63 protein-coding genes (1 of these 63 cut by a window edge) are annotated in these 52390 nt (G+C 63.8%); 36 read left to right on the top strand and 27 right to left on the bottom strand.

The window, feature by feature from the left end:
* Together IVB36_RS38350 and IVB36_RS38345 are read left to right on the top strand one after the other, a co-directional pair.
* A protein-coding gene (locus IVB36_RS38350) for an AraC family transcriptional regulator (RefSeq protein WP_247394920.1) crosses the window boundary here: on the top strand, positions 1-738 show its 3' portion. The gene continues 210 nt to the left of window position 1, outside the view; 738 of the gene's 948 nt are visible here — the last part of the coding sequence; the start codon falls outside the window, past its left edge; the stop codon is at positions 736-738.
* A 51-nt stretch (positions 739-789) separates the two neighbouring features.
* Positions 790-1380 carry an NADPH-dependent FMN reductase gene (locus IVB36_RS38345; RefSeq protein WP_085353019.1) on the top strand — a complete coding sequence of 197 codons (591 nt, stop codon included), beginning with the start codon at positions 790-792 and terminating at the stop codon, positions 1378-1380.
* Between the two features lie 4 nt (positions 1381-1384).
* Here IVB36_RS38345 and IVB36_RS38340 read toward each other — a convergent pair whose 3' ends face one another.
* Together IVB36_RS38340 and IVB36_RS38335 are read right to left on the bottom strand one after the other, a co-directional pair.
* Positions 1385-3466 carry a HAMP domain-containing methyl-accepting chemotaxis protein gene (locus IVB36_RS38340; protein WP_247394918.1) on the bottom strand — a complete coding sequence of 694 codons (2082 nt, stop codon included), beginning with the start codon at positions 3464-3466 and terminating at the stop codon, positions 1385-1387.
* An 87-nt stretch (positions 3467-3553) separates the two neighbouring features.
* Complete coding sequence (locus IVB36_RS38335) at positions 3554-3994, bottom strand: DUF1810 domain-containing protein (protein ID WP_247394916.1); 441 nt, start codon at positions 3992-3994, stop codon at positions 3554-3556.
* 211 nt (positions 3995-4205) lie between these two features.
* On the opposite strand from IVB36_RS38335, the gene IVB36_RS38330 reads away from it, so the two are divergent.
* From IVB36_RS38330 to IVB36_RS38320, 3 genes are all read left to right on the top strand, one after another.
* The gene (locus tag IVB36_RS38330) at positions 4206-5156 is read left to right on the top strand and encodes a DUF2778 domain-containing protein (RefSeq protein ID WP_247394914.1); all 951 of its coding nucleotides are present in this window, start codon (positions 4206-4208) and stop codon (positions 5154-5156) included.
* 79 nt (positions 5157-5235) lie between these two features.
* Positions 5236-5493: a hypothetical protein gene (locus IVB36_RS38325; RefSeq protein ID WP_007609546.1), complete on the top strand. Its 258-nt coding sequence runs from the start codon at positions 5236-5238 to the stop codon at positions 5491-5493.
* Between the two features lie 154 nt (positions 5494-5647).
* Positions 5648-6739, top strand: a complete 1092-nt coding sequence (locus IVB36_RS38320) for a substrate-binding domain-containing protein (RefSeq protein WP_247370926.1) — start codon at positions 5648-5650, stop codon at positions 6737-6739.
* A gap of 155 nt (positions 6740-6894) precedes the next feature.
* On the opposite strand, the gene IVB36_RS38315 is transcribed toward IVB36_RS38320, so the two are convergent.
* From IVB36_RS38315 to IVB36_RS38290, 6 genes are all read right to left on the bottom strand, one after another.
* A complete protein-coding gene (locus IVB36_RS38315) occupies positions 6895-7677 on the bottom strand; it encodes an ABC transporter ATP-binding protein (RefSeq protein ID WP_018454552.1) in 783 nt (260 codons plus the stop codon).
* Positions 7665-8720 carry a dihydrodipicolinate synthase family protein gene (locus IVB36_RS38310; protein ID WP_247394912.1) on the bottom strand — a complete coding sequence of 352 codons (1056 nt, stop codon included), beginning with the start codon at positions 8718-8720 and terminating at the stop codon, positions 7665-7667. Before IVB36_RS38310 ends, IVB36_RS38315 begins: the two co-directional genes overlap by 13 nt.
* Before the next feature lie 6 nt (positions 8721-8726).
* A complete protein-coding gene (locus IVB36_RS38305; RefSeq protein WP_247394910.1) occupies positions 8727-9548 on the bottom strand; it encodes a GNAT family N-acetyltransferase in 822 nt (273 codons plus the stop codon).
* Complete coding sequence (locus tag IVB36_RS38300) at positions 9535-10572, bottom strand: NAD(P)-dependent oxidoreductase (protein WP_247394908.1); 1038 nt, start codon at positions 10570-10572, stop codon at positions 9535-9537. The genes IVB36_RS38305 and IVB36_RS38300 overlap by 14 nt, the downstream gene beginning before the upstream one ends.
* A gap of 18 nt (positions 10573-10590) precedes the next feature.
* Positions 10591-11361 (bottom strand): ABC transporter permease, encoded by a 771-nt coding sequence (locus tag IVB36_RS38295; protein ID WP_026232760.1) that lies wholly within the window; start codon positions 11359-11361, stop codon positions 10591-10593.
* An 84-nt stretch (positions 11362-11445) separates the two neighbouring features.
* Positions 11446-12093 (bottom strand): TetR/AcrR family transcriptional regulator, encoded by a 648-nt coding sequence (locus IVB36_RS38290; protein ID WP_018454547.1) that lies wholly within the window; start codon positions 12091-12093, stop codon positions 11446-11448.
* A 100-nt stretch (positions 12094-12193) separates the two neighbouring features.
* Here IVB36_RS38290 and IVB36_RS38285 point away from each other — a divergent pair, with 100 nt between their 5' ends.
* From IVB36_RS38285 to IVB36_RS38265, 5 genes are all read left to right on the top strand, one after another.
* On the top strand, positions 12194-13210 hold the full coding sequence (locus IVB36_RS38285) for an ABC transporter substrate-binding protein (RefSeq protein WP_018454546.1): 1017 nt from the start codon (positions 12194-12196) through the stop codon (positions 13208-13210).
* 274 nt (positions 13211-13484) lie between these two features.
* Positions 13485-14183 carry a septum site-determining protein MinC gene (gene minC / locus IVB36_RS38280; RefSeq protein ID WP_026232759.1) on the top strand — a complete coding sequence of 233 codons (699 nt, stop codon included), beginning with the start codon at positions 13485-13487 and terminating at the stop codon, positions 14181-14183.
* Positions 14184-14202: 19 nt separating this feature from the next.
* A complete protein-coding gene (minD, locus tag IVB36_RS38275) occupies positions 14203-15018 on the top strand; it encodes a septum site-determining protein MinD (RefSeq protein WP_007591740.1) in 816 nt (271 codons plus the stop codon).
* Complete coding sequence (gene minE, locus IVB36_RS38270; protein WP_007591739.1) at positions 15015-15296, top strand: cell division topological specificity factor MinE; 282 nt, start codon at positions 15015-15017, stop codon at positions 15294-15296. Before minD ends, minE begins: the two co-directional genes overlap by 4 nt.
* Before the next feature lie 176 nt (positions 15297-15472).
* A complete protein-coding gene (locus IVB36_RS38265) occupies positions 15473-15658 on the top strand; it encodes a hypothetical protein (RefSeq protein WP_018454544.1) in 186 nt (61 codons plus the stop codon).
* A gap of 13 nt (positions 15659-15671) precedes the next feature.
* Here IVB36_RS38265 and IVB36_RS38260 read toward each other — a convergent pair whose 3' ends face one another.
* The 4 genes from IVB36_RS38260 to IVB36_RS38245 all read right to left on the bottom strand — a co-directional run bounded on the left by IVB36_RS38260 (position 15672) and on the right by IVB36_RS38245 (position 18138).
* The gene (locus tag IVB36_RS38260) at positions 15672-15923 is read right to left on the bottom strand and encodes a hypothetical protein (RefSeq protein ID WP_018454543.1); all 252 of its coding nucleotides are present in this window, start codon (positions 15921-15923) and stop codon (positions 15672-15674) included.
* Between the two features lie 108 nt (positions 15924-16031).
* On the bottom strand, positions 16032-16421 hold the full coding sequence (locus tag IVB36_RS38255) for a hypothetical protein (protein ID WP_018454542.1): 390 nt from the start codon (positions 16419-16421) through the stop codon (positions 16032-16034).
* Positions 16422-16513: 92 nt separating this feature from the next.
* Complete coding sequence (locus IVB36_RS38250; RefSeq protein ID WP_007591727.1) at positions 16514-16744, bottom strand: hypothetical protein; 231 nt, start codon at positions 16742-16744, stop codon at positions 16514-16516.
* 371 nt (positions 16745-17115) lie between these two features.
* On the bottom strand, positions 17116-18138 hold the full coding sequence (locus IVB36_RS38245) for a hypothetical protein (protein WP_018454541.1): 1023 nt from the start codon (positions 18136-18138) through the stop codon (positions 17116-17118).
* A 387-nt stretch (positions 18139-18525) separates the two neighbouring features.
* Here IVB36_RS38245 and IVB36_RS38240 point away from each other — a divergent pair, with 387 nt between their 5' ends.
* Positions 18526-19122, top strand: a complete 597-nt coding sequence (locus IVB36_RS38240; RefSeq protein ID WP_198293348.1) for a L,D-transpeptidase — start codon at positions 18526-18528, stop codon at positions 19120-19122.
* A gap of 7 nt (positions 19123-19129) precedes the next feature.
* Here the strand turns inward: IVB36_RS38240 and IVB36_RS38235 are convergent, their stop codons facing one another.
* On the bottom strand, positions 19130-19558 hold the full coding sequence (locus tag IVB36_RS38235; protein ID WP_018454539.1) for a hypothetical protein: 429 nt from the start codon (positions 19556-19558) through the stop codon (positions 19130-19132).
* A 179-nt stretch (positions 19559-19737) separates the two neighbouring features.
* Positions 19738-20202, bottom strand: a complete 465-nt coding sequence (locus tag IVB36_RS38230) for a MarR family transcriptional regulator (protein WP_018454538.1) — start codon at positions 20200-20202, stop codon at positions 19738-19740.
* Between the two features lie 103 nt (positions 20203-20305).
* Here IVB36_RS38230 and IVB36_RS38225 point away from each other — a divergent pair, with 103 nt between their 5' ends.
* From IVB36_RS38225 to IVB36_RS38215, 3 genes are all read left to right on the top strand, one after another.
* Positions 20306-22228, top strand: coding sequence for an FAD-binding monooxygenase (locus IVB36_RS38225; RefSeq protein WP_018454537.1), 1923 nt, complete (start codon positions 20306-20308; stop codon positions 22226-22228).
* 168 nt (positions 22229-22396) lie between these two features.
* Positions 22397-23383 (top strand): SH3 domain-containing protein, encoded by a 987-nt coding sequence (locus IVB36_RS38220; protein WP_026232757.1) that lies wholly within the window; start codon positions 22397-22399, stop codon positions 23381-23383.
* 174 nt (positions 23384-23557) lie between these two features.
* The gene (locus IVB36_RS38215) at positions 23558-23836 is read left to right on the top strand and encodes a hypothetical protein (RefSeq protein ID WP_026232756.1); all 279 of its coding nucleotides are present in this window, start codon (positions 23558-23560) and stop codon (positions 23834-23836) included.
* Between the two features lie 54 nt (positions 23837-23890).
* On the opposite strand, the gene IVB36_RS38210 is transcribed toward IVB36_RS38215, so the two are convergent.
* Positions 23891-24133, bottom strand: coding sequence for a DUF3551 domain-containing protein (locus IVB36_RS38210; RefSeq protein WP_018454534.1), 243 nt, complete (start codon positions 24131-24133; stop codon positions 23891-23893).
* A gap of 139 nt (positions 24134-24272) precedes the next feature.
* Here IVB36_RS38210 and IVB36_RS38205 point away from each other — a divergent pair, with 139 nt between their 5' ends.
* Together IVB36_RS38205 and IVB36_RS38200 are read left to right on the top strand one after the other, a co-directional pair.
* Positions 24273-24452 (top strand): hypothetical protein, encoded by a 180-nt coding sequence (locus IVB36_RS38205; RefSeq protein ID WP_026232755.1) that lies wholly within the window; start codon positions 24273-24275, stop codon positions 24450-24452.
* An 83-nt stretch (positions 24453-24535) separates the two neighbouring features.
* Positions 24536-24850 carry a hypothetical protein gene (locus IVB36_RS38200; protein ID WP_085353560.1) on the top strand — a complete coding sequence of 105 codons (315 nt, stop codon included), beginning with the start codon at positions 24536-24538 and terminating at the stop codon, positions 24848-24850.
* A 254-nt stretch (positions 24851-25104) separates the two neighbouring features.
* Here IVB36_RS38200 and IVB36_RS38195 read toward each other — a convergent pair whose 3' ends face one another.
* The gene (locus tag IVB36_RS38195) at positions 25105-25770 is read right to left on the bottom strand and encodes a class I SAM-dependent methyltransferase (RefSeq protein WP_247394906.1); all 666 of its coding nucleotides are present in this window, start codon (positions 25768-25770) and stop codon (positions 25105-25107) included.
* A gap of 97 nt (positions 25771-25867) precedes the next feature.
* Between IVB36_RS38195 and IVB36_RS38190 the strand changes: the two genes are divergently transcribed.
* The 3 genes from IVB36_RS38190 (at position 25868) to pdxY (ending at position 28108) form a co-directional block, all read left to right on the top strand.
* Positions 25868-26512, top strand: a complete 645-nt coding sequence (locus tag IVB36_RS38190) for a TetR family transcriptional regulator (RefSeq protein ID WP_026232754.1) — start codon at positions 25868-25870, stop codon at positions 26510-26512.
* 92 nt (positions 26513-26604) lie between these two features.
* Complete coding sequence (locus IVB36_RS38185) at positions 26605-27246, top strand: FMN-binding negative transcriptional regulator (RefSeq protein ID WP_085353559.1); 642 nt, start codon at positions 26605-26607, stop codon at positions 27244-27246.
* 49 nt (positions 27247-27295) lie between these two features.
* Positions 27296-28108: a pyridoxal kinase gene (gene pdxY / locus IVB36_RS38180; protein WP_018454527.1), complete on the top strand. Its 813-nt coding sequence runs from the start codon at positions 27296-27298 to the stop codon at positions 28106-28108.
* A 10-nt stretch (positions 28109-28118) separates the two neighbouring features.
* Here pdxY and IVB36_RS38175 read toward each other — a convergent pair whose 3' ends face one another.
* A complete protein-coding gene (locus tag IVB36_RS38175; protein WP_247394904.1) occupies positions 28119-29429 on the bottom strand; it encodes a hypothetical protein in 1311 nt (436 codons plus the stop codon).
* A gap of 328 nt (positions 29430-29757) precedes the next feature.
* Here IVB36_RS38175 and IVB36_RS38170 point away from each other — a divergent pair, with 328 nt between their 5' ends.
* From IVB36_RS38170 to IVB36_RS38155, 4 genes are all read left to right on the top strand, one after another.
* Positions 29758-29961, top strand: coding sequence for a hypothetical protein (locus IVB36_RS38170; RefSeq protein WP_247297420.1), 204 nt, complete (start codon positions 29758-29760; stop codon positions 29959-29961).
* Between the two features lie 174 nt (positions 29962-30135).
* Positions 30136-30390, top strand: a complete 255-nt coding sequence (locus IVB36_RS38165) for a hypothetical protein (RefSeq protein WP_018454524.1) — start codon at positions 30136-30138, stop codon at positions 30388-30390.
* Between the two features lie 247 nt (positions 30391-30637).
* Positions 30638-30784: a hypothetical protein gene (locus IVB36_RS38160; protein WP_247394903.1), complete on the top strand. Its 147-nt coding sequence runs from the start codon at positions 30638-30640 to the stop codon at positions 30782-30784.
* Positions 30785-30874: 90 nt separating this feature from the next.
* A complete protein-coding gene (locus IVB36_RS38155; RefSeq protein WP_249803344.1) occupies positions 30875-31795 on the top strand; it encodes a DMT family transporter in 921 nt (306 codons plus the stop codon).
* 126 nt (positions 31796-31921) lie between these two features.
* Here IVB36_RS38155 and IVB36_RS38150 read toward each other — a convergent pair whose 3' ends face one another.
* Positions 31922-32272 (bottom strand): zinc ribbon domain-containing protein YjdM, encoded by a 351-nt coding sequence (locus IVB36_RS38150; protein WP_018454521.1) that lies wholly within the window; start codon positions 32270-32272, stop codon positions 31922-31924.
* A gap of 191 nt (positions 32273-32463) precedes the next feature.
* Here IVB36_RS38150 and IVB36_RS38145 point away from each other — a divergent pair, with 191 nt between their 5' ends.
* The 3 genes from IVB36_RS38145 to IVB36_RS38135 all read left to right on the top strand — a co-directional run bounded on the left by IVB36_RS38145 (position 32464) and on the right by IVB36_RS38135 (position 34292).
* Positions 32464-33000 carry a helix-turn-helix domain-containing protein gene (locus IVB36_RS38145; protein ID WP_085353553.1) on the top strand — a complete coding sequence of 179 codons (537 nt, stop codon included), beginning with the start codon at positions 32464-32466 and terminating at the stop codon, positions 32998-33000.
* 219 nt (positions 33001-33219) lie between these two features.
* A complete protein-coding gene (locus IVB36_RS38140; RefSeq protein ID WP_247394899.1) occupies positions 33220-33870 on the top strand; it encodes a cell envelope biogenesis protein TolA in 651 nt (216 codons plus the stop codon).
* Between the two features lie 146 nt (positions 33871-34016).
* The gene (locus IVB36_RS38135) at positions 34017-34292 is read left to right on the top strand and encodes a hypothetical protein (RefSeq protein ID WP_027517656.1); all 276 of its coding nucleotides are present in this window, start codon (positions 34017-34019) and stop codon (positions 34290-34292) included.
* 119 nt (positions 34293-34411) lie between these two features.
* On the opposite strand, the gene IVB36_RS38130 is transcribed toward IVB36_RS38135, so the two are convergent.
* On the bottom strand, positions 34412-35209 hold the full coding sequence (locus IVB36_RS38130) for a transglycosylase SLT domain-containing protein (protein ID WP_247394896.1): 798 nt from the start codon (positions 35207-35209) through the stop codon (positions 34412-34414).
* A 205-nt stretch (positions 35210-35414) separates the two neighbouring features.
* Between IVB36_RS38130 and IVB36_RS38125 the strand changes: the two genes are divergently transcribed.
* Positions 35415-36422 (top strand): acyl-CoA desaturase, encoded by a 1008-nt coding sequence (locus tag IVB36_RS38125; RefSeq protein ID WP_247394894.1) that lies wholly within the window; start codon positions 35415-35417, stop codon positions 36420-36422.
* A 123-nt stretch (positions 36423-36545) separates the two neighbouring features.
* Entirely contained in the window at positions 36546-37016 is a 471-nt protein-coding gene (locus IVB36_RS38120) for an SMI1/KNR4 family protein (RefSeq protein WP_018454516.1), read from the top strand.
* Positions 37017-37141: 125 nt separating this feature from the next.
* Here IVB36_RS38120 and IVB36_RS38115 read toward each other — a convergent pair whose 3' ends face one another.
* Positions 37142-37876 (bottom strand): DUF1236 domain-containing protein, encoded by a 735-nt coding sequence (locus IVB36_RS38115; RefSeq protein WP_247368612.1) that lies wholly within the window; start codon positions 37874-37876, stop codon positions 37142-37144.
* Positions 37877-38250: 374 nt separating this feature from the next.
* On the opposite strand from IVB36_RS38115, the gene IVB36_RS38110 reads away from it, so the two are divergent.
* The 3 genes from IVB36_RS38110 to IVB36_RS38100 all read left to right on the top strand — a co-directional run bounded on the left by IVB36_RS38110 (position 38251) and on the right by IVB36_RS38100 (position 39051).
* Positions 38251-38448 (top strand): hypothetical protein, encoded by a 198-nt coding sequence (locus IVB36_RS38110; RefSeq protein ID WP_085353549.1) that lies wholly within the window; start codon positions 38251-38253, stop codon positions 38446-38448.
* Positions 38445-38750, top strand: a complete 306-nt coding sequence (locus IVB36_RS38105) for a GlsB/YeaQ/YmgE family stress response membrane protein (protein WP_085353548.1) — start codon at positions 38445-38447, stop codon at positions 38748-38750. Before IVB36_RS38110 ends, IVB36_RS38105 begins: the two co-directional genes overlap by 4 nt.
* A gap of 82 nt (positions 38751-38832) precedes the next feature.
* Complete coding sequence (locus tag IVB36_RS38100; protein WP_007609614.1) at positions 38833-39051, top strand: hypothetical protein; 219 nt, start codon at positions 38833-38835, stop codon at positions 39049-39051.
* A 435-nt stretch (positions 39052-39486) separates the two neighbouring features.
* Here IVB36_RS38100 and IVB36_RS38095 read toward each other — a convergent pair whose 3' ends face one another.
* Positions 39487-40530: a hypothetical protein gene (locus IVB36_RS38095; RefSeq protein ID WP_085384035.1), complete on the bottom strand. Its 1044-nt coding sequence runs from the start codon at positions 40528-40530 to the stop codon at positions 39487-39489.
* Positions 40531-40749: 219 nt separating this feature from the next.
* Between IVB36_RS38095 and IVB36_RS38090 the strand changes: the two genes are divergently transcribed.
* From IVB36_RS38090 to IVB36_RS38080, 3 genes are all read left to right on the top strand, one after another.
* Positions 40750-41046 carry an HdeA/HdeB family chaperone gene (locus tag IVB36_RS38090; RefSeq protein WP_247394892.1) on the top strand — a complete coding sequence of 99 codons (297 nt, stop codon included), beginning with the start codon at positions 40750-40752 and terminating at the stop codon, positions 41044-41046.
* Between the two features lie 335 nt (positions 41047-41381).
* Positions 41382-41672, top strand: coding sequence for a hypothetical protein (locus IVB36_RS38085; protein WP_085353546.1), 291 nt, complete (start codon positions 41382-41384; stop codon positions 41670-41672).
* Positions 41673-42079: 407 nt separating this feature from the next.
* Entirely contained in the window at positions 42080-42544 is a 465-nt protein-coding gene (locus tag IVB36_RS38080) for a hypothetical protein (RefSeq protein ID WP_018454509.1), read from the top strand.
* A gap of 142 nt (positions 42545-42686) precedes the next feature.
* On the opposite strand, the gene IVB36_RS38075 is transcribed toward IVB36_RS38080, so the two are convergent.
* The 4 genes from IVB36_RS38075 to IVB36_RS38060 all read right to left on the bottom strand — a co-directional run bounded on the left by IVB36_RS38075 (position 42687) and on the right by IVB36_RS38060 (position 48428).
* The gene (locus IVB36_RS38075; protein ID WP_247394890.1) at positions 42687-43202 is read right to left on the bottom strand and encodes a ParB N-terminal domain-containing protein; all 516 of its coding nucleotides are present in this window, start codon (positions 43200-43202) and stop codon (positions 42687-42689) included.
* Between the two features lie 228 nt (positions 43203-43430).
* Positions 43431-44213: an NYN domain-containing protein gene (locus IVB36_RS38070; RefSeq protein ID WP_247394888.1), complete on the bottom strand. Its 783-nt coding sequence runs from the start codon at positions 44211-44213 to the stop codon at positions 43431-43433.
* 194 nt (positions 44214-44407) lie between these two features.
* Positions 44408-48172, bottom strand: coding sequence for a vitamin B12-dependent ribonucleotide reductase (locus IVB36_RS38065; protein WP_247394886.1), 3765 nt, complete (start codon positions 48170-48172; stop codon positions 44408-44410).
* A gap of 61 nt (positions 48173-48233) precedes the next feature.
* On the bottom strand, positions 48234-48428 hold the full coding sequence (locus IVB36_RS38060) for a hypothetical protein (protein WP_026232747.1): 195 nt from the start codon (positions 48426-48428) through the stop codon (positions 48234-48236).
* A 504-nt stretch (positions 48429-48932) separates the two neighbouring features.
* Between IVB36_RS38060 and IVB36_RS38055 the strand changes: the two genes are divergently transcribed.
* Positions 48933-49829: a DMT family transporter gene (locus tag IVB36_RS38055; protein ID WP_085353541.1), complete on the top strand. Its 897-nt coding sequence runs from the start codon at positions 48933-48935 to the stop codon at positions 49827-49829.
* Positions 49830-49953: 124 nt separating this feature from the next.
* Here IVB36_RS38055 and IVB36_RS38050 read toward each other — a convergent pair whose 3' ends face one another.
* Complete coding sequence (locus IVB36_RS38050) at positions 49954-50391, bottom strand: hypothetical protein (RefSeq protein ID WP_231188560.1); 438 nt, start codon at positions 50389-50391, stop codon at positions 49954-49956.
* A 762-nt stretch (positions 50392-51153) separates the two neighbouring features.
* Positions 51154-51723 (bottom strand): Ada metal-binding domain-containing protein, encoded by a 570-nt coding sequence (locus IVB36_RS38045; RefSeq protein ID WP_085353539.1) that lies wholly within the window; start codon positions 51721-51723, stop codon positions 51154-51156.
* A gap of 130 nt (positions 51724-51853) precedes the next feature.
* Between IVB36_RS38045 and IVB36_RS38040 the strand changes: the two genes are divergently transcribed.
* A complete protein-coding gene (locus IVB36_RS38040) occupies positions 51854-52273 on the top strand; it encodes a nuclear transport factor 2 family protein (RefSeq protein ID WP_247394884.1) in 420 nt (139 codons plus the stop codon).
* Positions 52274-52390 lie beyond the last annotated feature (117 nt).

Raw genomic sequence — 52390 nt, 5'->3', positions numbered from 1 at the left:
GAGAATTGTACCGCGATCGGATTCACGATGGACGATTTGGACGTGACCGTTCGATTCAACGGCGCGCGGCGTATACGACCCGTTATCGTCATCGGCAGCGGCGGCGCGGCTTACACCATCATCGAGGAGGTGCAGCGGCAAATCGCCTCGGTGGTGTTCAGGCCGGAGGTGACGGATCGCGGCTGGCCACAAGCAACCCTCTGCTTCAACATCTTCGAAACGACCGCTGCGGGCTTGAGCCGGCTTCGCGGTGTGGTCCGGGAAGTCTTGGAAGCCGCGTCGGAGCCCGTCGCCTCGCCCGACTTGCCGCTGAAGGCGGCCGGCATGAAGGAGACCCTGCTCGGCGCTGTGGACGCAATTTTCGAAAGTATCGTTCCCGCGCGATGGACCCTGCGCCCCAATGACGAGCGCAACTTCAAAGTCTTTCAGGACATCCGCGCGCTGCTTTCCGACGACCTCTCGCTGCCCATCTACAGCGACGAGATCGCGCGCAAACTCGGCTTGTCCGTTCGCACCATGCACGACGTCGCCCGCCGCTATCGTGGAATGAGCCTGCACCGCTACTTGCGCCTGCGGCGGCTGTGGCTGGTGCGTCAGCGGCTGCTCGCGGGTGCCGATAGTGTCAAGGCCGTCGCGCTGGCGTTCGGCTTCTGGCATCTCGGCGACTTCTCCAGAAGCTATCGCGACCAGTTCGGCGAGACACCGTCGCAAACGCTTGAATCCGGACGGCGAACTTAGCGCGTCAAAACGTTGAGGGCCGGCCTGATGATCCGTGCTAGACTGCTGCCCATGAGCAATCGCATTCTCGTCCTCTACGGTTCCTACCGTTCCGACCGCATGGGCATACGCCTGGCGAATTTCGTCATCGATCGCCTGCGCGCCCGCGGCGACGACGTCGTGTTTATCGACGCCAAGGCGATCGGCCTGCCGATGCTCGATCGCATGTACAAGGAATACCCCAAGGGCTCCGCACCCGAGGCGCTGGAGAAGCTCGCCGGAGAGATCCGCGGCGCCGATGGTTTCGTCTTCGTCACTGGCGAATACAATTGGGGCATCCAGCCGGGCCTGAAGAATCTTACCGACCACTTCCTCGAGGAGTGGTTCTGGCGCCCAGCCGCGATCGTGAGCTACTCGGCCGGCCGCCTGTCCGGCGCGCGTGCCTCGACCGCCTGGCATGGCACGTTGTCGGAGATGGGCATGGTGGTGGTGTCGAGCACCATCGGCGTCGGCCCGATCGCACAGACGCTGTCGGAAGCGGGTGAACCGATCGGCGAGGGCGGCAAAGCGCTGGAACGCTCGTTCCCGCGCTTCGCCGACGATCTCGCATGGTGGATCGAGGCGGCCAAGGCGCAGCGGGCGCGCAAGGCGCCGCCGTACTAAGCCCTTACGCCGACCTGACCTCACCGAGGAAGCGGTCGAACTGTCCGGCGAGATCGCGTGACTGGGACGAGAGCTGCTCGGCTGCGCCCAGCACCTCCCGCGCGGCCGTACCGGTGTCGTCGGCGGCGCGCTGCACGCCTGAAATGTTGGTGTTGACCTCCTGGGTGCCGCGCGCGGCTTCCTGGACGCTGCGGGCGATCTCCTTGGTCGCCGAGCCCTGTTCCTCGATCGCGGCCGCGATCGCGGTGCCGATCTGGTCGATCTCGCCGATGACGTCGGCGACGTTGCGGATCGCGGTGACGGTCTCGTCGCTCGCGGCCTGGATCGCCGAAATCTGCTCGGAGATTTCGGTGGTGGCCTTGGCGGTCTGGCCCGCCAGCGATTTCACCTCGGCAGCAACTACCGCGAAGCCGCGGCCGGCGTCGCCGGCGCGGGCGGCCTCGATGGTCGCGTTCAACGCCAGCAAATTGGTCTGCTCGGCGATGCTCTGGATCAGCGTGACGACGTCGCCGATCTTCTGCGCGCCCTCGGCCAGCGCACGGGCGGTGTCGCCGGTGCGGCGGGCGTTGTCGACGGCGCGGGCCGCGATCTCGGTGGACTGGGCCACTTGACGGCCGATCTCCGAAATCGAAGAGGTCAGCTCCTCGGTGGCGCTCGCGACCGTCTGCACGTTGCTCGATGTCTGCTGTGAGGCGGCGGCGACGACGGCGGCCTGGCTGTTGGTCTGGGCAGCCGTCGAGGTCATCGACTGCGCCGTGCTTTCCATGGTGGCTGAAGCGCGGGACAAGCCGCCGACGAGCTCGGTGACCTTGGCTTCGAACGCGCGGGTGATCCCGTCGAGCGCCTGTGCGCGGCGCATCTTGCCGTCGTTCTCGGCTTGCTTCTCGGCCGCGAGGCTGTCGGCCCTGATCATGTTGTCCTTGAAGACCCGGACCGCCGCGGCCATGGCACCGATTTCATCGGAACGCTCGGCGCCGGGAATCTCTTTCGTGACCTCGCCTTCGGCAAGCCGCGACATCCGCGTCGTCAGGTTGACGATCGGGGCGCAGACGCGGCGGCGGACCGTTACGATGAGGCCGGCGCTGGCGATCAGCGCGGCGAGGAGTCCCGCGAGTGCGATGGTGAAGCTGGTGTGGGCCGCAGTGGAGGCACCGGCGAGAATCTGCTCGGCGTTGTCGTAGAAGGCGTCGCGGACCTCGATAATGGTGCTGAGGCCGCGCTGCGTGGCGGTGTAATAGGTGTCCATGTCGTGTTCGTACTTGCCGGTGACCGCACCCTCCTTCACCAGCTTGAGCTCGCGGCCGAACTCTTCGATGTAGATCGCGTTGAATTTTTCCAGCGCGGCGGCGACGTTCGCCGGCGTTGCGGGATTGCCGCGCAACTCCAGCAGCGACATCACGATCTGATCGTTGCGGCCCTGCGAGCGGCTGATCTCGGCCTTCTCGGCATCGGTCGCCGGTTTCTTGCCGCCGACGAGATTCTTGTGCAGGCTGGAGTTGAAGCCGCCCACGTCGCGCAATGTCATCGCGATGTTGGCGTAGCTTGCCTGCCGGTAGGCATCGCCGTTGAGGATCGCCATGCGGCGAACCTGCTCGTTGAGCAGCGCGGTCACGCCGGCGTTGAGCACGGCGTTGTCGGCGACGATCTTCTTGGCGGCATCCTTGCGCGCCTCCGGCGGGCCTGCCATCGCCTTGTCGATGGCTTCGCGCAGCGCCGTGAACTTCGAATTGATGGCGTCGATGTTGCCGCCGGTGGTGTTGCCGTCATCGAACGGGCCGGGCAGGTCCTTGCGCAGCGCGTTCATCCTGTCGCGGGCGGCATCGGTCTGCTTGCGCAGCTTGTCCTGCTCGGCAAGCAGCGCCGGGTCGACCGCGGGAGGGCCATAGAGGATGTTGGTGGAAAAGCCGCGCTCGGGATTGAGGTAGCGCGGGATGTCGCTGACGGCGCGGACGATCGCCAGCCGCCCCTGCGCTTCGGTGATCCGTTCCATCGTCTGGTATTTCGTCACGGCGACGTAGACGGCGAGGCCGCCGCCCACTGTCGAGAGCGAGACGATGGCGGTGGTCAGGAGCGTACCGATTTTCATGATTCTGTCCGGCAACTGGCGCGGGAAATTATTTGCACGGACAATAGGCAGGCGATGTTAATCCCGGGTTTACGCTGGTGGCTGCGGTCACTTGGGCTGTCGGTCAAGGGCCGCGAGGATATCGAGCGTTGCCTGATCGCGCTTGTCCGAAAAATACCGGGCGAGCGCCTCGTCGAAAACGGGCTCATCGGACACCGCGTCGAACAGCGTCATCGACGAGCGGAATTTGGCATCATCGGGCGCGCCGAGGATGGCGTTGATGGTCCGGCCCTCGACGGCGAGCACGAGCCGCGTGCATTCGATCAGGCGCGGACCGAGGATGGGGTGGACGAGGTAGGCCTGGGCCTCGGCGCGGGAGGTGATGGCGTAGCGCTGGGACATGGCGCTGAAGCCGAGACCGGCGACCTGCGGGAAGACGAACCACATCCAGTGGCTCTGCTTTCGGCCCCGGGTCAGCTCCCCCTGGACGTCGCCATAGACCGGGTCCTGGGCCCGGACAAAGCGCTCTTGATCGAACGGATCGGTCATAAGATACCTTGGGATACCTTGGAATGGCTTGCCGGACCCTTGCCGGCCGCGATTATGCCTAACTTTTGGCTCCCAATGTGGTAGCTGGTAGAGAATCTCCGGGTGGGGGTGGGTCCCCTCGGGGGTCGATTTTGGGGATCTGATGGTTTCCGACCGGACACGAGCCGAGGGGCTATTGTCGCGCCGCCGTATTGGGCGAGCCGAGACGATATTGCTGTCTCTGGCCGCCGTCGCGCTGGCACTGGGCGCTGCCGCCTGGGTCGCGGATATCGGCGGTTCGGCCTCGCTGGTCACCGCCGCACTGCCGCCGGCCAATGCGCCTTCGTTCGATGATCGATTCGCTTCGGCTTCCAGCAGTCCGCCCGCCCGCGAGCTCGGCCTGCGAACGCTGGAGCGCTCCGCGGTCAATGCAGTCCAGCTCAAATTGCGCAATGCCAAGGCGATGCTCGCCCAGAAGCTCCAGGGCGACGACTGGCGCTCGACCCTGACCGATGACGACCGGCATATGTCCGAGGAGACGAGACAATCGCAGCGTGCTGACGCCATCCCGATGCCGCGCTCGCGCCCGCCCCAGGCGGACATCTCCGCCCAGATTGCCTCGAGCCAGGCTTATGCCGAGACCAACCCCCGGGTCGACAACCGCAATTTCTTCGAAAAATTCACCGACAAGATCAGGCTGGCCTCGCTGACGCCCGACAGCGGCCTGTTCGGCAAGGCGCCGGATCTCGCCGCGCTTGGCTACGATTCGCGCACCGCGGTCTACGACATCTCGGCCAAGGCGCTTTACCTGCCGAGCGGCATCGCGCTGGAAGCGCATTCCGGCATGGGCGCGCTGATGGACGACCCGGAGCACGTCGACCAGCGCATGGTTGGCGCGACCCCGCCTGCGACCTACGACCTGAAGCCGCGCGAAAAACTGTTTCACGGCGTCCGCGCACTGCGCTTGACGCCCGCCGAGGGCACCAGCGCGCTCGGCCGCGTCGGCCTGCTCACCCACAATTACATGCTCGGGCCTCGTGGCGACTCCAACGGCTGCGTTTCGATCAAGGACTATGATCGATTCATGAAAGCCTACGACAACGGTGAGTTCAACCGTCTGGTCGTGGTGCCGAGGCTGACCCCATCGGCGACCGCCTCGCAGCGCGCGAGCACCGAGTCCTGATATCTGCTCCGGATATTGGCCTGCTACGGCGGGGCTGCCGTTTTCCTTTCGTTAAGCCGTCATCGTCCAGAAGCAGCCCATGAGTGATCCGCAAAGTTCCGAGACCCCGCTGCGCACGACGTTCAAGATCAAGCTGAACGGCGACACGCTGGCGATCGCGACCGTCGGCCAGGCCTATCAATTCCTCACCAATTTCAAATCGGTCGAGTGGATGGAATTCCGCTCGCTGCATGAAGACGCGGTCGCGGCGCTCGAAGGCGCCGCCGAGAACGCCATGCTCGTGGTGCAGGCGACCAACGCCGTGCGCGCGCTGTTTGTGAGCGCCAAGCTGCTCTGAGAGCGACACGGGAAATTTGGGAAGATTCCGGGATTGCGCCGCGCTCCATCCGGGCTACCGCTCACTAGTTGAACTCCGCTATAGCAACAGGCCATGGTCTGCGACGATCGCGCTCAAGCCGATACGTTGAAACATAGTTCAGGGAGAGACCATCATGAAACGCCGTACATTCCTCAAGGGCGGCGCGGTTGCCGGCGCGACGACGCTGGTTGCCGCACCTGCGATCGCGCAAAGCGCGCCCGAGATCAAATGGCGCCTGACCTCGAGCTTCCCGAAGTCGCTGGACACTATCTACGGCACCGCTCAGACTTTTGCGAAATATGTTGCCGAGGCCACCGACAACAAATTCCAGATCCAGACCTTCGCGGCCGGCGAGCTCGTTCCCGGCCTGCAGGCGCTCGATGCGGTCAGCACCGCTTCTGTCGACATGGCGCAGACCCCGCTCTATTTCTACATCGGCAAGGAGCCGGCGCTGGCCTATGCCACCGGCGCGCCGTTCGGCATGAACCATCGCCATCAGGAATCCTGGTGGCATTTCGGCGGCGGCGCCGACCTCACCAACGAGGCGCTGAAGCCGTTCAAGGCGCACGCCATCCTCTGCGGCAATTCCGGCACCCAGATGGGCGGCTGGTTCCGCAAGGAGATCAAGACCGTCGACGATCTCAAGGGCCTGAAATTCCGCATCGCCGGCATGGGTGGTCATGTGCTGGCGCGGCTCGGCGTGGTCCCGCAGCAGATCGCGGGCGGCGACATCTATCCGGCGCTGGAGAAGGGCACGATCGACGCAGTCGAATTCGTCGGCCCCTATGACGACGAGAAGCTCGGCTTCCAGAAGGTCGCCAAATATTACTACTTCCCCGGCTGGTGGGAAGGCGGCGCCATGCTGCACATGATCGTCAACGACGAGAAGTGGGCTTCGCTGCCGAAGCAGTACCAGGCGATCGTCAACCAGGCCGCGTCGGCCGCGGGCGCCTGGATGCTCGAGAAATACGATAGCGTGAATCCGGCGGCGCTGAAGCGGCTGATCGCCAATGGCGCGGAGCTGAAGGCGTTTCCGCAGCCGGTGCTGGAGGCTTGCTACACCGCGACCCAGGACCATCTGAACGAGCTCGCCACCAAAAGCGACCTGTTCAAGCGCACCAAGGAAAGCCACGACGCCTATATGAAGGAGCTGCTGTTCTACACGCAGATCGCGGAGAATTTTTACGACAATTATCTGCTCGGCAAGATGCGCAACAAGGCTTGATCGCGCAAACTCCCGTAGGGTGGGCAAAGGCGCACTTGCGCCGTGCCCACCACTGCTTGCTTGACTCGCCATGGTGGGCACGCTTCCGCCTTCGCTCTTCGAGCTACGGCGGACAAGTCGCTTTGCCCACCCTATGGCATCTATCGTGCGCTGAATTAAGCCGCCCCCAGCCCCAGCTTCTCATAGATCCGGCGCGCATAGGCGCCGAACGCGTCCGTCGTCTTCAGCGGCAAAGCCCGTGGGAAGGGCAGGTCGATGGGGAAATAATCGGCCATCTTCGCAGGTCCGGCCGTCAGCACGGCGCAGTGCGAGGACAGGAACACGGCCTCCTGGATCGAGTGCGTGATGAAGATGATGGTCTTGCCGCTCTCGCGCCAGATCCGCAGCATCTCCAGATTCATCTGCTCGCGCGTCAAGGCGTCGAGCGCGCCGAACGGCTCGTCCATCAGGATCAGTTTCGGGTCGTGAATGAAGGCGCGCGCGATGGCGGTGCGCTGCTGCATGCCGCCGGACAGCTCGCGCGGATATTTCTGCTCGTAGCCGGCAAGACCCACCAGATTGAGCAGATCGCGCGCCCGCTCGCGCGCGGCCTTCATCGGAAGACCGACGATCTCTGCCGGCAGCAGCACGTTGTCCAGGATGGTCCGCCATTTCAGCAGCAACGCCTGCTGGAACACCATGCCAATGTCGCGGGTCGGATCGAACGGGCTTTTGGCGTTGCCGATCTTCACCGTGCCGCCGTCGGCGTCGTGCAAGCCGGCCAAAATCTTCATCACGGTGGTCTTGCCGCAGCCGGACGGGCCGACCAGCGAGACCAGCTCACCCTCCTGCACGTCCATGGTGACGTCGGACACCGCGAGGAATTCGGCGCCGCCGCTGCGATAGACCTTGCGGACGCCGTGCAGGCTGATGAAGGGGCTTGAGCTCATGCCAGCCATTTATCCAAGTTTGCGGCCACGAACGCGTCGTCGCTGAGGTCGGAATGCTCGCGGTACACGCGCTCGATCTCGTCCTTCTGGCCGGGGCTCAGGCCCTCGTTCGGATCGAGGCACCACAGGCCCTGCATCAGGCCCTGCCGTCGCAGCACCTCATGGCAGCCGGCGATGCAGCCGTGAAAATCGTTGGCGACGTCGAAGAAAGCGCTGTTGCAATCGGTGACGCGGGCATCGAGCGCGAGCAAATCGGCCGGCACGCTGTCCTTGTGCCGTGCCGCTTTGCAGCGCTCGAACTGTTTGATCGCGCTCGCCGTCCACACCGACCAGTGGCCGAGCAGGCCGCCTTTGAAATAAGTGCGCGTGGTGACGCCGTTGTCGCGGAGGTCGAACGGCAGCATCAAATCGAGCAGGATGTGGTCATCATTGCCGGTATAGAGCGCAACGCGGTCGAGCGCGCCGGCTGCTGCGACGCCGCGTAAAACATCAAGGGTCCGGTAGCGGTTGAACGGCGCGATCTTGATCGCGATGACATTGTCGATCGAGGCAAAGCGCTGCCAGAACCGGCTCGACAGGACCACGCCGCCGACCGCCGGCTGAAGATAGAAGCCGACCAGCGGAATTTCGGCTGCGACCGCTGCGCAATGCGCGATGATCTCGTCCTCCGACGCGCCCTTCATCGCAGCGAGACTGAGGAGCCCTGCGTGATAGCCGATGTCGCGCGCGGTGCGGGCTTCAGCGGTGGCCTGCCTAGTCGGACCGGCGAGGCCCGCGACCAGCGCCAGCGGACGCTTGGTCCAGTTCGCCGCCGTCTCGGCGGCGAGCTCGAGCACGGGACGATAGAGGCCGACGTCACGGATCGCGAACTGCGTGGTGTGCACGCCGACCGCAAGGCCGCCGGAGCCGGCGTCGATGTAATAGCGCGTCAGCGCGCGCTGATGCTTTTTGTCGAGCTGGCGTTCGGCGGTGAGCGCGAGGGGATGCGCCGGCAGGACGGTGCCGTCGGCGATCAGCTTGCGGATCTCGCTGTTGATCTGGCTGTGGTGCATGATGTCCTATCCGAATTCAGGGCCGGCGACGGCGAATGGCATGTCTTCCCCTGCGGCAGTGGCGGGGCCGAACCGCATGCGCTGGAACGGCCGTTCGATGCTCCAGCCCGATGCGGTCAATGCTTCAGGGAACGCGGCGTGCGACGCGACGGCATCGAGCAGCAGCGGCCCGGTCTCCAATCGCGCGATGGCATCGACCAGGGTCAGCGCGGCTGCGGTGTCGTCGGCAAACAGCGGGCCGATATGGCGCGCGGTACGTCCGTCGCGCACCAACGCGATGGCGCCGTTCGCGGCGACGATGCGCGAGCCGGAACGCTGCGCGAAGTTGGAGAGCAGGGCGGTTCGATCGAGGCCCGTGGCGCGCCGGTCGCGCGCGCGGAGCGCGTCGAGCGTCGCGGATGAAGGTGCCTGCCCGGACGCGGATGCCGATTTCACCAGCTTGAGCCGGCGCAATTGCAGGGTCGGCGTGAACCCGAGCGGCCCATAGACGGCAGCACCGTCCGGGGTTGCGTCGAGCCAGCTCGTCAGGCCGCGTTCGCGCGCCATCGCCAGGCAGGCATCGACGAGCCGCGTGGCGAGACCGCGCCGGCGATGGCTTGCCGTCACCAGCACCATGCTGATCCAGGCGTTGTCGCCCGGGTAGGGCAGGAGCGCCGCGGTCGCGACCAGTTGCGCGCCATCACGGATGCCGAACGCGACGCCGTCGCTTAGGAAAAACCGCCAGTCGTCTTCATTCTGGTTCCAGTGCGCCTCTGTCGAGAGCGCGAGGCCCGCCGCAGCATCCTCGACGCCAAGCCGGATGATGCGCGGATCGTCAGTAGCGTCCATCGCGCACCTCGTATTTGGTGGGCTTGCCGAGGCTCGGCATGGCGCGCGACACCCAATCCGCCGTCCAGGCGATCAGCTGCTCGGTGTCGACGACCGGCAGGCCGAAAAGCTCGACTGCCTTGGACGTGTCGGTCAGCCACGCGGTCGGCTCTTCGTTTCCTGTCAGCACCGGCATACGGCCGAACCTGGCGCCGAATCTTGCTGCGAGGTCGCGCACCGCCAAAATCTCGTGGCCGCTGACATTGATCGGCGAGGTCGGCGCTGTGCAATGCGCGAGGCAGCGCAGCGCCTGGGACGATGCATCGCCCTGCCAGATGAAATTGACATGGCCGATGCTGAGGTCGATCGGCGTGCCCGTGAGCACTTTCAAGGCGATGTCGTGCAGCACGCCATAGCGCATGTCGATCGCGTAGTTGAGGCGGAACAGCCGCCCGGGCGTTCCGAACTTGCGCGAAAAATACTCGAACATGCGCTCGCGGCCCACGCAGGACTGCGCGTATTCGCCGGGTGGGTTCGGCGCCATGTCTTCGCCCGATCCTTTGCCGTCGACGGGGACGAAGGGATAGATGCAGCCGGTCGAGAACGCCACGATCCGCGACGACGGGAAGGCCTGTGCGACCAGCGCCGGCACGTGCGCATTCATCGCCCAGGTCAGCGAGAGATCGCCCTCAGCGCCGAATTTGCGGCCGGCCATGAAGACAATGTTGGGCGCCTTCGGCAGCGCCTGAATCGCGGTCTCGTCCATTAGGTCGCAATTGATAGTCTCGACGCCACGCGCGTGCAGCCAGTCCTTGACGCCGGCGTCGCTGAAGCGGGCGACGCCGATGACACGGCGATCGGGCGCTGCGGCCTTGGCAAGCCCCGCAAGCGTCGGCCCCATCTTGCCGGCGACGCCGAGGATCATGATGTCGCCGTCGACCCGGGCGAGGTCGTCGATCAATGCCTCGGTCGGCCGGCACAGGAGATCGTCGAGCGCAGCGATATCAGGGATGGTCTTCGGCAGGTTGTGGCGGGTGAGGAGCATGGTTTTGGTCCTTGATCTTCAAGTTTGTCTTGCGTCGCCGACGACGAAGATGCGTTCGAGGACGAGCACGAAGCCGTAAAGCGCGACGCCGAGCAGGGTGAGCAGCACGACGGCCATCACCATCGCGGGCGTGTCGAGCGACGACTGCACCTGGATCATGAGGTAGCCGAGCCCGCGCTCGGAGGCGATGAACTCGCCGACTATGGCGCCGGCGACCGCGAGGATGGCGCCGACCTTCATTCCGGAGAAGATGTAAGGCAGCGATCCCGGCAGCTGGATCTTGCGGAACAGCGTCCAGCGCGAGCCGCGCAGCGATTTGACGAGGTCGAGCAGATCCGGCTCGACCTCGCGCAAGCCCCGCGCGGTGGTGAGCAGGATCGGGAAGAAGCAGATGCTGAAGGCGATCAGGATGTTCGGCACGATGCCGTAGGAGAACCAGACGATGAGGAGCGGACCAAGCGCGACCTTCGGGATCATGTTCAGCGTCACGAACAGCGGCAGCAGCACGAGGCTGATCAGCGGCGCCCAGCTGAAGATGACGGCCAGCGTCACGCCGACGAAGGCGCCGAGCGCAAAGCCGCCGAGGATCTCGATCGCCGTCACCAGCGTGTTGGCGCCCCAGGCGTAGCTCGCGGTTCCCAGCGTCTGGATTGTCGCGAGCGGCGAGGGCAGGATGAACTTCGGGACGTGGAAGGCATCGACCAGCACCTGCCAGAGCACCAGCACGGCGAAGTGCACGATTAGGACGATCGCAAAGCTGCGCGTATTGCGGGCGCCGTCTCCTGTCACCGGTTACCCCCTGCTGTCAGCGGCCACCTTGCCGCTGGTCGCAAGCCTAGCCGTCCCGGAGGGAAGTTTCAACCAGTTGGTTGATTATGGCCGGAGCGAATGCAGCACGAGATCGGCGACGTGCCGGCGGCGGGCGCGGCGCGCGGCCCGGCTCGACAGGTCCTTGCCGAAGATCGCCGACAGCGTCGGCGTGTTGGAGAGATAGAAATAGCTGAGGCCCGCGATGGAGATATAGAGCTGGATCGGGTCGATCCCCTTGCGGAACATGCCGGCGCGGACGCCTTCGTGAAGGATGTGGGACACGCTCTTCACCAGCGGCGAATGCATCGCCTCCAGCCGCGTCGAGCCGCGGACGTGGCGGGCACCGCCGCGGTTCTCGTCGTTCAGAAGCACGATGAAATCGGGGTTCGTCGCGAGGTAATCGAACGAGGCCTCGATCAGTTTCCGGATCGCCTTTCCCGGCGGCAGGCCTTCGAGATTGAGCTGACGTTCCTGCTCGCGGATATCGGCGTAAACCCATTCGAGCACGGCGAGATAGAGCGCGTCCTTGTCGCCGAAATAGTGGTAGACGAGCTGCTTGTTGACACCGGCGCGCTCTGCGATCTCGTCGACGCGGGCGCCGGCAAAGCCGTGCCGGGCGAACTCCTCGCGCGCCGCGGTGAGCAGCTTCTTGCGTGTGGCGACCGGGTCGCGCCGCTGCGGCACGGTGTCGCCTGAACGTTTTGCGGGCATTTCCAACCAAACAGTTGACAAGTTGAGGGCGGCCTTGTTGCATTGGTATCCTCACGGGGGGAGAGCGACAAGCCGGTCGCGGGCAACGAGGAGAGATGCGATGAAGCGTTTGCAGGCGGCGGGCTCGGCCCTGGCGGTGGCCCTGATGCTCGGATCACCAGTCGTGCCCGCGAACGCGGGCGAGGCGGTCAATCTGATTCTGAACTGGGCGCCGACGGCCGATCACTCGCCCTATTATTACGCCAAGGCGCAAGGCTGGTACGAGAAAGCGGGCATCGATCTGACCATCGAGGTCGGCAAGGGCTCCGGCGTCTCCGCCGCCAAGGTCGGCTCCGGCGGCTCGCCCTTCGGCGTCGCCGATCTCGCCACCATGCTGGTGGCGAAGAGCAAGGGGGCTGACGCTGTTGCCGTGATGAGCGTCTACGCCAACACCGGCCAGACCTTCTACTGGTTGAAGAGCTACGGCGTGAACGGGGTGAAGGATTTTGCCGGCCACAAGATCGGCAATCCGCCCGGGGACGCCTCGCGTGTGATGTGGCCGGCCTTCGCCAAGGCTGCAGGGCTTGCGCCCGACTCCGTCGGCTTCGTCAATGTCGGGCCGACGGCGAAGATCGCCGCGCTCAAGAGCCATACGGTCGACATCATCAGCGACTTCTACAACGAGCACGATTTGAAGGTGATCGAGTTCGGAAGCGATCTCGGCTACGTCAATTGGAAGGACATCGGGCTCAACCCTTACGGCAATTCGCTGATCGTCAACGGCGGCTATCTGCAGAAGAACCCGAAGCTGGTCGAGGCGTTCGTGCGGGTCACGCAAAAGGCCTTCGCGACCTGCGTCGCCGACGCCGCGCCCTGCCTGAAGGCGCTGCTCGATCAGGTCTCCGGTCTCGACAAGGAGAACCAGGAGCGCCAGTGGGAGCGCATCAAGTCCCTGATGACGGACGAATTCACGACGACGAAGGCACTCGGCTGGATCGACGGCGAGCGGATGAAGAAGGACTACGATCTGGTCCAGACCTATCTCGGCATGGAGAAGCCGTTCGACGTCACGACGGCGTTCACGACCAAGATGCTGGACCCCGCCATCAAGATGGATGCGAGCAAGGTGAAGAAGTAGGGGGGCTGGTCGCCGCGCCGGCCCCACATTCCGCTGTCATGCCCCGGCTTGACCGGGGCATCCAGTACGCCGCAGCCTTTCGGCTGACCCGCAACCGTCTCGGAGTACTGGATCGCCCGCCTTCGCGGGCGATGACCGTTGTGCGGGGCGAGAGCGCCTGCTCAACGCCCTTGGTGCGCTTCCATGCCACGTAACCCCACGGAGAAATTAACCGGCCATTAACCATATCGGCGGCATCGTTAACCATTCAATAACAGGGGACGAGTCGGCCGCTATGGAGGCTGCAGTAAAACCTCAACGCCAAATGGTTCGCCTGCGCGGGCGCTCCTATGTGGCCTTCGTCTTCGTGCCGACGGTTCCCATCCAGGACTGGCTGCAGGAGATCGACACCACCATCGCGCGCTCGCCGGGCTTCTTCGCCGGCCGCCCCGTGGTGATCGACCTGTCCTCGGTCGATCTCAGCCAGTCCGGCATCGGCCATCTGCTCACCAGCCTTCAGGACCGCAACATCCGCGTGCTCGGGATCGAGGGCGTGGAGGAGGGCCGGTTGAACCCCATGATGCCGCCGCTGCTTTCGGGCGGGCGCAGCTGCGTGGTCGAGCCGAGTGCGCCCAAGAAGGTCGAGGCAAAGGTCGAGACCAAGCCGACCTCGCTGCTGCTCGAAAGCCCCGTGCGGTCGGGCCAGACCGTGATCTTCCCCGAGGGTGACGTCACCATTTTGGGCTCTGTCGGCTCCGGCGCCGAGGTCGTTGCCGGCGGCTCCATTCACATTTACGGCGCGCTACGCGGTCGCGCCATGGCGGGCGTGAACGGTCACACGAGCGCGCGCATCTATTGTCAGAAGATCGAGGCCGAACTGCTTGCAATCGATGGTTTTTACCAGACCGCCGACGATATCGACGCGGCCCTGCGCGGCAAGCCGGCCCAGGCCTGGCTGCAGGGCAACACCATGCGAATTACTGCGCTGAACTGACCAGAAGGAGATTTGAGAGATGGCCAAGGTACTGGTCGTGACGTCAGGCAAGGGGGGCGTCGGAAAGACCACGACGACCGCCGCACTGGGGGCTGCGCTCGCGCAGCGCGGCGAAAAGGTCGTCGTCGTCGATTTCGACGTCGGCTTGCGCAACCTCGACCTCGTGATGGGCGCCGAACGCCGCGTCGTGTTCGACCTCATCAACGTGGTGCAGGGCGTCGCAAAGCTGCCGCAGGCCCTGATCAAGGACAAGCGGCTGGAGAACCTCTGGCTGCTGCCGGCCTCGCAAACCCGCGACAAGGACGCGCTGACCGAAGAGGGCGTGGGCAAGGTCATCGACGATCTGCGCAGCCGTTTCGACTGGGTGATCTGCGACAGTCCGGCCGGCATCGAGCGCGGCGCCTCCATGGCGATGCGCTTTGCCGACGAAGCCGTGATCGTCACCAATCCCGAAGTCTCCTCGGTGCGCGATTCCGATCGCATCATCGGCATGCTCGATTCCAAGACGGTGCGGGCCGAGAAGGGCGAGCGGGTCGAGAAGCACATTCTCATCACCCGCTATGATCCCTCGCGCGCCGCGCGCGGCGAGATGCTGACCATCGAGGACATCCTCGAAATTCTTGCAACGCCCCTGCTCGGCATCATCCCGGAGAGCCAGGACGTGCTGCGCGCCTCCAACGTCGGCACGCCCGTGACGCTGTCGAACGCGGAAGGCGCACCGGCGCGGGCCTATATCGACGCGGCCCGACGGCTGTGCGGCGACACCGTGCCCATGCAGGTGCCGACCGAGCGCAAGGGCTTCATGGACCGCCTGCTGCGACGGAGGGCCGCATGAGCATGGGTCTGCTTCGGCTTCTCCGCGGCAACAAGGCCTCTGCACCCGTCGCGCGCGAGCGGTTGCAGATCCTGCTTGCCCATGAACGCGGACTGCGCGGCCAGCCCGATCTGCTCGGTGTGCTGCGTGAGGAAATTCTCGCGGTCGTCTCCAGGCACGTCACGCTGGACCCGACCAAGGTCATCGTCCGGCTCGATCGCGGCGACGAGGTCTCGACCCTCGAGGTCGATATCGAGGTGCCCAACGATTTCGAGCGCAAGCGCGCGGCGGCCGGCTAGGGACCTCGGCCGCGACGCTTCAAATTTGGGGTTGGTGAAAAGGCGGTCCGCTGGGCATAGCGGGCCGCCTTTTGCTTGCTGACGTGAACGCTACGGAACGAGGTCCGGGGCTCAATCGTTGTGAACAACCCGCGGCGGCGCGATGCACCGCGGTTTCGTCAAACGGGAGAACGCCCATGATGACCGAGGTCCAGGTCCACACCGTCGCGCGCCAGATGCTGGAACAGCATGGTTTTGCTGCGATCGCGAAGGCCGCCGAACAGGCCAGGGCTTGTGAGGGCCGCGGCGAGGCCGACGAGGCCAAAGAGTGGCGTCACATCGCGGACGCGATGAAGATCATCCGCGGTCCGCACCAGAGCTGACACTCCCCCGCGTTCAACGCTCCCCGCGGTCAGCGCCCTGCGGCGAGGTGCGATTCTGTGTCTGCGGCTGGGAGCGCTCGCCCGTCTCCTTGCAGGGGAGCGGCTCCCACGAGCCATCCGGCGCCTGCTGATAAGCGCTACACGACGAAGACGAGGTCGATTTGTCCTCGCCCTTCTGGGCATTGGAATTCTTCGCCAGCACGGGCGCAGTCAGCATCGGTGCGACGGCAAACGCGACCGCGAGAAGGACATGGTTGATCCGCATGGAGCTCCCCTGTTCGAGTTCGAAAGAGCCGCATGCTGGCGAGAAATGTGACGATTATTGGCCGAAGCAAAAATTCCGGCGCGGCGTGCTTAACGCCGCACGATCACGCTAGCCGCCCTTGCTGCGGATCAGGCCGGCGAGGTTGGTCTTCTGGGCCTCGCACCAGTTGGGCATGCCGAGGCGGCGTTGGTTGAGGTCGGTCGCCTGGGTGGCCACCGCGACCTCGGCCATCAGATCGTCGTCCTGCTTCTCGCCCATCTTGCCACCCGTGTGCATCCAGGCGATCGCCTTGCGGACCTTCTCGGTGGTGCCTTCGGGCAGCTGCATCTGCTCCGCCTTCTGCACCAGATCCTGGTAGGCGATATCGGTGCCCGGACATTCGACCTTGGCGGCGAAGGCCTGCAAGACCAACGTGACATAGGTCGAGCGTGGATGGTCGGCCGCTTGGGCGGACGCGGCCAGCAGCAACAGGGCCGTCATCAGAAAACCAGTGCGCATCCTTGGTACCTCCCCGAATTTTCGGGAAGGCTAGCGGCTGCCGCGCCGCTCCGCAATGGGGATAGCGTGCGCCCGCGAAGCCGGCCGGCGGGTTAGCGCCGCCAGGCCGGCACCGGATCGAGCGGCGTGCGATAGACCTCTTTGTGATCGCGGTCGGTGACGCGCACAGCGCAACCCTTGCTTTGCAGCTCGGGCTTCACCTGCGACAGCTCGGTGGCCAGTTGAACGGCGCGATCGGAGGCGACCTCGATGTCTTCGAGGATGATACCGCCCTGGTTCTTGAACTCTTCACCAACCACGAGATCGAAGGAATAGTAAGGCATCCGAATTCCCCGGTGTGACGAATTGAGCTTCGGGTGGACGTTTCAACACATGACCGATGGTACCACTGAGTCGATGTTTATCGAATGAACGGCGCGCGCAATCTCTCTGCTTATGCGCAGAAATGATGTGCAGCATTCAAGCGTGTTAAGATTTTATTAAATATGTTGGCGTGATCATGAGGCATGGAATTGCAGCAGAACCGGGCTCCGGGAACCGGCAGCTGCAAGAGAAGGCCGCCGGCATAGATCCCGACGGCCTTTTCTCTTGATGGAAAACGATCGAAGCTCGCTTCCCGTAGTCATCCGGATTCAACGCATCACATCGACTCTGACAGCATCGCTGGTGCGACGCGTCGTCGCGTGACGATGGTTCAGCGCAGCGGCATTGGCGGGCGTACGACAGGTCCGTCGTCGTCGGCAACGGCTTGCGTCGTCATGGCAGCGGGCGGTGGGGCTGCGGCAGCCTGCGAGGCCGGCGGCGGCGGAGCGAGCGGCGCCGGCGAATAAGCCGGCATGTAGGTGTGCGACACGACCGGCTTCGGTTTGCGAACCGGCGGCGCCGCGGGCCGCGGCGGTAGCGCGGACATTTGCGCGCGCGGATCGACGCGCGGCTTCGTATCGGCCACCGGCTTCGGCGCGGGCGGCTTCGCCATCTCGCGTGCCATCTGCTCCTGCCCGGCCTTCAACTCGGCGATGTTGGCCTTGAGCTGCTCGATCTGTTGCGCCATCGCGGTGAGATCGCGCGTCATCGACTGCACCGATTGTACAGGATCGGGTTGTGTTGCCGGGGGCACTGCTGCTGCAACCTGGGTTGCAGGCGGAGCCGCCGATTGGTCGGCCGCTTGATCCGTTGCGACTTGATCAGTTGCGGGCTGGTCCGCAGGCGACGCGGCCTGCGCGGCGGCGACCGGTGCCGTCTGCGACGTCGAAGGCAACAGCGACGCCAAAGCCGGGGTCCATTCGGCGAGCATCTGTCTTGCGGTGTCGCCATGTTTCTCCCAGGCGACAGTGGCGGCTGCGCTTCCGCCCGCAAACAGCATCGTGACGAACGCACCGCGCAGCCACTTGCCGGCGGAAGAGCGCTTCTGCCGGCTGAGGCCATCACTGGCCGCGACGCGCACGGCGGTGTCGACCGAGGGCGCTGCCGGCTGCGGCTCCGCGACGGGACTGAACTTCGGCTCCGGATTCATTCTGGGCTTCAGCAGGAACGCCGGATCTATTTTGGGTTCCGGACGGGTCGTGATCTCAGGCGCGAGCGCGGGCGCAACGCTGAGAGGGCGCGAGGCCAGCAAAATGTCAGGCGAAATCTGCACGGCGTCGTGCGGGTCGTTGTTCGTGACCGTGTCCTTCACGATCTCATCGACGATTTGCCGAGAGTTCAGCGTCGCGAGCATCGCAGCTCCTTTGAAGCCTGGGTGTTTTGAAGCCCCAGGTGTTGAGTATTGAGGTATCGGTCGTTCGCATTGGCGCGAGCAGATCCGTTGAGGTGGGCCCATCCAAATCCCCAAATCCGATGAGGCCCAAGCACCATGACCCACGAGTCCAGCCGGGTTTGACCAAAGCAAGGCGAGGGGATGGAGACTGTGCGACGCTCTTGCGCCGTTTGTGGTGATGGAACCCGCCTCAGAAAACACGCGTAATTGTTCCACAATGCCTTGTTTTCAGCACGATTTTGGCAGCATCTGGTGTTGCTGGGGGCGCTGCTATCGCTATCGGGGCCGGCGGTGCCAAGATCCTTATTCGTTCTACTCGTCCTTGCCATGCTTCCGTTGGGCGGCTGCATGCAGACGACGCTTTCGCCATCGACGGACGCGAGCATGACGACCCGCGACCGGCAGTTGCTGGCGCATACGCCTTACGCGCAAGCAAACGTGCCCGAGCAATATCTCCGTCATATCGTCGATTATCCGCGCAAGGAGCAGCCGGGCACGATCCTGGTCGATACCGATGCGCGCTATCTCTATTTCGTGCTGCCCGAAGGCAAGGCGATCCGCTACGGCGTCGCGGTCGGCGAGGAAGCCATGGCGTTCTCCGGAGTCGCGCGGGTCGGTCGTCTAGCGGAATGGCCGGATTGGGTTCCGACGGCGGACATCCAGGCGCGGCTCGGGCCCTATCCGGCGCGGGTGCCCGGAGGCCCCGCCAATCCGCTGGGCGCGCGGGGCATCTATCTCTATGCCGGCAACAAGGACACGCTCTACCGCATCCACGGCACCAACCAGCCGGAATATATCGGGCAGGCGATCTCGTCCGGATGCATCCGGATGCGCAACGAGGACGTGATCGATCTCTATGACCGGGTGAAGCTCAACTCAATGGTCGTGGTGCTGCCGCCCGGACAGAACGCGCAAGTCGAGGCGCGGCCCAGCTGGCGCGGGTGAGGTCGCCCTAGTTCTCGGGACGGGCGACGCGCCATTGCAGCGTCGTGGCATTGCCATTGGCCTCGCCCGGCGCCTTGTCGGCCGGCGAGGTGTAGAGCGGACGATAGCGATAGGCCCACATCTTGCTGCCGTCGTTACGGTTGATCACGGTGAAGTCGCCGACCGCTTTGGCATCGGCCGTTGCGGGCAGCGGCACCCAGCTCTCGACGCATTTCCCGTTGCAGTTCGACGTCTTGCCGGTGGTATCGCGCTCGTAATAGTAGAGCGTCATGCCGTTGAGGTCCACGAGTGTGGGGCCCTGCTTGGTCAGGATGACTTTCGCCGGTGAGGTCGCGGGCTTCGGCGGCGGAGGGGCATCGCCGCCGCCATGGCCATTCGCGAGCGCCGGAGCGGTCGAGAGCGCGATCGCCGCCGCCGCAATGAGGAACCTGAACATCCGAAACTCCAGACCGGCAAAGTTAATCGCGCGTTAAACGCCGAATGCCGTCGACCGTAACAGCCGAAGGTTAGTTCCTGGTTTCGCGATACTGCGACAATGAGGGGTAGAATTACGGGGCTTTCTGTCTTGGCACGTTTTCTTGACGCGAAGCGGTATCCACCTCGCTCGAAAACGCTCTATGCCTGCACTCCGCGCAGCGGGGCGCGGCTGAGTTCGTTGCCGGCGGCGATCGCCTTGTGCAGGAGGCGCATCAGATCATCACCTTCCTTCGCGCTGAGGCCACGCAGCATGATGCGTTGCGCGGATTCGACGGCCGGCGTGATCTTGCGCAGCGTGCGGCGGCCTTCGTCGGTGATCTCGAGCTCGCGGGCACGGCGGTCGCGGCGCGAGGCGCGGCGCTCCGCGAGCCCCTTCTGCACGAGCCGGTCGATCACGCCGGTGATGGTGGTGCGGTCGTAGGCGATCAATCCTGCGAGCGTCACCTGGTCGAGCCCCGGATTGGCCTTGATGGTCGCGAGCGCGGCGTATTGCACCGGCGTGAGGTCGAAGCCGGCATCCCCGACCTCGGCCAAAAACACCGCGACCGCGATCTGCTGGAATCGGCGCGCCAGATGTCCGGGCATGTCGTTGTTGTCTTTCACCGAATTTCTCCGTTGGGGCGGGACGGCCGGGATCGTTGACAAGTATACTGATAGTCAGCATACTGATCAATATCCAACCGGAACATCGGCGGGAGAGGTGCTCATGCAATTCCATCTCAATGGATTTCAGCCGGGCGACCCTGAAATCGCCGATCCCGCCGCGCGCATTCAGCCTTCTGGCGCAACGGGCGCCGTGCCTGAAGAGGTCGATGTCCTCATCGTCGGCTGTGGCCCTGCGGGCCTGACGCTCGCGGGCCAGCTTGCGCAGTTTGCCGACATCAAGACCTGCATCGTCGAGCAGAAACCGGACCGCTTGCTGGTCGGGCAGGCCGACGGCATCGCATGCCGCACCATGGAGATGTTCCACGCCTTCGGATTCAGCGAGCGCGTCCTCAAGGAAGCCTGCTGGGTGAACGAGACGACATTCTGGAAGCCGGACGAGCGGGTGCCGGAACATATCGTCCGTAGCGGCCGGGTGCAGGACGTCGAGGACGGCTTGTCGGAATTCCCGCACGTCATTCTCAACCAGGCGCGCATCCATGACGGTTTTCTCGACGTCATGCGCAAGGCGCCGGGCAGGCTCGAGCCCCATTACAGCCGGCGCCTGCTCGACCTTCAGGTCGATCCGGCCGCGGGTCCCGCCGACCATGCCGTGACGGCGCGGCTCGAACGGGTCGATGGCAGGAACGAGGGCAAGATCGAGACGATCAAGGCGCGCTACGTCGTCGGCTGCGACGGCGCCCGCAGCACAGTGCGCAAATCGATCGGTCGCGAGTTGCTCGGCGATTCCGCCAATCATGCCTGGGGCGTGATGGACGTGCTGGCGGTGACCGATTTTCCGGACATCCGCTTCAAGGCTCTGATCCAGTCGGCAAAGGACGGCAGCCTGCTGATCATTCCGCGCGAGGGCGGCTACATGGTGCGCCTCTATGTCGAGCTCGCCAAGCTCGACATCGGCGAGCGCGTCGCCAATCGCAACATCACCGCCGATGACGTGATCGCGAAGGCGCAGCGGATCCTGAAGCCGCATACGCTCGATGTGAAGGAGATCGCGTGGTGGTCGGTGTACGAGATCGGCCAGCGCCTGACCGACAAGTTCGACGACGTGCCGGAGACCGAGACCGCTACGCGGCTGCCGCGGATCTTCATCGCCGGCGATGCCTGCCACACCCACAGCCCGAAGGCGGGGCAGGGCATGAACGTCTCGATGCAGGACGCTTTCAATCTCGGCTGGAAGCTCGCTGCCGTTTTGCGGAAGCAGTCTGCGCCGAGCCTGCTGCATTCCTATTCGGCCGAGCGCCAGGCGGTTGCCAAAGAGCTGATCGATTTCGACCGGGAATGGGCGGGGATTCTTGCGTCCGCCGCCAAGGCCGGCGGCGCCGACGCCGCCAGGACGCAGGACTATTTCGTGAGGCACGGTCGCTACACCGCCGGCACGGCGACGCATTACCGCCCGTCGGTTCTGACGGGAGCGACGTCCCACCAGCATCTCGCGCAAGGCCTCGTCATCGGCACGCGATTTCATTCCGCACCGGTGATCCGGCTTGCGGATGCCAAGCCGGTGCATCTCGGTCACGCTGCGCAGGCGGATGGCCGCTTCCGCATCTACGCTTTCTCCGGCGCTGAGGATCCTGCAGCAACCGGATCGGCCGTTCGCGCCTTGTGCAATTTTCTCTCCGATGCGCGGGAGTCGCCGGTCCGGCGTTACACCCCCGCGGTCGCCGACATCGATAGCGTGATCGACCTGCGGGCGGTCTTCCAGCAGGATCATCGCGAGCTCGCTCTCGAGGCGATGCCTGCGCTGCTGCTGCCGCGCAAGGGCCGCTACGGCCTGATCGACTACGAGAAGATGTTCTGTCCGGACCTCAAGAATGGTCAGGACGTTTTCACCATGCGCGGCATTGACCGCAAGGCGGGCTGCATGGTCGTGGTGCGGCCGGATCAGTATGTCGCGACCGTGCTGCCGCTCGATGATTTTGCTGCGCTTGCTGCGTACTTCGACGGCTTCATGCTGCAAGTGAACTGACGGGCCGGCGGCGCACACGTAGGCTCTCTCTGCGCGCGGTGTCGATGAACGGCGAATGAATATTGAACCGCGCGCGGCATCCGTCTCGATCTTTTGGCGGATGAGACCTTCGTACGCGGAACGCCCGTTCCGCTAGCGCGTTCCGACTCGAAAGAGGAGGACTACGCCATGAAATTCCGAAGCGTGTTGTTAGCCGCATTGCTGCTCGCCCCGACGGCCGCGCTGGCCGCACCGGGCATGGTCACCGTCTCGACCGGCCTGCGCGCCGGGCCGGGTTCGGGCTTTCCCCTGGTCGATCGCATCCCCGAGGGCGCCCGCGTCGACATCCATGGTTGCCTGCGCGGCAACGCCTGGTGCGACGTGAGCTTCTCGGATGACCGTGGCTGGGTGTCGTCGCAATATCTCGAATATCTCTATCGCAATCACTACGTCTATCTCCCTGACTATGTCGACGAGGTCGACGTGCCGATCGTCCCCTTCGTGCTGACCTCGTACTGGTCGAGCTATTATCAGGGGCGGCCCTGGTATCGGCGGCATGCTCACTGGAATAGCTACTGGACTTCGCATCAGCGCGACGCGACGCGGATGACGATCGATCCACGCGCGGCTCGCATCGGCCGCGCGGCAACGCGCGATGCGGCGGTCGCACTCGGGCGCAACGGCGCGAATGCCAAGGAAAGTGTCAAGGGCGCGGCCGCGGTCTCCGGCCGTGATGCCGCAACTTCACGGCACGACGCCGCCATCGCCAGGCACGAGACTCCGGTGACGACGGACCGGAGCCGTGCGGGACGAGCTGACCCCATCGCGCATGAGCGGACCAATCTGCAGAGCCGCAATCCGCGGGACGCTCAGGCCCGCATCATGCACGAGCAGGCCGCACACCGCGCGGCTCTGCGTGCGCAGCCGATGGCGCGCCCACATGAGGCGCCGCGCGTATCAGCCGCTCCCGCAAGCCGGCCCGCGATGCCGCATGTGGCTCAGCCGAACGTCGGCCACGGTTCGCCGATGAACGCTCATGCCCAAATGCCTGCGCCGCGCGCGGCTGCGCCTGCGATGCCTCACGGCGGTGGCGGCGGCGCACCTCACATCAACGCCGCGCCGCACGGCGGCGGTGCCCCGGCCGGCGGTCCCGGTGGCGGGCACCAAAAGCACTAAAGTTGCCAACGAAAGCCCGGCCCTCGCGCCGGGCTTTCTGTTTGGGCCGGAACGGGTTCCCTGCCCATACAATTTAAGAAGCTTCTTCGCGGGCAGATTTCATCGATCGTAATATGTCTACTCAAAGCTGTAAGCATTCCACTCGGGGCAGCGGGGCACGGGAGGATGACGACGATGAGACAGAACCAGGCGGAGACGCGCCGCCACAATGTCGCCAAGCGGTCGATGACCAAGGAAGCCAAGCAGCTGTCCGGCCTGATTGCCGGATTGCGCCAATCTCTCGAGGTGATTCAAAAGGAGCGATCGAGCACCAAACTCTCCGGCGCCGAGATGGGCCTTCTCGACGAACGCCGCAACAATTTGTTGCTGACCATCGCAGCTCTCGACGACCGCCTCTCGGCGGTGCAGGGGCTGATCGATCTTGGCCGTCCCCATATCATTCGCGTCCACTGATCGGAGCGCTGACCTGATGCTATCGGCTTCGTCGCGGCGGCGACGGAACCGGGCTCAGCTGTCTGCTCCGCGTGGCATAGGATTGGCGTAGCACTGGGCGGACTGCCCGGAGGCGGTCGCGGCGCACTGCGCGATCGTCGCAAAACTGCAATCGATGCTGCGGCCGTCGATCGTGTAGATCTCGATGCAGACGGGATGGCGCGGATCGTAGGTCTGGGCGGCTGTCGGCGGCACGCCGAGCAGGCCCGCACCAAACAAGCCCGCGACAAGCAGAATCGCATTGATGAAGCGGCGCACGATCGATCTCCTTCGCTCAGCCGGAACAAAGCACAATGCTGCCGCGGATGGCACCAAATTGCCACGCTCCCGGCGAATTGCCGCCAAAGCCCGCTGCCACGACGAGAGCAGGTGCAGGGGCAACGCAAGGGGATGCGCATTGGCCTACAAGATGGTCGCAGAACGCGACAACGAGAAGTGCAGTTTTGCCCGCGAGAGCCGTTTGCTCATCGTGGCGAAGGCGAAGGTTTGGGCGAGCGAGGGGTGGAAGGTCGTCATCACCGACCAGGACGGCAAGGCCTACGCGCCGCCCGACTTCGATCAGCTATTGGCGGCCTGACCGCAAGACCGGGCAGGACGACATTGATCTCGTACTTTCGACCGGGGCGCGATCTGATCGCGCCCCTGATGACTCTTCCAACGATGACTCTTGCAGCCGCGGCCGTTCTGACGGCGACATTTGCCGCCGCGCAAAATCTCGATGCCGGCAAGTCGCCGCAAAAGCTCTTCGCCGATGGTTGCACGACGTGCCATCGCAGCCCCCGCGGCCTTGCCAAAGGGCGCTTCAATCTGACGCTGTCCTGGTTCCTGAAGGACCATTACGCAACCAGTTCGGATACAGCCAAGGCACTTGCCGCCTATCTGGAATCGGTCGATGCGGCGCCGCCGCGAGTTGCGGCCAAGCCTGGCGCGAAGCGATCCAGGCCGCATCCTCCCAAGCCGTCGCAAAGCCAATAGCGTGAGCCGGCTGCGAGACGGCGTCGCGAAGCTGAAGGCCTTGCCGGCATCAATGCACCGTGGCCGCCGAGAACAGGTTGATGACCACCACTCCGGACACGATCAGCGCGATGCCGACGAAGGCGGCAGCGACATTGCCGGGTCCAACTATCACGCGTCAGTGACGAACCTGCGACACGGCGGAGCGCAGCACGAAACCGCCGCGCGATGGTTCGCGCGGCGGCTCATTGGTGTCGCGCCGATTCGACGTGGCGTTAGTTGATCCGCACGGAGAGTTCGACGTCCTCGGCAAAGGCCGTGGACATGTAGCCGCTTCCGGGGCTGCGCATGCGCGCCAGATAGTCGGGGCTGTCGTCGGCGTTGTCGGCGACGATGATCGCGCCCGGCCGGAGATGGCCTTCGACCAGATCCAGGATATCGGGGTAGAGCGCCTTGGCGCCGTCGAGCAGCACGAGATCGATCGTGTCGGGCAGGTCGACTTGAAGCATCTTCAGCGCGTCGCCTTCGCGGATTTCGACGAGGTCCAGCAGCCCGCCGGCCGCGAGGTTCTCGCGCGCCCGGGCCACCTTGGACGGTTCGAATTCGCTGGTGATGAGGCGGCCGCCGCCATTGTCGCGTAAGCCCGCGGCAAGGTGCAGGGTCGAGATGCCGAACGAGGTGCCGAACTCGACGATCGCTTTGGCGCGGGAGCTGCGTGCGAGCATGTAAAGCAGTTGACCGGTCTCGCGGGAGACCGCGAGCGGTGCGTCCTTCAGCCGCCCGTAGAGGTCGCGGTAAGCGGTCTTGCTCCGCATCATCCGTGCGCGGTCGGCGTCGGTCACATCGGCGAAGGCGGCTCGCATCGCGCCGCGCGCCGCTTCGTCCTGGTCGAACAGACGATCGAGCAGTGGCGCAAGTGATGTGATGGTCGGGGTGGTCATGTGTAGTCTCCAGATGTCGCCGTGCTGCGAGTGCTTGCGTGAGAATTGAAATACGACTAATTCGTCGCATTCGCTATTCGCGTTGCCCGAGGGTGCCATGGCAGATCGCCGAAGCCATTCAGTTTCCTCACGAAAACAGCCACAGCAGGCCCGCTCGAACGAGCTGGTGGCGGCCATTCTGGACGCGGCTGTTCAGGTCTTGGCCAAGGAGGGGGCGCAGCGTTTCACGACGGCGCGAGTGGCCGAGCGGGCCGGGGTGAGCGTCGGGTCGCTCTATCAATATTTTCCGAACAAGGCGTCGATCCTGTTCCGCCTCCAGAGCGACGAGTGGCGGCGCACGAGCGAGCTCCTGCGCGGCATCCTGGCGGACCGGGCGAAACCGCCACTGGTACGGCTGCGCGCGCTCGTCCACGCCTTCATTCGTTCCGAGTGCGAGGAGGCTGCGATCCGCACGGCGCTCAGCGACGCCGCGCCGCTCTATCGCGATGCGCCCGAAGCACACGACGCGCGGGCCGCCGGTAAGGGCATCGTCGCGGCCTTCATGCGGGAGGCCCTGCCCAGGGCGCCGGATGCGACGCGGGCGCTTGCCGGCGAGTTGATCAAGACGACGCTGAGCGAGGTTGGCAAGCAGTTCTCGGAGACACCGCGCAACGAGGCGGAGATCGCGCGTCACGCCGACGCAATGGCCGACATGTTCTGCGCCTATATCGATGAGCTGGCACGACTCCGGGATCATTCCTGACATCCGCGTTTGCGGGCCAATACCCCTTCTGACTTGACTGGATCATGAGTTAGCCTCGGTTTGTCCTTCAGCCAGTCAACGAGCGCCTCGCCATGCATGTCCTCCGCCCCCAATTCCGCATCGAGGAGCAGCAAGCGCTGGAATTCGCAAGCCAGCGCGGCTTCGGCACGATCGTCGCGGCGGATGAGCGCGGTCCACGCGCCTCGCATGTGCCCTTCGTGCTGGAGCAGCGCGACGGGCACACGATCGTGCAAATCCATTTCACCGCCAGGAATCCGCTCGTCCCGCTCGCGGATGGTGCGGGGCGCTTTCTGCTGATCGTTGCCGGCGACGACGCCTACATCTCCAATGACTGGTATTCTTCGCGCGACAACGTCTCGACCTGGCTTTACGAGGCCGTGCACCTGTCCGGCGTAGCGCATCTGCGCGGGCTTGACGAGAACCGCAGGCACGGCGATGCACTACTCGCGGTCTCGGAAGCGCGCTTGCCAAAAAAACCTTGGGACCTCGCACAGATGGAGCCCGGCAAGCGCGAGAGCATGCTGGCTGCGATCCGCGTCGTCGATCTCGTGGTGGATACCGTCGAGGGGCAGGCCAAGCTCAATCAGCACAAGAGCGATGTGGACCACGTCGCGGTCGCCGGCCGGCTTGCGCGGTCGGAGGAGAGCGGGCATCGGCGGCTGGCGCGGAAGATGCAAGCGCTGCGGCCGGGACTTGGATATGAGTTTTCGTGATCCGGGCGACCCTTCTCTCGCTAGACAATTACTCCTACGGACCTCCCTCATGCTCGTCATCTCCATTCAAAGCCAGGTGGTCCACGGCCATGTCGGCAACAGCGCCGCCGCCTATGCGATGCAGGCGGAAGGGGTGAATGTCGCGGCCGTGCCGACAACGCTGCTGTCGAACCATCCGCGCTATCCGACCTTGCGCGGGCGGGTGCTGGAGACAGAGCTCGTTTCAGATCTGCTGAGAGGCGTCGAAGAGCGCGATCTCGTCGACGAGGCTGCGGTCCTCGTTACCGGCTATCTCGGTTCGCCCAGCAATGCCGCTGTCATTGCCGATTTCGTCGAGCGGGCGCTGACCCGCAATTCGAAGCTGGTCTATCTCTGCGACCCCGTGATCGGCGATGACGGCCGGGTTTATGTCGCCGACGGCATCCTGGACGTGGTCCGGCACCGGCTGCTGCCCGCCGCCAATCTGACCACGCCGAACCAGTTCGAGCTCGGGCTGCTCGCAGGCCTCGACATCGCGGATGCGCAGGGCCTGCGCGCGGCGTGCGCGGCGCTGGCCGGGACTGGGCGCATCGACGTGGTCGCCACCGGTTGCACGCTCACTGATACGGCGGAAGGGCAGGTGGAAACGATTCTGTGCGCCGGCGGTCAGTTGTCGCGCTTTGCGACGCCGCGCCTTCCGATCCGCCCCTCAGGCACCGGCGATCTTCTCACCGGCCTGATCGCGGCGCATCTGGCTAAGGGCACAGCGACCGAGGCGGCGGTGCGGCTCGCAGTCGAAACCATCTATGCGGTGCTGGTGCGCACGCAGGAAGCAGGCACCGCGGAGATGCGGCTTGTGCCGTTGCCGACGCCGCGACGATAAGCCGTCAAACTCAGGTCGCGCGCTTCGTGGCTGATTGCGCTGATTTCTGCGGCTTCGCGGGGACCTTCTGCTCGCGCGTCGCCTGTGCCTTCGCCTTCGGCGGCTTTGCGCTTGCCACGGCCCGCGCTTTTCTCGGCTTGACGTTGGCTTCCTTGCGGTCCGACGTGCCTCGGCGCGAGACGTATTCCGTACCATCGACCGGGCCGACATGCGGGGGATCGCGGCCGAGATAGGGGCGGCCGATGCCGAGCGCCTTGCCATTGGCGTCGACCCACTTCCACAGCACCTCGGTCGAGACCCAGCGCTGCGCGCGGTTGTCGCCCTTGGTGCTGACGATGTCGGCCGCCATGCCGTGCCCGTAGCCGCCGCGCGTGCTGCCGCCGTGATAGGAACGGTCGGAGGCGGCCTTCAGGCCACTCGCGATCGACTGGCGATAGTCGTCGCGGAACGCGCTGGTGATGCCCGGCGAAAGCCCGGCAGCCTCAGCCGCGAGCAGTGTGCGAAACAGCTTTTTCTTGAAACTCTTGTCCATGCCGCCGATGACGTAGTCCATCATCGACATGCCGGCGCGGTCGGCCGCCTTCGGATCCTTCCAGCCAAAGTCCTCGTCAACCAGCTTCGTGAAGCTGCGCATCACTGTGACCATCTTGCCCTTGCGCTTGACGGTGACGGCCCGGCGATCTGTGACCTTGATCGAGTCTTCCTTGGCCGTGCGCTGGTAGAGCGCCCAGAGATAGCGGTCGATGCAGGCTTCCATCACGTAGCATTCGTCGAGGACCGCGGTCGTGTCCGCAGACGGCGAGGCCTTGCTCGCCACGGGCGCGGGGCCGGTCGCGATTGTCGCGGGCGACAGCGCCTCCGTCGTCACGATCTCAGTGGGATCGGCGGATGCGAGCTTTACCAAGGGCTCCGGCGCCGGAGCCGGAGCAACCTCGCTGGCGACTGGTGTCGGGTCAGGCGACATCTGCGGCGCGAGCGGCGCTTCGGTCGGCAAGATCAGCACTGGGTCGGCCGAGGCGAGCTTGATGGCCGGAGCTGGCGCCTCGGGCGCTGCCGCTTCAGCATTGACCAATTCTGGTGTCGCAGCGATAGCGGCCGCGATATCGGAGGTCAGGGCAACGCCGTCCTCGATGGCCGCAGCGTGCGGGATGTCGGCGAGGTCAAGTCGGCTGAGATCCTTCGCGCGCGAGACGGCGGAAGCATTGGCGCCGCTGTTCTCGATGAGGGCCGGGGCATAGGCGGACAGAGAGAGCGCCAGCCAGCCGGCGAGAACCGCCGAGGGGCAGGAGACCGCCACCAGAAGAGACCGCCGATCATTCATGATCCCTGCCTCCAAACGGTTCTGTTGAACCTCGTCTTCTCCGAATAGTCTGACCAGACAGTCTTGGCCAAACAGTCTTGCACGAAAAGGCACGCCGCGCGTCGATTGTTCTGGGGAGGGTGTGGCGGCGCAATGGCGCAATTCGGCGAAAGCGGGCTTTTCGAGCAGGTGTTGCGCGGCGGCAACGCGGTTCCATTGCGGTTCCAGGGGCGCTTGCTCGCCAGCGTTGTGCAAAAATTCGATAAGGCGAATATTTTGGCGCGGGCCGCGTGGCGGTGTTTCGCAGGCACGTTGGGCAACCTTGTAACGGCTAGCGCGTTAGGCGCGCATGACGCATTCCTCGCTTCGTCCGATGGACGCCTTCGATCCCACCGAGCCCGCCATCCTGCACGACCAACTCTCCGATACGATCATCACCTGGACTGCTGAGCAGGCCGACGATTTCAGGCGTGCCAGCCGGCCGGGCCAAGACGGAACCGTGATCTGGAAAGCCTACGTTTTCGACGGCTGGGGCCACGTGCTCGGCGGCTGACCGCCGCTCATTAGGGTGTCATTTCGCGCCGGGGCGGTGATTTTGCCAAGACATCGCGCGCATTAAACATATTGCCATGCACCCGGTGCGTTGTTGCATTGCAACAGCACATGTCGCAATGCAGCAAAATGCGCTTAAATGTGCTCCGAATCTTCCACTGAAGGAGCATCACCCATGAACAAGAAGACTCTGTCAATCGCCGCCGCCATCCTGACGATCGCGGGCAGCACCGCGGCTTTCGCCGCCGAACTGCCGACTTATGAGGCCAACGGCTTTCCGGTTTCCCCGATGCAGGTGCGCGTGCTCGGTGCCGCGCATGTCGAGCAGCAGGCCTCGGCGCCCACCAACGTTGCTTCGGTCCACCAGGCCCGCGTTCTGTCGCCGCGCAAGGTGAAGACCGCTGATGTCACGACGGGTAGCGCCCGCTGATCTGGGGGCGCCACAAGCCAACGTCAAGCCAATGTGATGCAGGCTCGCTTTCTCCGAGTCTGCCCGGACCGCGTTCCCTTTCGGGAGCGCGGTCTTTTTTTGGCGCAGCGAGTCATGATCACGTGCCGGTTGTGTACGGCCGTTCAAAGCGAGTGTGATCTCTTTAATAGTTGCTTTCTGGATCGCGGCGCTTGATGCGGGCGCCGCATATTGAGCAGCCAAGAATCATTTTCATAATGGAGTAGTCATGCCCGTTGCACAGAAAGCCGCTGTTGCAAGCGTCTCGCCCCGCGCGTTCATTCTCAAGCATCTCGCGTTGTTCGCAGCCGCCGCGCTGTTCGTGTTCGTGCTCAGCCTGACGTATGGGCTCGATCTCAGCACGGGATTTTTCTGAGCGAAGGCGCGCTGGCGTCTCTCGCTTGCGTGCCAGCCTTGCAGGCACATGGGTTGAGCGACGGCCTCTGTCGGCGTACCGCTTTGTCCCATGGATCAGCGGACGAGCGGCGCTGACGCTCGCATTCGGAAGAACGATCAAGTGCCGGCGCTTGTCGGCGTGCTCTGCGGCCTCGCCGCGGCGCTGTTCTGGGCACTCGGCTTTGCCGGCACGCGGCATGGCCTCAAGCTCGGCTTCACGCCGGTCGATCTGCTCGTGCATCGCTATGTCTGGTCCGGCATCGCGTTCCTGCCGCTGGTGATACGCGGCGGAATCTCCGATCTCTGCGGCATCGGCTGGGGCAGGGGCCTTGCGCTGATGGTGCTCGGCGGCCCGGTGATGTCGCTGATCTCCTACACTGGATTCCTGTTCGTGCCGCTCGGCCATGGCAGCGTGATCCAGCCGTCCTGCGCGACGCTCGGCGGCCTGCTGCTAGCGGCCCTGTTCCTGAAGGAACATGTCTCCGCGTCGCGCATCGCCGGCGCCTTTGTCATCGTCGGCGGACTTGGCGTAATCGGCGCGGAATCGATCGGCCATATCGGGGCCGACGGCGTGCTGGGCGATCTGACCTTCGTGCTGACCGGATTGATGTTCGCAGGTTTCGGCGCGCTGGTGCGCTACTGGCGTGTCTCCGCCGTGTCGGCTGCGCTCGTCATCAATGTGCTGTCACTGTTGCTGCTGCCGATCTACCTCATGACCGGCGGACTCGCGCGGATCGCGGCGATCGGGTTCAGTGAGAACGCTATCCAGGCGCTGGCACAGGGCGTGCTCGCCGGCCCGGCTGCGCTTTATCTGTTCGCCGTCTCGGTCCAACGCCTCGGCGTCGCCCGCGCCGCCGTTGTGCCCGCCTGCGTGCCCGCGCTGACGGTGCTCACCGGCTGGCTCCTGCTCGGCGAGCCGCCGACACTATTGCAGACGGCGGGATTGGTGACGGTGCTGTGCGGATTCTATCTGGCGCAGAGACAGCGATAGATCGCAGCCTCCAGACGGCGCTTACCACTCGATGGTGGTAAACTTGACGCCGCGGCAGGTCAGCTCCCGCCCCAGCCGTTCGGCGCGCTCGCTGGCGGATTTGCCCTGGCGAGTCCGGGGCCTCGGCTACGCCTTCCTCACGAACTCCGATTTCAGGTTCATCGCGCCGATGCCGTCGATCTTGCAGGCGATGTTGTGGCCGTCGGTGGCGTCCTGCAGGCGGATGTTGCGGACCTTGGTGCCACCCTTGACCACGGAGGAGGAGCCCTTGACCTTGAGATCCTTCATCACGATGACGCTGTCGCCGTCGGCGAGCGCATTGCCGTTGGCATCGCGCACGCCGGCCTCTTGCGCGGCGTCCGCGACGGCCTCTGCCGTGCCGCTCCATTCATGGCCGCATTCCGGGCAGACCCAGAGGCCGCGATCCTGATAGGCGTGCTCGGAGTTGCAGGTCGGGCATTTCATCGCGTCGGTCATTATTCGCCTCGTCGCCCGTCACGGGCGCGCCGCACGCTGTCCGTCGGATAAAGATGGATTGGGAGCAAATCCTTTACCATGGCTTTCAGTCCTGGTCGAACCCTTGGAAATTTAGGAGTTCAGGAAAAACTCTGCGGTATCGAGGTCCGGAAGTTGCGGCTGCGACGTCGCCGCGCAAGGAGCGTCCCGTCATGAGCGAGCACCGCGCCGCCGTCAGACATCACATTTTGCGGACCGGCATTGTCGAGTTCGACAACGGCACCGGCAAGGTCATCAGCGCGCCCTGCACGATCCGCGATGTCTCCGGCACCGGCGCGCGCCTCGGCCTCAACGCCTCGCTCTGGGTCGCCGAGCAGTTCACGCTGGTCTTCAGCAGCGGACTGCGCAAGGACTGCCGGGTCGCCTGGCGCAAGGGGAGGCTGATCGGCAGCGCGTTCGCGGACGGCTATGCCAGCGCGGACGAGCAGGCCGTGATGATGACCGCGGACGAGCAGTCCCGGCACCGGCTCGGGATCGGTGCGCGCGTGAGAAGCGCGCGCGAGAGGCGCGGCTACACGCAAACGCAGCTCGCAGAGCTGATCGGCGCCACGCCGGTCTTCGTGTCGCTGGCCGAGCAGGGTGAGGCGGACATTCCGCTCTACCAGCTCATGCACATCGCCGATCTCCTGATGGTCGGCCTCGACGGGCTCGTCGCGGGGGCGGCGCCTGAGGATGTCGACGCAGCGTAGGTGGCGAGCCGTCAAAACAAAACCTCGAAAACAACCCCATGCACAGTAGAAATCTCAAGGGATTTCAGCGTGTTGGAAATCCGAAAACGTTGGTATTGGGCCTCCGCGCCCGTATCGACTTCGGCGATACCGAATCGAATTTGACTCGTCGGGCAAAACAGGGGCAGTATGGCATGATGGCGCCGCTGGAAGCTGGTGGCTTGCCAGCTGCGGAGCGACATGCCGAAAAAAGAAAAACCAAAAAGAAAACTCAAGACCTACCAGACCTCGCTCGGTTTCTACGACCAGGCGATCGCCGCGCCCTCGATGAAGGCAGCACTGGACGCCTGGGGCGCCAGGTCCAATCTGTTCCATCAGGGCGCCGCGAAGGAGACCGACGACCCCGACATCGTCGCGGCAACGATGGAGAAGCCGGGCGTGGTGCTCCGGCGTCCGGTCGGCTCGGACGGCCCGTTCACCGAGCATTCCGAGTTGCCGACCGATCTCGCTGACGACGAGGCCAAGCCAAAAAAGCCCAAAGCGAAGTCCAAGCCGAGAAAGCTTCCGGCGAAGGCTGCAAAGCAACCATCCCGCAAGGTCGACGATCAACAGGCGCGCAAGGCCGCCGCGGCGTTCGAGAAGGAAGAGCGGCGGCGGGAAGCCGAGCGCCGCAAGGAGGAGGCCGCTCGCGCCAAGGAGCGCGCGCGCCGCGACAAGGCAGTCGCGAACGCGCAGGCGGCGCTGGACGACGCGAGGCGGCAGCACGAATCGCGGGCGGAGGCGATCGAAGCTGAGCGCGCGGCGCTCGAGGAGCGTGCCGAGACGGAGCAGAGCCGGTGGGACAAGCAGAGGATGAAGCTGACGGAGGCGGTGCGGCGCGCGCGGGAGTAGGGGCCGCGGTCGACAGTCTGGATTGCTCCGCTCCGCTCGCAATGACGGCGGGGCGGCCGGCATCGGTCATTCCGGCAAAGCTTGATCGCAAATTCGCTTGCCTTGCTTGACGTCCTTTTGCACTCTTGGGGGAAGGAGACCAACGCATGAAGATCATGACTGTCGCGTGTGCGCTCGGAACCGCCCTGGTGTTGTGCAATCTCGGGATATCGGATGCCGAAGCCCGGGCGCGGAAGGCGCGAGTGGTGGATGAACAACGGCTGAGGGTGGATGTCCCCGTGCTCCGGCCGACGCCGTGGGATTACAATATCGTTCCACGCTATCGTTATCGCCCGGAAGACGACCGGGTCGATCCCTACGGCCCGCCCTTGGTATCGTCATATGTCCGCTACGAGGGATGGCGCTGGCCGTACTGGTGGTGAAGGCCACCGACGGACGCGGAATTGATTGGCTCCTGTAGCCCGGATGAGCGAAGCGATATCCGGGACGTTGCCGCAGCATTCCCGGATGTCGCTTCGCTCATCCGGGCTACGCTCCTTTGCTAGTCGCCGTCCTCCGCGGCGAGCCGCACAAACTGCCGCTTCATCGCGTTGACCCTGGCGACATAGCTCGCGACGAGGTGATCGCCGCAGCGTTCGTCGGCGGCCATTTGAAACTTGCGGCGTGCGAAGGCCGTTGCGGGGCCTGCGCCGCAGAGATGGATGAAGGCGGCGAGATCCTGCCTCTCGCGTGCACTCGCCTTCACATCGCCCGCGCGGGCGAGAACATCGGCGAGATTGCGGTCGAGATACACCGATGCCAGCTCGATGGCGCGGCTCGGAATCGCGCGGCTATAGAGGAAGGTCGAGCCGCAGCCGGCCTCCGTGACCGCGTTGCCACGAACGCAGAACCGCGCGGCGTCAGCAAAGGCTGCGTCCAGCATCTGGAAGAGGCCGACGGCGCTCGATGCGGGCCGATAGATCGCGAGCGGATTGAAGCTCCATCGCCAGCGCCAGTAGGTGCGCGCGAGCGGATTGCCCGATGTCTCGACCTGCGCCAGCGCGGCCAGCAATTCCGGCGTGATCGTCGCGGTGGAATGCTTGCGGAACAGCGGCCCGTATTGCCGCCACGTGTCCGATGGCTCCTTGTCGAGCGCATGGCCGACTAGGACGAACAGCTCGGTCGGCTTGCGCACCGTTTGATAGGCGATGTTCACGAGGACGAGGACCGCAAGCAGCATCGCCGCGCCGCCCGCGATCCGAACCATCCGCGGTGCGCGGGCGAAGGTCTTTCGCATCGATCGCGCGCTACGCCGGAGCTTGCGAAGGCGAGGGAGGGGGCGCTTGCTTTGTCCTGGCATCGGTCTACTGGGAGTGCATTGCGGAGGCTTTGTACCTGGTTAACGCTGTCACCAGGCCTTGAAATCCGGTTTCTTTTTCCTCTGGTCGCCTGTTTTCAAGTCGCCGCTCCGTACTCCCACGGCAGCTCGAATCCTTGATGGAAATAACCCGAGGTTGTACTGTGCGCCGCAGCAGGGTTAATTTTGTGTGAATGGATCGGCTGGAATGACCGTAATCGAAAGCGTGGTGCCGGCGGAAGCTGCGGAGCGGAAAATGCCGCCGGGCGTACTGGTCGAAGGTCCCGTGGTCGACGCCAAGTTTCGCGATTCCTACATCTCCTTCGTCATCATGATCGGTGGGTCGATCGCGGCGCTGGTCTGGGCCTTCTGGCAAGGCATCGGCTGGGTGGAGGTTTCGGTCTTCGCCGGCACGTTCGCGCTTTCCACGGTCGGCATCGGCTTCATGCACCGCTACTTCGTGCACCGCAGCTTCCGCTGCGGTCCGGTGATGCGGACGCTGTTCGCGGCCATCGCCACCATGGCGGTGCAGGGCTCGATCCTGAAATGGGTGAGCAATCATCGCCGGCATCATCTTCACTCCGACAAGCCCGGCGACGTCCACAGCCCTTACTATGACTGCGACGGCAACCCCTATGTCACCTTCGCCAAGGGGATGATGCATGCGCAAGGCGGCTGGGTGTGGGACCAGGCCACCACGGATGCCGAATACTACGCCAAGGATATCCTGGCCGATCCGATCGCCATGTTCTTCACCAGGACGCGCTGGTACTGGTACGCGCTCTCGGCAGTGATTATTCCGGGCGCGATCGGCTACGCGTTTGGCGGCGTGCACACGATGACCGGCTGCATCCTGTTCTCCGGCCTGTTCCGCGGTTACCTCATGACCATGGCGACATCACTGGTCAACTCGGTCTGCCACAGCGACGGCCGCTACGGCTACCGCCGCTTCGATCTCGACGACGGCACCACCAACGAGTTCGTGACCACGATCCTCACTTTCGGTGAAGGCCTGCACAACAACCATCACCGGTTTCCGCGCGACGCCTACATTTCGCACGCCTGGTACGAGATCGACATCAACGGCCTGATCATTTTGGGACTCGGCAAGCTCGGGTTGGTGCAGGACATTTTCTCTGCCGGAAGCCGGACGCTTCGCTCGGGAGATCCGGACGGCGGAAAACGTCCAGTGGCAGATACCGAAGCGATGGTCTGAAGCATACGGGCTCGGTGTTCCACTACGCCAAGGGATTCGGCCACACCAATCTGGTTGTGTGGTGAGGCGGTTGGCTCACTGGCGCGGGCGCTTTGATGACCCACGGGGCACAAAGTTAGGCCGATGAACTATCTGGATCTCATGGACGACCGACGGCCACCGGCGCCCTCCAACGCCATCCGTGCGCTGGAGCAACACATCGGTGCGCCGTTGCCCGCGCCCTACAAGGAGCTACTGGCGCAATCGGACGGCGGCGGCTTCGACCGCTGCGGCGTCGAGCTGCCTTGGCGCAACGACCGCACCGTTTTGGACGTGCTGTTCACGACGCATCCGACCGACAGCTACGGCGTCATCGACAATTACGATGTGTATCGGGGCATGAATCGAATTCCCCGACTGAGCTGCCCCTTCGCTCCCGATCCCGGCGGCGACCTGTTCCTGCTGAGTCTGGAGGAGGACAGTTATGGCCAGGTCTTCTACTGGGATCACGAGCATGAACCGGTGGACGGTGGCGACATGTTCGCCGATTTCCCGAACACAAACGAACTCGCGCCCGATCTTGAAACCTTCATTCTCGGCTTGGGAGAGGGGTGAATGGATATGCAGCCGTTCGGGCGGATTGAGCCCTTGCGAAACCCATCATGATCGCGTGGGGCCGAACGACAAAAGGGCGGCCATAAGCCGCCCTTTCGGTTTGCGCGTCATCCGTCGGATTTCGCTTAGCCCTCGATGATATAGACGATCTCGTGGGTGTGCGGACGAAGAATGACGTACCTGCCGTGCACCAGAATGAACTCGTATCCGCGCCACTCCGGATAGATTTCGACGATGCGGCTCGGGATCGCATGATAACGAACGCCTGCCGGGACGGTGGTGCCGATCGAGATGTTGAAGTTCACGTTGGTGACTTCCTCGACCTTCTCCTGCTTGATGGCCGAAGTGATCTGGGTACGCTTTTCGGCGGGAGGCGCCGCGACCGCCGTGGTAGCGGCATTGCCGGTCGTCTTGCCCTCGGGCGCCGAAGGCTTGCTCTCGGCGGTCGGGGTCTTCACGTCCTTCGACGTGGTGGCCGAATCGGGCGCCTTGGTCATCCCATTCGCCTTCATCTCGCCGGGCGTCTTGCTGTCGGCAGTCGGCTTCGAACTGGTGGCCGGGGCCATTGTTTCCGTGGTCTTCGCCTTGCCATCGGCCTTGACGTCGCCGGAGTGCTTTGCGTCAGGCGCGCCCTGTGCGTGCTGCGGCGTTGCCGCTGCCGGCGAGCCGTGCGGTGCCGCGGTGGGGGCGTCCTTTGCTGTGGGTGCATTCATCGGTGCCGCGGTTTCGGCTTTCGGCGAAACGGCAGCGGGGGACTCCGCACCCTTGGCGCCGCCCTGATTGACGCCTTGAGCCATTGCAGTGCCGGTCGCAGCGAACAACGCCACAACGGCGACGGAAGCCAGCAAAGTATGTTTCATCTGATCTCTTTCAATTCATTTGAATATGATGCCGACGAACGTCAGCCATGGGAACGAACGGTCTCGACGGGCTGCAGTTCCGATTCTATTTCTGGTTTAAAGACGATTGATGCCTCGATATCCGAAAAAGCTGCAAAATAGATGAGTCGGCGATAACAAGAGCTTTGCATCCCGCGTTGGCTTGTACGCGACCGATGAATTTCAAACATAAGTTGTAATCGGAAGGAACTCTTGCTCGATGGGGCTGTTGTGTCAGTGATCCCCGAGCGTTGCGAGATCGAACCTCCGATCCTCGCCTGAGTTAAAGACCGCAGTCGCGTTGTGAGTGCGACTCGGCGCGAAGCGTCCTCCGTGCGTATCAACCGGAAACCTTCATGAACAACCCCCATGTTCGCAATGCCATTCAGATCGACCGCGGCTCCAGCCTGGCGATCTCTCATGAAATAGCAGACCGCCTTCGGATCAGGCTTCGGGGTGAGCACGACCCATTACCGCGACATCTGACGGCCCTGGTCGACCGGATTGCGCAGATCAGCAGCCATTTCAACCAAGTGATCGAGGTCACAAAATGAGAATGTCCGGCGAAAGCCTTTTGGTGATCTTGTTTGTCGGTCTCGTCGCCGGCTGGCTGGCGGGCCAGATCGTCCGCGGGACCGGCTTTGGGATCATCGGCGATATCATCATCGGAATCCTGGGCGCGTTTGTCGGCAGCTGGTTGTTGCCTCAGCTCGGCGTGCATCTCGGCAGCGGCATGATCAGCGCGATCGTCAACGCGACCGTAGGCGCGGTCCTGCTGCTCCTCGTCGTCCGGCTGGTGCGCGGTGGTGGTGGATGGGGAAGCAGCTGGCGCGGCAGCTGGGGCCGGCGTTGGTGACCCTTGCTCACGCAGCCGCATCAGGCGCCGGTGAGACGCCCGCGGCAAAGACGCTCGTGATGACCTCCGGATCGGATCCAGCATGTTAGACTTTTCGAATGCATCTTTTACGCCTGAAACCATCGGCATCATGAAAACTGCGCTGGACACGGCGGTGGCGTCACTGCCGGCCCCGGTCAGCTCCGCGCATGTCCGGTCGATCGCGGAAACAATCCTTCGCACAGCGAAGGAGGGCGAGCGAGACCCCGCTGTCCTGGAGCGCATGGCGTTGATGGAGCTTCAGATCTCGCCGCGTGATTGATGCCGGTCCGCGAGCGTGCGTGCCGGCGCAGAAGGGCTCGCGTTCATTGCCGTTCCCTGATGTTTCGATGGAACTCTGGGGCGGCGGAAGCATTCATCTCTGCCGCTATCACGCGGCTCCTGGAGAATCCCCAACATGATACGTCATTTGTTGATCGGCGTTGCCGCGTGCGCAATCGCGGCAATGTCGACATTTTCCGCTTCTGCCATGCCCCGCGTTGCGGCTGAGACGTTGGTCGCTGGCTCCGACAGTCCGGTGATTCTCGCGCGCGGAGGCCATGGACATGGCCACGGTCACATGGGACGTGGCGGCCGCGGTCATCACTACGGCTGGAGCAGGGGCCGTCATCGCGGTTGGCGCTAGCCGCACCAACGCAACATCCGGGGCCGCCTTCGATTGGCGGCTCCGTAACGTCAGCTCATCCGCCCCGCGGGCTCACCAATCCGGATCCCCATAGTAGGGATCGACCATATAGGGCGGGGGCATCCAGGGCCCTCGCGACGGCCGGGGTCGCCGAGGTGCGGCCGCTTGCACGTGCGGCCGTGCGGGCGCAGCGGTCTCGTTGGTGATCACGCTACGCGCGGCGGGTTTCGCGGACGCAGGTGCGGATGACGATGCGGATGACGTCGTCAGCTCCTTTTGCAGCGCCTGGACCTGTGCGGCAAGGCGCGCATTGGCCGCCGCATCCTTCTCCTGCGCCGCCTTGAGCTGCTGAATGGTGTCGGCCTGCTCGCGCAGCGTCTGCTCGTTGCGGCTTTTCAGTTGCTCGAGCTTTCCGTTGATGTTCGCAAGCTCGCTGGTGATGGTCTTGAGCGATTGCGCGAGATCGGACGACGAGGGGTCGGGCGTCGTGGCGCCCGTTGTTGGAGCGTCGGGTCTTGAAGCAGCTGGTCTTGAAGCGTCAAACCCTGCATTGCTCTCCGTGTCCTTGCCGGCCGGCGGCGCGGGCACCGTGCCGGGCTCATCCGCGGCAGCCAGTTGCACCGCCGGCGGTTGCGCCGGAGTTTCAACCGCGGACGCTTGGCGAGGCTCAGTCCCGGCCGGCGGAGCCCATCGCGCCATGATCGATTTGGTCATAGACCTGGCCCGATCGCTGTATTGCGAAGCGAAGGCGGCGCCGAGAATGCCGATCGCCAGCACGAGGCCGACCAAAGCGCGCAGCATGGGCCGATCTCCCCTCAGGCCTTGACTGCGAACCCTGCTATCCGGCGCCGGCGCCGTGCTCTTGAGAGTCTTGGCCTCGGGAGCCTTGTCCTTGGGAGTCTCGACAGCCTCCGCACCGGCGCTTGCTCGCGAGGCCGCTGGGATTTCGCTGCCGCGTTCCATTCCGGAAACCAGCCGGTCCAGCCGCGCAAGGTCTTGCTCCGCGCTCTTGATCCGGTCGTAGGCCCGCGCCAGCCCGCCATCGGCGCGCCCCTCGTCCGGCTTGGGGGCGTCTGGCTTGTGGTCGTCAGGTTTGGGGTCGTTCGTCTCGGGCACCGATGCGCTCTCGCTTCCGTCGGGCGTCAATGGAAGTGTGGCAGTCCGATCGGAACGATAGGTCTCGCCGCTGTCCAACACAACGCGCGTGCGAAGGAGAAATTATGGCGAGGCCTCGGGGTGGGGCGGTCGCGGGGTATGCAACGGGCGCCCTTGATCTGGATCAAGCATGCAGCGCCCGACCGTCGCCACCGTGCAGACATTCATCGGAAGGAACACATGGTTCAGACAAGAGCGATCGTCCTTGGTGCCTTCGCGGCCCTGCTGCTGGCCGTGCCGGCCAAGGCCCAGGTGCTGGTCGACGTTTCCAAGATCAGCTGCGACCAGTACATCACCCAGCGCATCACCCACATGCAGACCGTGAACGTCTGGCTCGCCGGGTTCTACGCCGGCCGCCGCAACAATCCCGTCGTGGATACGCAAGCGCTGAACAAGAACGGCAACAAGCTCTCGCGCTTCTGCGAGTCGCATCGCGAGATGCCGCTGCTGGACGCGGTCGAGGCCAATACGAAGTAGGGGCGGGGCCGCCCAGCCTCGGAGTGCGGCAGTCCTATCGCCGGAAGGAGAGGTTGCGCCGCTGTCCCCCCAACGCGCGTGCGAACGAGAAATTATCGCGGGCACGGGGGTGGGGCGTGGCATTGCCGAACCGGCATGCGTCGCGAGCGTCAGGTACATGACCGAAAGCGGTGTGGCTCCCGCTCATGCCCTATGTAGGTAAAGCGTGACACTTTCGCTGTCTCGTTATGAACCCGGCCGCCAGATCGCAAGGGCCCGCATTGTTCTAAATCAACAAACCCGCTCATTAGCGAATTGCGCTGACGCACCGTCCCAATCCAGGAAGGAGAGTGGACATGTCGCGCCGAACCATCGTTTCACTTACCGCATCCGCAATCATTGGCATCGCCTGCATCGTGACTGTTTCGACTGACGCCTTCGCCTATCGAAGAGGCGTCGGGGTTGGTCGGGTTGGTGTTCATCACGGCGGTGTCTATCGCGGTGGCGTCTATCGTGGTGCAGCCGTGCGCCGCGGAGTTGCCGTGGGCGTCGGAGCTGCTGCGGTTGGTGCGGCAGCTTACGGGGCTTACGGAGCCTACGGCGGCTATCGCCGCTGCGGCTACGAACCTTACCCGCCTTGCTACTAGCCGGTCTTTGCGCAGCGGCCAGAGCACCGTCGGTCGGCTGTGCGCGGAGCACCTCTCTCCGAGTGGGGAGAGGTGATCCGAGTTCCGGGCCCGCACACACGCGATCCGAGCTGTGCTCGCTTCACCGTGCGTATTGGCGCGTCTGTTGCTCGACAGGTCGACTTCTAGCGAGGCGCACGTGCCATCTTCGCCGGCCGCGACCAGGAGAGGTTGAACGCCGACAAATCTATCCATGCGTGCAATAGGGCAATCGGGAAAAAGCGGCAAAACTGCGGCTGTCAAGGATACATCAGAGTAGAACGGAGCTTATCCCCGTAATAAACCCGATGCTGTTAAGGGTTCGGGGTGCGTATGGGAGATCAATAATGGCAAATGTCGAACAATTGCGCAGGCGGGACGGAGTAAACTTGGTCCAGCTCGAGGAGGACATTGCATCGATACGCTCGGGAAGCTCTCTTGCTTCCATTGCTCTGCCTGATTACGTCGAGCACACCGCGGGCGTGACGCGCGTCGGCGCGCTCAGTGCAGAGGCGGTCGTTCGGGACTATGAGTCCGCTGCAAAAGAGATCGAGGCCATGGGCACCGAGTTGATCGACGCCGCGCAAAAATGCGAGGCGCTGACTGCCCAGGTCCATGATGCGATCGCCTTCATGCGAGAAACGGCGGCGGAGTATCGTGAAGAGGGTCGGAAGATCTTCAAGCGCATCGAAGAATGCGCGCTGTTCACCGAAGACGTCCGCAAGACATGCGAACAGGTCAAGCGCAGGATGGTCGACGTCTCGCTAGGCTCATCGTCCAACGAGGAGTTCGCACCGCAACAGCCCGAGTTGAGCGGGATCGCCGCCAAGGTGTCGATGAGCGAGATACGGTGAGGCGGGCGTAGATAGCGCGTAGGCTGGGTTGAGCTCTAGGTCGTAGGATGGGTTGAGCCCTTACGAAACCCTTCATCTCTCGCCGATCGAGCGGTGATGGGTATCGCTTCGCTCCACCCATCCTACGAGCTGGAGCCAACAATCAATAGCGACCGCCGTGGCCCTTTTGCTGCGTGATCCAGTCCGACAATGTTTTCGGTGTCGATTTCGCAGTCCGGCCCGGTGATGCCTTCGGATTGTCGCGAACGCCTTTCGTCGGACGGGTGCGCGGCGCTTCCGTTCCGTTGACGCCCTTCCGGCCAGCGATCGATGCCTCCGCGGCTTCCTTCTCCAGGCGCAACTGTTTCAATCGCGCCATCTTGAGGCGCTCTGCCTCGACTTCGGGCCGTTCGGCAAGCTGCGGCTTGTGTTGAGCGACCTCCGCCGGGACGATGACACCGATAATGGTTGTCTCGCCGAGCGCCTTGCAGGCTTCGAGCCGATGCAGTCCCTCGAGCAGAACGAGGCGGTCTCCGTCGAGCCGGACGGAAATGGGTTCCTGTTGTCCGATGTCCAGCATACTTTCAGCGATCTCCCCGACGATCTCGGGCTTGATGGCTTTCTTCTGCTTCGTGGGAACGAAGATCTTCTCGATCGGGAAGCTTTCCGGTTTGGGCATAATCTGACTCCGCTTCTACCGGGCCCGCCGGAACCGATGCCGGTGAGGACGAGAGTTTAGGAGGGAAGGGCCCGACCGCAAAGGCAATTCGGCGGCAGGGTGTTGATGAGCTCGTAGGATGGGTTGAGCCCTTACGAAACCCATCCCTTCTGTCGATCTGGCGGCGATGGGTATCGCTTCGCTCCACCCATCCTACGGGCTGCACTCCAGCCATCCTGCGAGCTACAGTTAGCGGTTCAATTGATCCAGGTGGACACGCTTGCCGACGCGGGCCTCAAAGGCGTCGACAATATGCTCCCATCGGTTAGAGCGCATCAGGCTCGAAGGATTATACGCCATGGCGCGACCAACGAACGGCATGTCGTCGTCCTGGCAAATATAGAAGTCTAGCCCTTCGTAATTGCCGATCATGCATAGCTTCTGAGGATTCACGTCGCCCAAAGCGATGTTCCACTCGACGTAGCTATCCTTCGATTGGTGGTGCATCCACTGCAATATCTTGAATGGATTGACTGGCACCACGACATCAGCCAACGCCATTAATTCACTGGAAGTCTCGGCCGGATAGCAGTGCAAATGCACTGCTACAGGGGTGTCCCGCAATGCTTCAAAAAGTGGAAAGAAGTCTAGGTCCTTCGTCATGATGTGGGCTTCGGACATGTGGCCAGACGTTGCATGTTTGAAAACGTCGATTGCGAGTAAGATGTCGACGCCTTTTTGACGCAGCGTCTTGTTTTGTCCCCGCGTCAGCCCCTCTCGAACGTGCATAAAAGGCGTGCGATTAACCAGCTCGAATTGTTCTCGCTTGCGTTTCACTCGTCGTTCGTATTCCTCGCCAGATTCATTGTCCTTTTGGGCGGGCAAAGCATCGTAGTAAAGGGTTCTTTGATGCCCGCCAGCGATTGCCCGGTAATCGATTTTGTTACGACTGAGGTCGATCGCGAAATATTCGGATGTCTTCCGCACCATTGCGTCGATAAAGCCACCATCAACAAATGCATATTTTGTCACGGCTGCTGTATCCCTCGATCTGCCGCCTCCGCGGGCTCCAAGTGTCCCAAAGCTCATTTCAACCTCGTTCAGAAGTAGTTATCGATAGAAAACCATAAGTTGCAAGGCGACAATGAAAAAAGGGCGGCCTTCTGGCCGCCCTTCGTAGATGCTCGAGGCAAATCCGGGCTCAGCAATCCTAGCTGTCTAGCCCCTCACGAACACCCCGTCGTGCTTCCACACGTATCGCACTTCATGCACGTGCCATTCCGCACCAGCGTGAAGTTGCCGCACTCGCTGCACATCTCGCCTTCGTAGCCCTTGGCCTTGGCTTCTGCGCGGCGCTCGGCCTTGCTGGGCACTGCGACTTGGGCGCTGCCGGCCTTGCTCCATTGCAGGGCCTCTAACTTCTCGGTGGGCGAGAGGTCGTGGGCCACTTCCTGCTTCAGCGCGACCGCGCCTTCCAGGACGTCGCCGGCACGGCCTGCGCCGTGCGAGGCGAGTGAGGTGACCTTGCTGCCGCCTGATGGTGCGCTGTCGTTGCCTTGCGCGACCGCGGTCGAGCCGCCGCGCATCACCACGAGGTTGTCGGTGCGGGAGCGGGTGAGGCCGCGCGACACCAGCTTGGAGGCGCGCTGGCCGTGATCATCCGGCTCCTTGCCTTCCTCGACGCCCTTGCCGAGCACGTCGAACCCGGTCTCGCTGGGATCGACATGGGCGAGGTCGAAGCGGCTGAGATAGCTCACAGCCAATTCGCGGAAGACGTAGTCGAGGATCGAGGTCGCGTACTTGATGCTGTCGTTGCCCTGCACGGGGCCCGCCGGCTCGAAGCGGGTGAAGGTGAAGGCGTCGACATATTCGTCGAGCGGCACGCCGTACTGAAGACCCAGCGACACCGCGATGGCGAAATTGTTGATGAAGGAGCGCAGGGCCGCGCCTTCCTTGTGCATGTCGATGAAGATCTCGCCGATGCGGCCGTCGTCATACTCGCCGGTGCGCAAATAGACCTTGTGGCCGCCGACGACCGCCTTCTGGGTGTAGCCCTTGCGGCGATCCGGCATCTTCTCGCGCTCGCGCATCACGATGATGCGCTCGACCAGCTTCTCGACGATCTTTTCCGAGACCTGGGCGGTGCGTGCCGCCATCGGCTTGTCGTAGAGATGCTCGATCGCATCGTCCTCGTCCTCATCGTCGGCGATGAGCTGCGAGTTGAGCGGCTGGCTGAGCTTGGAGCCGTCGCGATAGAGCGCGTTGGCCTTGAGCGCCAGCTTCCACGACAGCATGTAGGCGGACTTGCAGTCCTCTACCGTCGCGTCGTTCGGCATGTTGATGGTCTTGGAGATCGCACCCGAGATGAAGGGCTGCGCCGCCGACATCATGCGAATGTGGCTCTCGACCGAGAGATAGCGCTTGCCGACCTTGCCGCAAGGGTTGGCGCAGTCGAACACCGGATAGTGCTCGGCCTTGAGGTGCGGAGCACCTTCCACCGTCATCGCGCCGCAGATGTGGACGTTGGCCGCCTCGATCTCGCGTTTGGTGAAGCCGACGGCCTGGAGCAGGTCGAAGCCGGGGGCCGCGATCGCCTCGGCACCAATGCCGAGCTGGTCGCGGATGAAGTCTTCGCCAAAGGTCCATTTGTTGAAGGCGAACTTGATGTCGAAGGCGGTCGGCAGCGCCTTCTCGACCTTGGCGATAGCCTCATCCGTGAAGCCCTTGGCCTTCAGCGTCGAGGCGTTGATGCCGGGCGCGTTGGAGAGCGAGCCGTGGCCGACGGCGTAGGCCTCGATCTCCGCGATCTCGCTCTCGCGATAGCCGAGCGCGCGAAGGGCTGCGGGGACCGCGCGGTTGATGATCTTGAAATAGCCGCCGCCGGCGAGCTTCTTGAATTTTACCAGCGCGAAGTCGGGCTCGATACCGGTGGTGTCGCAATCCATGACGAGGCCGATCGTGCCGGTCGGCGCGATCACCGTGGTCTGGGCGTTGCGATAGCCGTGCTTCTCGCCGAGGTCGAGCGCCGCATCCCAGGCGGCTTGCGCATGGGTGACGAGGTCTCCTTGCGGGCACGACACCAGGTCCATCGGCACCGGGTTGACGCTGAGCCCCTCGTAGCCGTTGGACTGGCCATGGGCGGCGCGGCGGTGGTTGCGGATCACGCGCAGCATGTGCGCGGCGTTCTTCTTGTAGCCGGGAAAGGTGCCGAGCTCGGCCGCCATCTCGGCCGAGGTCTTGTAGGTGATGCCGGTCATGATCGCGGTCAGCGCGCCGGCGATGGCGCGGCCTTCCTTGCTGTCATAGGACAGACCCATGGTCATCAGCAGGCCGCCGATATTGGCGTAGCCGAGGCCGAGCGTGCGGAACTCGTAGGAGAGCTCGGCGATCGACTTCGACGGGAACTGCGCCATCATCACCGAGATTTCGAGCACGATGGTCCAGAGCCGGCAGAGATGCTCGTAGCCTTCGACGTCGAAACGCTTGGAGGGGATGTCGTAGAACGTCAGCAGATTGGCCGAGGCGAGGTTGCACGCCGTGTCGTCCAGGAACATGTATTCCGAGCACGGATTGGAGGCGCGGATGTCGCCGGACGCCTTGCAGGTGTGCCAGTCATTCATGGTGGTGTTGAAGTGCAGGCCCGGGTCGGCCGACGCCCAGGCGGCGTAGCCAATTTTTTCCCAGAGGTCGCGCGCCTTCAGCGTCTTGGTGATCTTCTTGGTGGTGCGTCCCACGAGATTCCAGTCGCCGTCGGTCTCGACCGCGCGCAGGAAGTCGTCCTTCAGCGACACCGAATTGTTGGAGTTCTGCCCCGAAACCGTGAGATAGGCTTCCGAATCCCAGTCGGTGTCGTAGACGTCGAACTGGATGTCCTTGTAGCCTTGCTTGGCAAACTGGATGACGCGCTTGATGTAGTTGTCGGGCACGAGGCTGCGGCGCGCCAGCTTGATCTCGCGGCGCAGCGCCGGGTTCTTCTCGGGGTCGAAGCAATCGTCGCCCGAGCCTTCGCAGTTGACGCAGGCCTTCAGCACGGCCTTGAGGTGCTTCTGGTTGATCTTGGATCCGGTGACGAGAGCGGCGACCTTCTGCTCCTCCTTCACCTTCCAGTCGATATAGGTCTCGATGTCGGGGTGATCGACGTCGACGACGACCATCTTGGCGGCGCGGCGCGTGGTGCCGCCCGACTTGATCGCGCCCGCCGCGCGGTCGCCGATCTTGAGGAAGCTCATCAGGCCGGACGAGCGGCCGCCGCCGGAGAGGCGTTCGCCTTCGCCGCGCAGGCGCGAGAAGTTGGAGCCGGTGCCGGAGCCGTATTTGAACAGGCGCGCTTCGCGGACCCAGAGGTCCATGATGCCGCCCTCGTTGACGAGGTCGTCACCGACGCCCTGGATGAAGCAGGCATGCGGCTGCGGATGCTCGTAGGAGGATTTCGATCGGGTCAGCTTGCCGGTAAAGGGGTCGACGTAATAATGGCCCTGGCCGGGACCGTCGATGCCGTACGCCCAGTGCAGACCGGTGTTGAACCATTGCGGCGAGTTCGGCGCGACCATCTGCATGGTCAGCATGTAGCGGAGCTCGTCGTAGAAGGTCTGGGCGTCCTCGTCGGAGGAGAAGTACTTGCCCTTCCAGCCCCAATAGGTCCAGCAGCCGGCGAGACGGTCGAACACCTGCTTGGCCGAGAGCTCGCTGACACAGCGCTCTTTCTCGGGCAGGAGGGCGAGCGCCTCGGTGTCGGGCACGGAGCGCCACAGGAAGGAGGGGACGGACTCTTCCTCGACCTTCTTCAGGCGCGCGGCAACGCCGGCCTTGCGGAAGTACTTCTGGGCGAGGACGTCGGAGGCGACCTGCGACCACGCGGTCGGCACCTCGACATTGTCGAGCTTGAACACGACCGAGCCGTCGGGATTCCTGATCTCCGACGTGGTCAGCCGGAAATCGATGCCGGCGTAAGGTGACTGTCCCGAAGTGGTGTGGCGCCGCTCAATCCGCATGGTCTTGCCCCGTCCTATCTTTGACCGGACCGCCTCCGTTCAGGCGTGCCGGGTCATCATTTCATTTCGCGGTGCTCGAGGCCGCCTGGCCCTTGGCATCGCAGCTCAGCCGGTAGACCCGGCCCGTTTTCTCCCGACGCGATTGCTCGATGCGCGCACCGATCATCCGCCGGCACGTCCAGACCCATCCGCCCCAAAGGGATGAGCCCGACATGCGTTCAACGCCCCACAACGTCACGTCTTCAACCATTGCCATCCGGGCCTGTTTCCAGCCCGTTCAGGCGCCCGAAAAGTCCGCTCTCGCCGGGCAGACAAGCCCGTATCCCGCTGCCCTTGTCTGGCTTGGCGGAGTGCTGTTTTGCAGACCCTTTGGGGGAGTGCCGGCGGGACGCAAACACACTCGCGCCGAACGGATCGAAAACTAGGACTCTCCGTTACGCCCGTCAAGAACTAGTGCGAGTTCCTGAATCAAATACTAAATATGGTGGATTATGGGGGATAACAGGGGGCAGGCCCGCGCCTGTTGTTGAGCCAAGTATCAGTGAGTCCTCAGGGATTCCCAACCGAAAAAATTTGCATCTTGGGGTGCCGCTGAGGCTTCACCCCGCTGTTCACAGGGCAGGTATATTTTTGAATCGCGGGCTTGCCTCGGGGGGACTCACGTAGGGCTACGGAAGGTGAGGGCAGGCATGCCCGCCGGGGTGGTGGTGGGAGGCGCGAATCCGCGCCAAGCTGCCCTCGATTTTGCCGGACTACCCACATGCTTGATTCGACTCGGCCGGTGCTGCGAGCGCGCATCGCCCCGGCCGGCCTGATATTCCTCGCCATCACCTCGGTGGGCTGGGGTTTCAATTGGCCGGTGACGAAATTCCTGCTCTCCGAGCTGCCGCCGCTGACCTTGCGCGGGGCGACGGGCGTGCTCGGCGCGGTGCTGCTGGCGGCGCTGGCACTGATCCGCGCTGACAGCCTCAGCGTCCCGCGCGCGATCTGGCCGCGCCTCGTGACCGCCGCGATCCTCAACGTCACCGGCTGGATGGTGCTGATGGGTCTGGCACTGCTGTGGCTGCCGGCGAGCGAAGCGGCGCTGATCGCCTACACCATGCCGGTCTGGGCCTCGCTGATCGCCTGGCCGGTGCTCGGCGAGCGGCCGACCTTGTTGCGCACCATCGCGCTGGTGATGGCCTTTGCCGGCCTGGCCTCGATCATGGGCGGCAACGGCTTTGCCGCCACTGCGGACAAGCTGCCGGGCATCGTTATGGCGCTGTGCGGCGCGCTCGGCTTCGCCGCCGGCACGGTGTTTTCGAAGAAGTACCCGATCCGCCTGCCGCCGATCACCGCCGCGGCCTGGCAGATCGGGATCGGCTGCCTGCCGATCACTATCATCGGCCTCGCCATCGAGACCACGCATCTGGAACTGGTGACGCCGGTCGGCTGGTGGCTCCTGGTCTATTCGACCGTGGTGCAGTTCTGCATCGCCTATGTCAGCTGGTTCGCTGCCCTTGCGCGCCTGCCGGCTTCCGTCGCCGCGATCGGCACCATGGCGGTGCCCGTCATCGGCGTCGTGGCGTCCGCGATCGCGCTCCACGAGCCGCTGGGGGCAGGGCAGATTGCCGCGCTGGTGTTCACGCTGGCGGCCGTGGTGCTGGCGACGCGGTAGGGCGTATATTCATGAGCGGCTGGCCGCCTGGACTTCCGGTTCATCGTCAACATCGGCCGGAGAGCGGAAGGTCTCCGAGCTCGCAGATGCGCCAAGAGCCGACCTGCCTTGCGGGGGATTGTCTCTACCCAAATCGGTTGGCGAACTCTACGACCGCTGCTGCAACATCTTTACGCCTGGCGTCCGTGCGTGTGAATCCCAGCGGTCCTGTGAACCTGATAACCACCTTTTCAGGATTGGATTTCGGCCGAGCATCGGTCGTCCAAGATAGCTCTCCGGCCCTGACCTTGACAACATCGCGACTGGTGCACGCGGACTCGATCGATGAGAATATCTGCTTTGCTTCATCGACCGAAAGCTTCATCGATTGACACTCACCAGCGCCGACCGACACAAGGGTCAAACCAGACCGTTCGACGCGGAAGTACAGCCCATTGGTCAGCGTGACTTTTTCCTTAGGTCCCAACTCGGCGCCAATACGGGCCAGCGCTTGAGACCCAACTCGCGACAGGAGCCGTCCCAACACTTCAAAAAAGACTTTGATCTTTCGGTGATCATTCATGGGTCGGGCGCCATCGTACGTGGTCCGATGGGGGGACCAAAGCACCTCGCCATTGGCAAACAGTACAACATCCACTTCGGGTCAGCATACGAAGAACTCAACTGAGCAAATCTGGTCCGCCATGCTTCGGGGAGCGACCTCCTGGAGGGCTGCCGCCATCTGCAAACCTTCTCAGAAATACTACGTCTTTTCTTTCTACCCCGGGAGCGAGGTTTCGGAGAGCGTTCGTAGCGAGATATATCTCAAGCCCGACCAGAAGCGGTATTCCCGCGCCCCAAATGTAGATCAGGCCACGCATTGTTGCCTCCGTCAGGATAATTTTGAGCCGCTGCTTCGGGCAGTCTTCCAGGCCAAGGAAGCGGCCACGACAAACGACACGAAACAGAACGCGATCACCCCCAAAGCGCGGACATCGCGGCGCGGCTCGTTGAGCCACACGAGAGCCGCCAGGCAAAGGAGCGCCGGGACCGCGCAGGCTTGTGTTGCGATATACCGACGCCTCAGCGCCAACGGCGCGCGGTCCCCCCAGATAAACGCCTCAACCTGAAACTTGCGAGAAATTGCGTCCGTCCGGGGGAGGCACGACCTATCTAGCTCTGCCACGATGGATTGAAATCCCCATCCGGCAATGCCCAGCAGTGAAAGTCCAAAAAAAGAGTAAGAACAGCGACACTTCACGTGTCTAGCAGCTTCAACACAACCGCGCGAGACCAGTTAGTCCGCAATGGGTCCAACAGCGGACCAACGTTGGGATGCCCGACCTCAGGCGAAGACTCTGCGGCGGTGGCGAATGCTGGAGGGCGAGCGCCCATAGAGTTCGCGAAAGACGGCGTTGAACCGGCGCACGCTGCCAAAGCCAGCTCGGTAGGCGATCTGGGCCAGTGGTTCAGTCGTCTCGTCAAGTAGGCGCTTCGCCCTCTGTACACGCCTGGTCTTCGCGACCTGTTGGGGGCTGGCCCCGACGTACCGTTCGAACAGACGCGCAAGGTGGCGCGAGCTTACCCCGAGCCGATCGGCCAGTGCGGCAACCGAAGCGTCATCCAAGGCGCCACCATCGATCAATTTCAAGGCCCGCGCGACTGTCGAACGCGTGCCATTCCAGGCAGCACAGAAGGGCGCGGTCTCCGGACGGCAACGCAGGCAAGGTCGGTACCCCGCGGCCTCGGCGGCCGCTGCAGTTTGATAGTAGGTCACGTTACGGGTCAACGGCTGCTTCACCGGGCAAACCGGGCGGCAGTAGATTCCCGTGGTCTTCACTGCCGTGTAGAAACGGCCGTCATAGCGGGGATCGCGCTGCAAGCGCGCGGTGTTGCATACCTCAAAACTGAGCATGACTCATTTTACCGCAGGCCGCAGCCAGAAGAATAGCCCTGAGATGATCAGGTCCGATTCCGGCCAACGATATCGGTGCGCCCTTCTTATAGAGAAGGTCCAACTTCGCTGAGCACTTGGAGAAGCAAAAATGAACAGCACGAATCCTAAAGAGATCGTCATCAATGCCTGGAAGACTTTTAAAACCCGTGATGCGCAGTTGATCGCGGAGCTGTTTACTCCCGATGCCGAATGGATCGCACCGCCTGGAAATGCCACGGCGGTCGCTCTCAAACACACCGACCACATGATTGGACCGGACCAAATCGCACAGTTTATTGCCTCGGAAATGCATCATCTGTTCTCGAACGTCGACATCTCGTTTCGGGGCATTCATGCCGATGGCGATACTGTGATCGTCGAGGAGCGAATGCGAGCCACTCTTCCTGGAGGCAAGCCCTACGAGAATGACTATTGCTTCGCTTTTGTCCTTTCCGGCGAGCGGATCAAGCTGGTTCGCGAACACATGGACACCCGAAAGGGCTGGCAGATGATTTTCGAGCCGCTTTAAAGGCTGCGTTGGGTCATTGGACTAAACCGCTCGCGCGGTAGGCACGACGGCCGGCAGCGCGGCTGAGAGGATAGCGCAACGAGGCGTCCTGTCTTGAGATGAGGGGTTCGCAACCTT

The sequence above is a fragment of the Bradyrhizobium sp. 35 genome, from assembly GCF_023073215.1.
In the GTDB taxonomy this organism is placed as follows: domain Bacteria; phylum Pseudomonadota; class Alphaproteobacteria; order Rhizobiales; family Xanthobacteraceae; genus Bradyrhizobium; species Bradyrhizobium canariense_D.
This window is presented reverse-complemented; position numbering and strand designations above follow the sequence as displayed.

Excerpts from the sequence above, each read along its gene's own strand:
- IVB36_RS38345 (WP_085353019.1), top strand. The coding sequence starts at position 790 with ATGAGCAATCGCATTCTCGTCCTCTACGGTTCCTACCGTTCCGACCGC.
- IVB36_RS38340 (WP_247394918.1), bottom strand. The coding sequence starts at position 3,466 with ATGAAAATCGGTACGCTCCTGACCACCGCCATCGTCTCGCTCTCGACA.
- IVB36_RS38335 (WP_247394916.1), bottom strand. The coding sequence starts at position 3,994 with ATGACCGATCCGTTCGATCAAGAGCGCTTTGTCCGGGCCCAGGACCCG.
- IVB36_RS38325 (WP_007609546.1), top strand. The coding sequence starts at position 5,236 with ATGAGTGATCCGCAAAGTTCCGAGACCCCGCTGCGCACGACGTTCAAG.
- IVB36_RS38320 (WP_247370926.1), top strand. The coding sequence starts at position 5,648 with ATGAAACGCCGTACATTCCTCAAGGGCGGCGCGGTTGCCGGCGCGACG.
- IVB36_RS38315 (WP_018454552.1), bottom strand. The coding sequence starts at position 7,677 with ATGGCTGGCATGAGCTCAAGCCCCTTCATCAGCCTGCACGGCGTCCGC.
- IVB36_RS38310 (WP_247394912.1), bottom strand. The coding sequence starts at position 8,720 with ATGCACCACAGCCAGATCAACAGCGAGATCCGCAAGCTGATCGCCGAC.
- IVB36_RS38305 (WP_247394910.1), bottom strand. The coding sequence starts at position 9,548 with ATGGACGCTACTGACGATCCGCGCATCATCCGGCTTGGCGTCGAGGAT.
- IVB36_RS38300 (WP_247394908.1), bottom strand. The coding sequence starts at position 10,572 with ATGCTCCTCACCCGCCACAACCTGCCGAAGACCATCCCTGATATCGCT.
- IVB36_RS38290 (WP_018454547.1), bottom strand. The coding sequence starts at position 12,093 with ATGCCCGCAAAACGTTCAGGCGACACCGTGCCGCAGCGGCGCGACCCG.
- IVB36_RS38285 (WP_018454546.1), top strand. The coding sequence starts at position 12,194 with ATGAAGCGTTTGCAGGCGGCGGGCTCGGCCCTGGCGGTGGCCCTGATG.
- minC (WP_026232759.1), top strand. The coding sequence starts at position 13,485 with ATGGAGGCTGCAGTAAAACCTCAACGCCAAATGGTTCGCCTGCGCGGG.
- minD (WP_007591740.1), top strand. The coding sequence starts at position 14,203 with ATGGCCAAGGTACTGGTCGTGACGTCAGGCAAGGGGGGCGTCGGAAAG.
- minE (WP_007591739.1), top strand. The coding sequence starts at position 15,015 with ATGAGCATGGGTCTGCTTCGGCTTCTCCGCGGCAACAAGGCCTCTGCA.
- IVB36_RS38265 (WP_018454544.1), top strand. The coding sequence starts at position 15,473 with ATGATGACCGAGGTCCAGGTCCACACCGTCGCGCGCCAGATGCTGGAA.
- IVB36_RS38260 (WP_018454543.1), bottom strand. The coding sequence starts at position 15,923 with ATGCGGATCAACCATGTCCTTCTCGCGGTCGCGTTTGCCGTCGCACCG.
- IVB36_RS38255 (WP_018454542.1), bottom strand. The coding sequence starts at position 16,421 with ATGCGCACTGGTTTTCTGATGACGGCCCTGTTGCTGCTGGCCGCGTCC.
- IVB36_RS38250 (WP_007591727.1), bottom strand. The coding sequence starts at position 16,744 with ATGCCTTACTATTCCTTCGATCTCGTGGTTGGTGAAGAGTTCAAGAAC.
- IVB36_RS38245 (WP_018454541.1), bottom strand. The coding sequence starts at position 18,138 with ATGCTCGCGACGCTGAACTCTCGGCAAATCGTCGATGAGATCGTGAAG.
- IVB36_RS38240 (WP_198293348.1), top strand. The coding sequence starts at position 18,526 with ATGCAGACGACGCTTTCGCCATCGACGGACGCGAGCATGACGACCCGC.
- IVB36_RS38235 (WP_018454539.1), bottom strand. The coding sequence starts at position 19,558 with ATGTTCAGGTTCCTCATTGCGGCGGCGGCGATCGCGCTCTCGACCGCT.
- IVB36_RS38225 (WP_018454537.1), top strand. The coding sequence starts at position 20,306 with ATGCAATTCCATCTCAATGGATTTCAGCCGGGCGACCCTGAAATCGCC.
- IVB36_RS38220 (WP_026232757.1), top strand. The coding sequence starts at position 22,397 with ATGAAATTCCGAAGCGTGTTGTTAGCCGCATTGCTGCTCGCCCCGACG.
- IVB36_RS38215 (WP_026232756.1), top strand. The coding sequence starts at position 23,558 with ATGAGACAGAACCAGGCGGAGACGCGCCGCCACAATGTCGCCAAGCGG.
- IVB36_RS38200 (WP_085353560.1), top strand. The coding sequence starts at position 24,536 with ATGACTCTTGCAGCCGCGGCCGTTCTGACGGCGACATTTGCCGCCGCG.
- IVB36_RS38195 (WP_247394906.1), bottom strand. The coding sequence starts at position 25,770 with ATGACCACCCCGACCATCACATCACTTGCGCCACTGCTCGATCGTCTG.
- IVB36_RS38190 (WP_026232754.1), top strand. The coding sequence starts at position 25,868 with ATGGCAGATCGCCGAAGCCATTCAGTTTCCTCACGAAAACAGCCACAG.
- IVB36_RS38185 (WP_085353559.1), top strand. The coding sequence starts at position 26,605 with ATGCATGTCCTCCGCCCCCAATTCCGCATCGAGGAGCAGCAAGCGCTG.
- pdxY (WP_018454527.1), top strand. The coding sequence starts at position 27,296 with ATGCTCGTCATCTCCATTCAAAGCCAGGTGGTCCACGGCCATGTCGGC.
- IVB36_RS38175 (WP_247394904.1), bottom strand. The coding sequence starts at position 29,429 with ATGAATGATCGGCGGTCTCTTCTGGTGGCGGTCTCCTGCCCCTCGGCG.
- IVB36_RS38170 (WP_247297420.1), top strand. The coding sequence starts at position 29,758 with ATGACGCATTCCTCGCTTCGTCCGATGGACGCCTTCGATCCCACCGAG.
- IVB36_RS38165 (WP_018454524.1), top strand. The coding sequence starts at position 30,136 with ATGAACAAGAAGACTCTGTCAATCGCCGCCGCCATCCTGACGATCGCG.
- IVB36_RS38160 (WP_247394903.1), top strand. The coding sequence starts at position 30,638 with ATGCCCGTTGCACAGAAAGCCGCTGTTGCAAGCGTCTCGCCCCGCGCG.
- IVB36_RS38155 (WP_249803344.1), top strand. The coding sequence starts at position 30,875 with ATGGATCAGCGGACGAGCGGCGCTGACGCTCGCATTCGGAAGAACGAT.
- IVB36_RS38150 (WP_018454521.1), bottom strand. The coding sequence starts at position 32,272 with ATGACCGACGCGATGAAATGCCCGACCTGCAACTCCGAGCACGCCTAT.
- IVB36_RS38145 (WP_085353553.1), top strand. The coding sequence starts at position 32,464 with ATGAGCGAGCACCGCGCCGCCGTCAGACATCACATTTTGCGGACCGGC.
- IVB36_RS38140 (WP_247394899.1), top strand. The coding sequence starts at position 33,220 with ATGCCGAAAAAAGAAAAACCAAAAAGAAAACTCAAGACCTACCAGACC.
- IVB36_RS38135 (WP_027517656.1), top strand. The coding sequence starts at position 34,017 with ATGAAGATCATGACTGTCGCGTGTGCGCTCGGAACCGCCCTGGTGTTG.
- IVB36_RS38130 (WP_247394896.1), bottom strand. The coding sequence starts at position 35,209 with ATGCCAGGACAAAGCAAGCGCCCCCTCCCTCGCCTTCGCAAGCTCCGG.
- IVB36_RS38125 (WP_247394894.1), top strand. The coding sequence starts at position 35,415 with ATGACCGTAATCGAAAGCGTGGTGCCGGCGGAAGCTGCGGAGCGGAAA.
- IVB36_RS38120 (WP_018454516.1), top strand. The coding sequence starts at position 36,546 with ATGAACTATCTGGATCTCATGGACGACCGACGGCCACCGGCGCCCTCC.
- IVB36_RS38115 (WP_247368612.1), bottom strand. The coding sequence starts at position 37,876 with ATGAAACATACTTTGCTGGCTTCCGTCGCCGTTGTGGCGTTGTTCGCT.
- IVB36_RS38110 (WP_085353549.1), top strand. The coding sequence starts at position 38,251 with ATGAACAACCCCCATGTTCGCAATGCCATTCAGATCGACCGCGGCTCC.
- IVB36_RS38105 (WP_085353548.1), top strand. The coding sequence starts at position 38,445 with ATGAGAATGTCCGGCGAAAGCCTTTTGGTGATCTTGTTTGTCGGTCTC.
- IVB36_RS38100 (WP_007609614.1), top strand. The coding sequence starts at position 38,833 with ATGTTAGACTTTTCGAATGCATCTTTTACGCCTGAAACCATCGGCATC.
- IVB36_RS38090 (WP_247394892.1), top strand. The coding sequence starts at position 40,750 with ATGGTTCAGACAAGAGCGATCGTCCTTGGTGCCTTCGCGGCCCTGCTG.
- IVB36_RS38085 (WP_085353546.1), top strand. The coding sequence starts at position 41,382 with ATGTCGCGCCGAACCATCGTTTCACTTACCGCATCCGCAATCATTGGC.
- IVB36_RS38075 (WP_247394890.1), bottom strand. The coding sequence starts at position 43,202 with ATGCCCAAACCGGAAAGCTTCCCGATCGAGAAGATCTTCGTTCCCACG.
- IVB36_RS38065 (WP_247394886.1), bottom strand. The coding sequence starts at position 48,172 with ATGCGGATTGAGCGGCGCCACACCACTTCGGGACAGTCACCTTACGCC.
- IVB36_RS38060 (WP_026232747.1), bottom strand. The coding sequence starts at position 48,428 with ATGGCAATGGTTGAAGACGTGACGTTGTGGGGCGTTGAACGCATGTCG.
- IVB36_RS38055 (WP_085353541.1), top strand. The coding sequence starts at position 48,933 with ATGCTTGATTCGACTCGGCCGGTGCTGCGAGCGCGCATCGCCCCGGCC.
- IVB36_RS38050 (WP_231188560.1), bottom strand. The coding sequence starts at position 50,391 with ATGAATGATCACCGAAAGATCAAAGTCTTTTTTGAAGTGTTGGGACGG.
- IVB36_RS38045 (WP_085353539.1), bottom strand. The coding sequence starts at position 51,723 with ATGCTCAGTTTTGAGGTATGCAACACCGCGCGCTTGCAGCGCGATCCC.
- IVB36_RS38040 (WP_247394884.1), top strand. The coding sequence starts at position 51,854 with ATGAACAGCACGAATCCTAAAGAGATCGTCATCAATGCCTGGAAGACT.